Origin of the sequence: Cyanothece sp. BG0011 (genome assembly GCF_003013815.1) — a bacterium.
In the GTDB taxonomy this organism is placed as follows: domain Bacteria; phylum Cyanobacteriota; class Cyanobacteriia; order Cyanobacteriales; family Microcystaceae; genus Crocosphaera.
In genome coordinates, this window is sequence record NZ_PRLH01000146.1 from 1 (window position 1) to 46,501 (window position 46,501).

Below are 46,501 nucleotides of genomic sequence, written 5' to 3' on the forward strand. Positions count from 1 at the left end.
TCAGATGGTGGCAATGCTGTAAAGCTACTACTTGCCGAAAACTTAGACCGTTGGGAAGATGGCTTTTCCGTCGATTCTTTTTTAGAAGGCATCAAGGCAACAAAGCGGTTACTTGCCAAAAAATTTAAGGGTTTAAAAGGAGGTTTTTCGATGGTTTCTCCAATTCCTATAATCGCTTGATCCACTTCATAAATTGTCCAACCGAGTTTACACCAAAGTCGAATGAAGCGATGAAAGCGATCGTATTCTGCTACTGTCAGGGCTGTTCCATCTAGGTGTTTGAGTTGAGTTTTAGAAAGGTCGCAATAATCACTGGTAAAGATAGAATTGCAGGTAAAAGGTTTATTATTTATCAATAAAACACTTCTTGCAACTTCTCCTACACTGCCATCAATTCCTTCAAATTTTCCGTCAATATAGTATTGAGAATTGGGATCATCATAAACCACAATATTCCCTTTCTCTATATCTAGATAACCTATCTCCTCATCACCGAACATAACTCGACAATCTGAATGTAAATACAAGACTTTTTGATGAAAATATATGTAGCCTTCAGGACAAGCGCATTCTGAACCTCCACTCTCCAAAACAATTAACTTACCAATTTTTGCGAAGTTTTTATATATCCAACACTCGACGAAAACTTCACTAAAGTCCTTAGTATCTAATACTTCTTCAGACTGTAGAAATGCAACTAATTTCTGATATTTCAGTTTAATATCGGTTTGAGTTTCATCCACTAAACTTTGAAGATAGCGATAGCTGTAGCGCAAGCTATTCATATAGGCAAGGTCTTTGCCTGACAAATAATTAGGATTAATGTATCGAGTTTTTAATAGTTCGATTAAATCAGTATATTGAATGTTAACTCGACGGAGGAAACCAACCATTCCTGTGTCCTGAGCAGGTTTTACCCACTTCAATTCTTCAATCATCTGGTCTTCACTTTGAATACCGTAGTAATCCCAAGTATTTTTAAAGCCTATTTTCTGACGATATTGAGATAGGGTTAAACTGGTTTTCTCTTCTAGTTCATACCATTCTTTTGTCTGGAATCCTTCTTTGGTTAAGATGATATATTCTTCTTCTGTAAGGTGAAGAAATTCCGCTGCGATCGCCCGATCTACAGCCAGCACGTCTAATTCTTGCTTGCGACTAGCCCGTTCTCGTTCGGCATCGCTGACATTTTCTTCAACTTCGAGAGGAACATCTGCACGGAAAGTGTCAAATAGTTCGTATCGGCTCGTACCCAGGTATTTCAAATATTCACGGGTAGCGTCAATCGGTTGATGATAGGGAAGTTTACAAACGGGATAGACAGTATTACTAAGTCTTTTGTAAGTGTAATAATTAGTGTGCTGAGGTTCGGCTAGTAGTTCACCACTGCTCTCGTCTTCTACATTATGAACGCGAATACTAGCCCGTTTGGGAGTTAGCGTATCATTTTCGTATTTACTTAGGTTGAAAATAAAGCTTTCCATCACCTCGTTGACTAAATCAACATAGGGAATGAGAGTGTTAGTATTTTCACAGGTTAATTGGAGATGGCCTAAGTCGGGACGACGACGGAAAAACATTTCCAAGGGAGTTTGTGAGTAGCCAGACTTCCCAGTGTTTTCATAATCGGGATCTAAGTTGTTATTGCGGAGATACTGGAACAACTCGACTAAATAGGCTGCGGGGCTATATACAGAATTACAATGTTTGCATTCACACAGATCGACGCTACCAAATAAAGTCTCAAAATTAATAAGAATATTATTCTGTTGAACAACTTCTCTAATTGCTTTTCTTTGTCTTTCTACGGTTGCCGAATCTCCATTAATCATACGCACAGGCGGACCAGTTACGGCTTGTCGAAGGGCAACATAGGCTTCTTCATTACGAGCAGTAATATTTTGGGCGTTGCGGTGAACGGCACGGGCGATCTTTTCTCCTCCTAATTGGTCAGCGTAAAGGCGGACAAACCGCTCCATCGGTACTTCGTTGATAGCATAAGCTGACGTTAAATTACGTTTCAGTAGGGTGGGTACCGCTTCAGCTTCAGGACTCAAAACGGAGAGGCGTTGTAAGTTCTTTAACTCATCAGCAACTTTATCCCGATGTTCTTCTGATACTGATTTTAGACAATCTGGGTCTTGTAATACTTCCAATACTGAGGTTTTTCGGAAGTCAAGATCGGGATGGTCATTTAATACGGAAAAAATGCCCTCACGAACCTTTGGATCGTCTATAGCAATTTCTTCATCTCGCACCATGCGCTGAACGACGGCGGTGGGAATCATCTGAAAAAGGCGATCGCAAACTCTGGTGGCACATTTTTCTAAACAATCTTCTTCGTCTTCTCCTTGAGCATCTTCGGGAATACCAGCAGCACTAATAAGGGATTTGAAGTCTTGTTTTTTATAATTGAGCGCAATATCGCGAAGACAATTAATATGGCTGTTTTGAGTGCAAGCAGCGATCCAGTTTTCTTGATCCTCGAGAAGTTCAGCAACTTCATGCTTAAATGTCAGTTTTTTGATACTTTCTGGATCAAATTCTTCACTTTCTTCTAAACGAGTTTTTAATGGATTAAATTCTCCTTCCGTTTCGCTGAAAAGTTGCTTGAGTTTTTCTTTTTGCTTTTCCTCGGTAATTCCCGCCGTCAAATTTTTGAGGTGTTTTTTCTTACGAGTAGAAAGACGCGAGAGAATCTCTTCTTCTTTCTGTGCAGTTTCTTCAGGTTGGACAAACTGAGCGTCTTTTAAGTTAGTATTAATTGACTCGTTAGATGATATCTGTTGATTCTGACTTGAATCGGGAGAATTATTATTGATTTGACTCCCTGCTTCAACAACAGTGAATGAAGACGTAAATTTTCCTAGATCATCTACAGATGGAACTTGTCGTCCAGCACAACGGCAAATAGCTGTATATTCTACTATATCCCCAGGTTCAAACGCAGGAAGTGAGGCTCTAAAATATTGAGACGTTAAACCTCGTCCATTTTTTAGAAATTGAGCAGGAATAGTGATAAATTTACCTTGATTGACTCGATAGCGCACTTCCACAGCATTACTAGCATCTACAGGTTGAACGCCAACTGTAATGGCTACTTTATCGCTTGCTGAAACAATATTATCGGGTGCAGGTGCGTCAGGGGTTCCGTACCATAATAAGATGCCTTCATGCTCGATACGCATAACTTATCAACTCCATAAAACTTATTCACATGGCTGGTTTTGAAAACGTAGTCATATTTCAAGTTAAAAACCAGCCATTTACAACTAGAACAGTGAATTTTCACGACAAAAGGTTGACTTGCTTTAGATATTTTGCCTTTCTGTTTCTATTCAGTTAGTATTCCGTAGGGGGTGTAGAAGTCGGTTCTTGAAATTCTAGCCGGATAACTGAAGTGGGATCTTTCAAGCGTAATGTGAAACGCTCATAGACACGGAAGCAGTAGAAGTTTCCTTCCTGACTAACATATTCAGTCATCGCATCTTGCCCTATGACTAAATCCATAGTATTACCACCCAGTGAGAGAAATAATCCTAGGGGTTTAGGATTGAGAGGGATAGTTCCTGTTCCATAGTAGCGAGGATACTTATGATGAGTGTACATATAACTCATATCTCGCCCATAGCTGTGCATTTCTTCGCTGTGTTTTTTCATCATATCTTCTGACATCGATCCCATACCGTGGTGCATTTCTGTTACTAGGGGTTTAATGCGATCGGCTGGAATAATTAAGGTAGTGGGTAAGGGCGCGTAGGAATCTGCATAGGGCTGAAAGTTAAGAATACAGGCATAGGGTCCATAATGTGCTTGGGCTAACCCTTCACCACTTTGAAGCCGAGAATAAGCTAAAGAAACGGCTCCAAAGATATTTTCGCCCCATCGAGGAGGAAATTCTCCTGGTGCTGATGTGGTGGGTACTTGAATCGTTTGAATTTGGGAAGTTTCGCCACTAAATTCAGGGGCTTCTAATAACCCGATGACGGATTGTCCAGAGGCAATAACCACTCTGCGATCGCGAAATAGGGGAGCAGAACGAATTCCTGATGGGCCACCATGAATGGCTATATCAACCCCTTGGGACAGGAGGTTAGTGGCACGAGTGGCAAGGGTGATGGCACTGCTTAAGTCCGATTCCATAATTTGTTGATAGGTTAATCGAAATAGGACTTCGAGTTCAAGAATGGGAGTAATGGCAGTTTCATCGATGGTTAATTTTTCTTCTCCTTGTCTGTCACGTTGGTTTCCTAACAGTACGGTATCAGAAGGAACAGTCATCGCTCCAGGGGCAGGGTAAAGGGGTAAGTATTTGGCTGCGACTTTGGTGCGCTTACATTCATCGTGAACCGCCATATCGATTTGTTTCCAATGTTCTTCAGTCCAAGGAAGTTGGTTTTTGTTTCTGGTTTCTGTATTCATTTTTAATTTAGTCTCCTTTTTTTGAGTTTTTTGAATATACTTTTGAGCAAAGATGTTTTGGTTTTGTTGCCTCAACTTAACTTACAAGAGCGTGCGATCGCACTACAAGATTGGATAATTACACTGAATCACGAAACACTTCATTTTCAACGTCTAACTTTAAAGCCTTTATTAAAGATTTGGGATGAGCCTCGAGGAGCCACATTCTGGGTTCGAGTATCCAATCTCAGGTTTATAAGAGGCTTATTATTTGAGGTAACTCTAAGCCGAAGCCACTTGCCCCTCAGAACGCCACTATAATTGACGTTTTGACCTAGTTTTTCTAGGTGTACTACGAGTGCTTCAATTCGTCCCATTTGATAATTTGCCTCAAAGGTTCCTGCTACTATGTTAGATGGATCATCTGATCCACCAAACTTGGCTCTTCCTTTGAGATGTAACCACTCTGATTTTGGAATCCCGGTTACTTCTTGAGCTGATTTCCCCATAATTTCATTCATATCTGGACGAGGTGGAACGGGAGCTTTAGGATCTGCACTAGAGTAATTAAATCGCCGTACTGGTGGAATAAAATTGTTGCCTGAAATTTTTGGAGGTAATAAAGTATGAGGAGATGCTGTTGCAAAACCTACTCCCATTTCTAACCCAGCAACCCCAGCTGAAATAAATGTCTCTGCCATATCACCGTGAATTCTAGCGACACGTGGTGAATTGCCAAATGCCTCAGAAGTGAATTCACCTGCGCTTCGCATTACAGTGTTAGACTCCTCACCTGTGATAATTTGTCGAAGCCCAGCTTGAGCAAAATCTGATCCAACAACTTGACCAGCCCCGGAAGGAATCAGCATGGCAGTTACACCACCAGATAGCTTTGCAACACCTCCAATCCGTAATCTAGTTCTACCACTCAAATTCATAAATTCTGGGCCACCGTTTTCAAACTGCTCCTCTCGAATTTGCTTTACATCAGCAATGTGTATACGAAGTGAAAGGTCAAACCACTCTCTCCAGAGTTGGTTTTCTCTATTGAGTAATAAAACTCGTTCTCGTTCTAGACGAATGTCAATATTTGGTTCAATTTCACGTAGTAGATCAGCCGAACTCACCTGTGCGTGCCATGTATGAACTGCTTGATTATGTGCTTCTGCTGCTTCTTCGTAGGAACTAATTTCTTCTTGAGTTGGCCTATCAGTAGTTGACTTATCAGAAGTTCCCAATGGATCAATGAAATTGATTGGATTTAATCGTGAGTAAGAAAAAAAATTTAGCCCTCCTTCAGTTCCAATAGGATCTGCTGCTGTCCATCGCCCCAACCACGGCGCATAATACCTAGCCCCGTGATACCCTAATCCCGTTTCCTCATCCCGCTCCATTCCTGTATACCGATATCGCTTCAAACTCACTTCTGTCGCTGATCGCCCCGCCCGATAAGCACTCGTCCCATAAGGATGATATTCCTCATAGGAAATCACCGTACCTGCTGTGTCCACTTCTAAACTGACCGAACCCAAATGATTGCCCAGTTGATATCGAATTATGGGAGTTAATAAGGGAGTTTCACTGCTGTTTTCAGTGTCAACAGTTTTCGTTTCCACCAACGCAATACGCTGCTGATCATCCATAATATGTAGAGTTTCCCTTTCCAAAGTTACCGTTTCCCCATCGCCCTCATATTCCCGATAAATCTCAAACCCACCTAAATAAATTCGCTCATTCTTTCGAGTAGAAATTCCTTCTGTTGCCTGTCGTTCTGTTACCTTCCGCACCCGTTGACCACTACCGTCATAAACGTAATAAGTGGTTTCTGGTGTCCCTTCGTTAACAATCTGGCGACTGGTTGCTTTTAACCTATCTTGATAATCCCACTGCATTAACGGCAAATGAGGCATGGTTGTCATATTGCCATGGGTATCATAAGTATAGTTTGCAAACTGGTCGGCATCATCCAGTCTGCTAGTCGCCAACAAGCGATTACTGTCTTCAGCATATTGGTAACAACGATTCCAACGTTCAAACGCTCCCCCCGTATGCCTCATGGATAAGATATTGCCCACACTATCGTAGGTGTATTCCTCGACATATTGCTGTAGAGCCTCCGGACTATTGGGAAAGGGGATAACGAGAATAGGGTTAAAATCCGTTGCATCTCGCTGTAAGTTATTTTGAACGGCGTGTTCCCGTCCTTGCGCCCAAATTAGGCGATAAAGGGCATCATAGGTGTAGTTATTGTGTGGCAATATCTGAGTATTGTTAAAGTAAACCGTCTGTTGAGCATCATCCCGAATCTCGGTAATATTTCCCACCGGATCGTAGATGTAGTGTAAATCCTGTAAGCGAGGGGGATTTAAGTCACGAGTCGTCAGCATCCGCACCAGTCGAAAGGTTTCGGGGTCATAGGTATAGGCTGTTCGTACCCCGTTACCATATTCAATTAAAGTTCGTTGACCTTTTGCGTCATAGTCGATATTTTCTACAAAAACCGTTTCTGTGGCTGCTCCCCGTAACCGTACATACATTTGTTCCAGTAGATTGGCTTCGTTGTACACTGGACGGGTTACACTTTGGTCGGGACTGGTTAATAAAGTCGGACGATTTAGGGCATCGTATTCAGTAAAGACAGTAAACTCCTTAGATTCTAGATTATTCGTCGGGGAGTTCCCAGACCAATCAATCACTGATGCTTTGTAGTCACTGACCAGTTGGCGGGTAACTTCCAGCAAATTACCCTTAAAGTCGAATCGCTGATTTGTAACCAACCCACCAGAATCGTAGTGCTGATAAACCTGTCCTCGCAGGTTACGATTAAGATCATCCGGTTGCCCTTTGCCATAAATCAACCGCTCAATGATTAGAGGAAAACCTTGATCAATTTGTAACTGCTGTTCTACTGGACGACGCAAAGCATCATAAATCGTATGAAAACGGCGACCTTCCAGCACCGAAGAATCTGTTTCTGTTACCCGTTCGTTCTCATCCCAAGTGTAAAAAGGTTGTCCCGTCGCATCCATCAACATCCAGCGATCGCCCCCATCCATGCTGTGTTCAAAGAGTAAATTCCCGGCAATGTCATAACACGGTACAAAACCCGTTTCTGCACCCGGAGAATTGATATACTCCATCACCCGATTTCCCCTCGCATCTCTTATCCATAGAGGCTTTCCTTCAATATCCAGCTTAGTAAACGTTACATATTTCTCCTCAAAATCAACCTCTTCGCGCTGCCATTTGTTGTGAGCGATCGCCACCACTTCCCGACCCAAACTGTCCAGATGGGTCACTGCTGGAGTATTGGCGTGAACTTCAGCTAGACGAGCGGCCTGTCGTTGTTCGGGCGCACCACTGAGATAGCGATCGTACCAGGCATTGTTTGGTTCTAGTACAGTATCATTCCCATCGTAGGTTGCCATAAACCAAGGGGAAAACGCCACCCGACTGTAAGTTCCATCTGGCATTTCAGTGCGAATTTGCCGCCCCACGGCATCGTAATAAAGGATCGGGGTAACTCCGACTTCTTGGGGTTCTTCAAACCGATGATCGGGTTCGCCTAATTCGTTTTGGCTAAAGTAGGGTTCGTACTGTTTGACGGGGTTGCCCTTGTTGTTGAGAATAGTTTTACCCGTCGCTATCCAACGTAATGGGCTATTGGCTGTTTCGGGTTCGGCTTGAACTTTTTTGACTAATACAGTCCCCATACCGTCTGAATATTCAAACGCCACCTGAAGCGGACTTTCTTCATTTCTATGCTGTTCGCGAATGATACTACACGCACAGGCGGGATATTCACCCCAAGTTGTTGTGCCATCATCATTCTGTTGTTCGCCGAAGTAATACACATATCGGGCTGTGGCATTTTCCAACCAAGTCCGAGCTTGGCTTTCGTCGTAGGCATTCTCAACAAAAAAGGCACTGAGTTCTGCCGAAGTGGGATTAGCCAGTTCATCATTGAAGGAATTTAGACTGTCCCCTTGATTTCCCTTACCCATGACTACCATTGCTGTTGGCAAACCGAGAAGATCAAAGTAAACCCGTGAGAGATTCCCATTAATATCCCGCATTTCGGATGGGGTCAGCACCCGAAAGTCAAACTGAGTCACCTGAGTAGTATTGCCAATGGGGTCAGTGCTTGATTCGATGTAGAGATCCCGTGAGTCGTAAACCAGTGTTGTCGTTTGTCCAAACGAATCGGTGTAGCGTTCCGGCAAGTAGAAATGCTCTGCTGCATCGAGTGCGAAACCAGCAATCCCAGAACGAATCCAATACTGATCAGTCGTATCCATATCAGAAAAGCGTTCTGCCAGGGTAATACCGCTCAGATAGCCACTTAATTCGGCGTTATCTAAATTATCACGGACTTCTGATGTCAAATGTTCTGACCGAAAGACTGCATTTAGTAATTCATTCGTGAGTGCCAGCTTATAAGTTTCGTAGGGTAAACCCAGATAGTTCAATTCTCCCCAAGGCAGAGGTGTTTCCAGATCGTCACTAAAGTACAATATTCGCACCCACTCTACTCGTCGTTTCTCAGGAGTCGTGCGATTTGGAAATTTGTGATAGGCAATTTCTTCAACAATCTCATCATCTTCAACAACATCATCGTTCGCTATGTTAACCCTTTGAAGTTCTGACAGAGTATAGTAAAAGCCTTCTTTGGGGGCAACTCCAGTGATTTCGTAAGTTTTTACCTCACAGGGCAAACGTAAACGATACTGGTCATCGGAGATTGCATCGTTGGTAAAGCGATTTTCCGTGTAAACTAAATGGCGTTCCTGTTGTACCTGATTAATGAGTCCTTGTGTTCCTTCTGGGAGTGTTTCATTTTCATACTGATCAATACGAGGATAAGTTACAGCTACCGATTCCAGCACGTTACCATATTGATCAATTCGTAAGTTTAGAGTATGAGAAATGCGCGGATTCGGTTCAAGGCTATCCGTTGTCAAATCCAGTTCATAGTGATAAGTAATTGCTTCACTTTCAGTGACTAGAAAAACGGCATGGCGATTGTCCCCATGAGCCTGAAGTCGCTGAATATGGCAGTTATGAAATGCTGTAGAAAAAAGTTGAACTTTTCGTTCTTTACCTTGTCTAATAGCATCCACATCCAATTCATACACTTCCTGTCGCAACATCATTCCCTTACAAGCGCGTAATGCTTCCCGCCATTCCTCTGCACTAAGGTTTTCGCCAATTAGATCGGGTTCTGGCAAGATATTCTCTTGAAAATCTCCCAAAATATTCGTTTCATTGGGATTGAGTTCCTCAAACCAGTGGGGAAAATATTCATCAGCAAACTGGGAGAGGATATGTTCCCGATCTAAAAATGCCCCTGTATGAAACCAAGTAATTGTTTTAACGGGAGGTTGATACAAAGTTTGGTCGTCACTGATGTAGGGACTGGCAGTATTTCCATCTGTAAATGTTCCAAAATCTTCTACATCGGTTTGTTCTACGCGCCCGAATCCTTGGAATTCTCTTTCTATCCCGTCAAAGTAGCCGTGATGATAGCTGTAGGTAGACGTAAAACGAGTCTGTCGCCATTTATCAAAAACGGTAACTTTTTCTACAACATGAACGGGAAAAGGTAACTTAGTAATCCAAGGTTTTCCGGCTAACCTGTCTTGCAAATAAAACTTGGTCGAAGGTGCATACCGAACGGTAGTTTCTACACCTAAATTGTTCGCCGTTTTGATTAATAAATGGGGTTTTTGTCCACCCATTAAGTCGATGTAGCGCATCACAATGCGACCATTCCCAGGTAAAGGATAAGACCAGACCAAACAAGCCGTTCCGTTTCCTAATAGATCGATCGCTGTCACAGAAGCCACACTATCAATAGGCGGAAATGATCGCAACACCTGCTTTACCGACCAACTATTACCGGACTGGTTAAAATAAACCTGCACTCCTTCTGCACTTAAATACAAAATATCCGTTGTTCCCGAACCATCAATATCTGTTAATATAATTCGACGCTGATTAAAAATATCGGGTGCATCAAACCACGGAGAATTATCCATCGTCACCTTTGCCCCAAACTGTCCATAACCCAAATTCGGCCAGTAACAAACTTCGCCGTTACGAATTCGCACAATATCTGTTAATCCATCCCCAGAAAAATCTGCCAGATAAATTGACTGGGTGCTATCAGCAAATACAACACGCGGACCTTTTTCCTCATCCCAAGGTTGATTTACTCGTTCTGCTGTACCAAACCCGTTTTCAGCCAAAGAAGGATGCCAAACAAAGCAATTATCTTCTGTAATTAAAATATCGGTGTGTCCATCCCCATTCAAGTCAATAAACTTCAAATTGGGATTATTCCAATCTAATACGGGTAAAGATTTAAAAGCAATAAACGATTCCCATTCTTCTGTTGAAGTCCGTTCATAAAATCCAGGTGTTAAACTGCGAAGCGTAACTATATCTGGTTGTCCATCCCCTGCTAAGTCCATAAATTGAGCGTTATCAGCTAAAGATGTTGCAGGTTTACTAACTATTAATTCAATTGGGGCAAATTTTGCGGTAATCGTGTTTTGATTGTTTGCTTTAATTGTCTGAATAGGGCTGAGATTACGTTTGTAGAACCAACTATTTCCCTGTTCAGTGAGAATTCCTGATAAACCTTCTCCATCTAAATCCACCCATTGATAGTTTGTTCCATCCAATCCTTGAGGCAAATTTTCCAAACTTTCGGGGTCAACATCATGCACCGTTCCATTAATTTCGGGTTTGCTGTAAGTAAACTCTAACGGCGGTAAAGATTTCTGAATGTAGCCCCCTTCTAAATTCCGTTTGTAGCCTGTTTGAGTCACCGAAATGAGTTTAGAATAAATTGAATTACGAATATCTGTAAGATTTTCCTCATAGGAATAGGTGAAGTTTGTTGAACGCACCAAGCAACTCTGTCCGACTCTTTCCTCTTCTGGGAAATGATGAAACATGAGTACCCGTTGACAGAGGCGATAGGTACGCACTTCAAAACCTGCTCGATAGAAAGAAAACGGATCGTTACGAACTGACCAAATTCCAACATCGTCGGGTGTGGGATTTTCAGAGTCATGTTCTCCATAATCAAAGATTACTTCAAACATCCAATCTATTCGTAAACTTAAATCTTCATCAGGTTGTCGGGGTGTTTGGTTGCCGTATTGAATACGTTTGAGATAACGGTTTGCAGAACGGATATTATCGTTGCGGTTGCGTTCCTGGACTTGGGCGGTATCAATTCCATCTGAATTCTCTGACTTGTATTTATAGCGAATTGCATTCCCTTTATCATCGTAACTTTCGCAAATTAGCCAGCTAAAGATGCGAGTAGAATCATTGGGATCGACGATTCGACTTTCGGCAGTTTTGCCATAAAGTGTCGTGATATTGTCTTTGGACAGCGATCGCCAGTGAATCTCACCCGACTCTAAATTTTTCCAACGTTCAATTCGCGCAAATAATCCTTCAATTCGAGGTCGATAGGGTTTTATGCGGTAATTTATGCCGTTAATGTTTCTTTCGGGTAAGCTTTCTTGCACCCACTTTCCTTGCTCATTCTGCACCAATACAGGTACAAGGTCTTTCGCCCCTGAAAGAATGAAGACATCAGATTCTTCCTCATCAAAGTAGCGAGGTATCCCTTTATCTGTTTTACGAGTGATGGAGGGAATAGACAGATTCCAACCCAAACCGAAAATGCTATTTCCTGAACCAGAGTCGTAGGATAAAGAGAGTTGTGGGCCGAATCTAGATCGTCCGGGGCTAGTTGCGATTGGCACGGACATTGAACCTGTACCCGTTACCGGATTAGCCGCAAACTTCTCACCTAATCCTTTAATCGCTCCGCCACCTTGGGGTAGTGAGATAGTTGGTGAAGCTGAGATATAAGTTTTTTGAGTCGCGCCTTCTTGGTTACTTTCGGCGTTTGATTGATTTCGTTGGGACGCAAATGTCATTGTAAGAATTTAAGCTTGATGCATGATAAGGATATTGAGAGGCATCTACAAAGTAAATTCTGATTTCACCAACTATTTTTGCTTTGCAACTACCTTCGACTAAAATTTCTTAAATTTAATACCTCTAAAATACCTCTAGGATCTTGCTTAAATGATTTTTCCTTCGAGAAAATAACAAAAATTCACTTTTTGTAATAAATCCTTATTGATTTTTTAGTTAGTCACTTAAATAGGAGGATTTAAAACGTCAACGATTGCGTCTTTTTCTTTGATTTGTCCCTATAACTTTTCATCGTTCGCTTATTTCTCAGACTCCAAAATTCATAAACTACCTCAAACTCTTAAAAGGTTTGAGGTAGTTTAGTAAAATATATTTAGTACAAAAAAACTACTTTTATTTCAACGAGTTTATTCGGGTTTGAACAGAACAATTTTATCGTTATTCTATATTTATCGAAAAAAGAACCTAGCGTATGCTAAGTAATGATTTTACTTTTCAGCCCAGGATTCGGCGATCGCAGCTTCGACGACAACAGGAACCGATTTGAGAAATCGTTTCCCTGCTGAAATCATTGCTTCTTCAAGCATGGCGCTTCCTTCAACGACATGATACTCTGGAACTTCTAGGACAATTTCATCGTGGACGACGACAATGGGAAAGCCCCCTAACTCATCAAGTGCGGAGTTGAGCTTATGAAGTGCCAGCTTTGTGATATCGGCACTGGTTCCTTGAACGGGTGTATTTAACAGAGAGGTTAACGGGGGTTCATCTTTCCATCGTCGTAGCCGTCCGCTTAGAGTACGAATGTCTTTGACTTTCGTAGTCCTTAATTTAAACGCAGTGTCTTGATGCCATTGATAGAGTCCTGGGTAGCCTTTGAAGAAGTTTTCTCGAAATCGTTGTGCTTCTTCAAAGCTCATCTTCACGCCGTAATTGGTTTCAGCATAAATTCTCAGCTTAGTAGTACCCATGCCATAGATTAAACCGAAATTCACAGCTTTTCCTAGTTGGCGTTCTTGCTTGGTTACTTCATCGAGAGGCTTCCCCGACACAAGACTAGCTGTAAGTCGATGTAAATCCTTCTCATTACAATAGGCGTCGATCATCACTGAATCATTGGCAATTTCAGCCGCTATCCTCAACTCAATTTGAGAATAGTCAGCGATTATGAGTTTATAGCCAGGAGCAGGGACAAAGCAGCTTCGGTATTGTCGTTCTCTGGGAATCTGTTGTAAATTAGGGTTAGAGAACGAAAATCGCCCACTGGCTGCCCGCATCTGATTGACGTTTGGATGAATACGATGAGTAACAGGGTTGACGAAAGTTGGCAGTTTTTCTCCAAAGCTACTGTGAGCCTTAGACCAATGCCGATACGCAATTATGGTAAACACTTCGGGATGGTTTTCTGAAAGTTTATCTAAGGTATCTTTACTTATCATAAGGGGGAAATAACTCATTATGTCTATGTTCGGCAAACGTTCTTAATTGATGAGGATTGGGATCAGGGTGATGAACAGCCGGCGATCTCAAAGAAGGAATTTGTTGCGCTGCAAATTGTTGCTGCCATTGACTCAGCCAAGTTTGACTGGGATCGAAAACTAAAAATTTATGATCATACTTCGCTCTTTTTTGTAAGAGATGGGTGGTTAAAGTTAGAGCCTGAACTCCTGCCCCAACAATTGCTAGGTCTATATAATTAGGTAGTGCCACTGTGGATTAATTAAAATTAACGATAATCATTCTCATTGTATAATAATGGTTATCATTTTAATTAACCATTTATCCACACTTACTTTATGAGTTCTACTAATAGACATTTCTCCGTACTCCATTCTCTTCGTCCCAAAGCATCTTTACAACGCTTTTTCCTGACTGCTTTCACTGGTTTGATGGCGATCGCTTGTAGTACAGAACCGACACCCCCAACCAGTTCTAACCCCACATCCTCAACCAGTTCGGGCCCCAAGATTGTCACTACTTTTTTACCGGTTCATTTGTTTACTAAAGCTGTCGTAGGAGATACGGGACAAGTCGATATTTTGATTTCCCCTGGTGTGGAAGTTCACGACTATCAAGCTACCCCAGACGATGCCAAACTATTAGCACAAGCAGATGTTTTAGTAGAAAATGGCTTGGGAATGGAAGCGTTTTTGTCAGATTTAGTGGCCAATGCGGGTAATTCTGAACTTCAGCAAATTGATGCTAGTGAAGGAATAGAAGCAATGAAAGAGGAACATGGACATGATGAACACAACCATGATGAACATGGACACGGACATCACCATCCAGAGGGAAATCCTCACGTTTGGTTAGATCCTGTTTTAGCGCAACAACAGGTAGCTAATATTAGAGATAGGTTAATTGAAATTGACCCCGATAATGCAGATAGCTATCGTAGCAATGCAGAGGCTTATATTGAACAACTACAACAGCTAGATAATGAATTTAAAGAAAAATTAACCCCCGTTCAAGGTTGTAACTTTATTACTTTTCACGATGCTTTTCCCTATCTAGCGCAACGCTACGGACTGGAACAAGAAGCAATAGTAGAAATGCCTGAAGAGAGTATTACTCCCCAAGATATCCAACGGATACAACAACTAACTAAGGAACATTCTGTTAAAGCTTTATTAACTGAACCAGGAGTTGAAGACAAACGCATTGAGCAAATATCCAGTGACTTAAATCTATCTCTCGAAGCGATCAACCCGCTTGAGGCAGGAGAAACCGATCCGCAATATTATTTTCAAGTAATGCGGAGTAATTTAGAGGCGTTGTCAAGAGCCTGTCAAAATAAGTAATAGGTGATAGTTTTTTTTGTTTTTTGTGACTCTTTTGAATCAAATTAGTAAATTGAATGTACCAAAACCTATCTATTACCCAACCCATCGTTAAAGTGAAAGATTTATCGGTAATGCGTGGGGAATATCTCGCAGTCGATAATGTTTCTTTTGAATTATTGTCAGGAACTCATACGGCCATTATTGGTCCAAATGGTGCAGGGAAAAGTACCTTGATTAAATCTATTTTAGGGTTGGTGGAAGCGCAGTCAGGGAAAATTACCTTGTTTGATGGGAATGGTAAACGGTTAAAGCGATTAAAAACCGAAATTGGTTATATTCCCCAAAAGTTTCCCTTTGAGCGCACTTTCCCTTTGACGGTATCGGAGTTAGTGGGTTTGGGCTTAAATAGCCAACATTGGTGGTGCGATCGCAAAGGTCAACGAGAGATTATCCACCAAGCGTTAGAACAAGTTCATCTAACCAAACAAGCAAACCAAAAAATCGGCACTTTGAGCGGAGGGGAATTAAAGCGAGTTTTATTAGCTTATTGTTTAGTGGTTCCTCGTCGTATTTTAGTTCTCGATGAAGCTTTAGCCGGGGTAGATGCCACGGGAGAAATGGAATTTGCTGCTTTACTCCATAATCTCAAACAAGAAAAAAACTGGACAATTTTGGAAGTTTCCCATGATTTAGATTTGGTTAGTCGCTATTGTGACTCGGTAATTTGTTTAAACCGTCGCTTACTTTATCAAGGTTCCCCTCAAACCACTCTCACCCCCGAAAATCTCTTGCACATATACGGTGCTTTAGTTAGTCCTACTTGTCATCACCATGAACCTAGTAAATTTCCTGAGTCTTTTTAGTTTACCCTTTATGCAACGGGCGATACTAGGTGGTGTACTGCTTGGTATGTTAGGGGGCATTTTAGGCAGCTTTTTAATCCTGCGTCGTCTCTCTCTATTCGGGGATACCGTGGGACATTCGGCGATGCTAGGAGTGGTTTTAGCTGCTTTATTAGAACTGCCTACCACTTGGACGTTAATGGGTTTTACTGTTGCTTTTGGGTTAGGAGTTATTTATTTAATTGACAGAACCGATCTCGGTAGCGATACCGTATTGTGTATTTCCCTATCAGGTTCCATCGCTTTAGGTACAATTGGTTTTAGTTATTTAAAGGGATATCGGGGGAATTTATTATCGATTTTATTTGGGGATATTCTAGCCATTAGTAATACGGATTTGATTTTATTATTATTACTTTTAGCCGTAACTATAGCCTGGATTATTATTAGTTTACCCGAGCAGATTTTACTTACCCTCAACAGCGATTTAGCTTTAGTAAAGGGCGTACCTGTTCGTAGCCATCGTTATTTTTTTATCGTGCTTTTAGCCATTACGATCGCCCTAACTATTCGTGCTGTTGGTATTTTATTGGTCAATGGTTTTTTAGTTATTCCTGCTGCAACTGCAAGATTAATTTGTCAGCAGTTTGTGCCTTTTTTAGCCACTGCTGCTGGTATGGGTGCGTTTAGTGGAGTTATGGGAATGGTTATTTCTGGTGCGATCGATCTACCTAGCGGTCCCAGTATTGTTTTGGTTCAGTTATTTGGATTTTTGGCAGTGGCTTTATGGTGTCGGCAGGGTTAAATCATTCTATTATTGCTCTTGAATAACCCTACCATATAGACGGGTGGATTAAATTTATAAGGGTTTGAGGCTTGTCATTTCAGATAGGTTTAGCGGGGACAGCGTTGCTCTGCACTCGAACAGCTAGACCGTAAATACCTTAACAGTGTAGAAGAGCATACTTACTACTCAAACCCCAAACCCAAACGGGATATAATGATAATGATTATTATTCTACAGAATCCTAATAAATAAAATTAGCCTCAAGTTACTAGCTATTGTTCCTTTAGTTACTACCAAAGTTTCTAAGTCACGTTGCTTAGAAAGTAAAAATATCATGAAAGCTAAATATACTCGTTCTCAAGCGCAAATTATTCAGGTACTCAAGTCGTTAAATTATGCTATTTCCGCCCAGAACTTATATGCAGAACTCAAAGATCGAGATCAGCCATTAGGACTAGCAACAGTTTACCGTGCCTTGGAAGCTTTTAAAACTCAAGGAACTGTGAAAGCACGAATTTTAACCAGTGGGGAAGCACTTTACAGTTTAATTTCTCACGATCATCACCACATAAATTGTGTTAGTTGTGGTCAATCTTTCGTGATCAATGAGTGTCCTGTCCATGACTTAGAAGAACGATTAGAGCAGACTCATCACTTCCAAATCTACTATCATACTTTAGAATTTTTTGGGCGATGCCCTCAATGTCAAGACAATCAAGTACAATGAGAATCATTATCATTTTTGAGTCAGTGTGAGGAATTGAATGATTAATCGCTGTTTTTTCTTTAATAATGTAATCCTAGTTTTAGGAATGATTCTGTTTTCTACGTCTCCCAGTCAAGCTTTACCTACTCAAGACTTGTCTTTAAAAGAGTCTCGTGGTGACTTTTTGCGTCGTCAGGGTACAGTGTCTTTAGAAAAAGAAGAAACATCCCCCTTGCCTCAGTTACCGAAAATTGATCGAGATTTTCATCTAAGACAATCTCGGGATGGCTTTTTAAACCCGGCCAGTCGTCGTCAGGGTTCCATGTCCCAAGTCACCAGTGTTTCGGAATTACAAGACATTTCACCCACCGACTGGGCCTATGAAGCTTTACGCAGTCTTGTGGAACGGTATGGCTGTATTGTGGGATATCCAGACCGCACGTTTCGAGGCAATAGAGCATTATCTCGTTACGAATTCGCGGCTGGTTTAAATGCCTGTCTCAATACGATGGAACGATTAATCCAGGAAAATGTTGCCGTTTTACGGGAAGACATCGAAAAATTGAAACGGTTGGCCCAGGAATTTGAACAAGAATTGATCGCTTTGGGGGCAAGGGTGAGCAATTTAGAGGAACGAGTCGCTTACCTCGAAGATCATCAATTTTCCACTACCACTAAGCTAACTGGGGAGTTTGTGGTCGGTTTAACCGGTATTACCAGTGGAGAAAGAGACGGAGGCAGCGAAGAAATTAACAAAGTTACTAACTTCGGTTACAGGGGACGACTGGAACTTAATACCACCTTTGACGGTAACGATCTCCTCTACACCCGTCTCGCAACTGGCACTGTACCCGCCTATTCTGACATCACAGGGACGTTTGAGGGAGAATTAGGCTTTTCCCAACCTGATGGCAGTGATCTCGCCGTAGAACTGATTATTTACGAGTTTGACCTGGCTGAAAATATCAGAATGTTCGTTGAACCGGTTGGAGGTGCGTTTGATGACTTTGTACCAACAGTGAACTTTTTAGACGGTGACGGGGCGTTTGGGGCTATTTCTGCCTTTGGAAGTCGTAACCCCCTCTATTACATGGGCGAAGGTCCAGGAATTGGCTTTCAGGGTCGTTTATTTGAGGTATTTGAGTGGAGTGGGGGTTATTTAGCCACCGATGGTAATGATCCCTCCTTGGGTGCAGGGATGTTTAATGGTCCTTATGGGTTAATTGGACAGTTTGCCTATGAACCCAGTGATAGCTTAAAAGTGGCCTTTACCTATGTGCATGGTTACAATAATTTAGACTCCGGAACAGGAACCCGTCGCTCCAATTTTCAAACCTTTGTTGAAGAAGAATTTGAACAGTCTGTAAATACGGTTAATAATTCCTACGGTGGAGAATTTACTTGGCGTATTTTTGACAGGTTTGTGTTAGGAGGTTGGGCTGGTTTTACCAGTACGAGAACCCTCGGCGCTATCGATGTCGGTCCCGATGATGATGTTATTCAACGGGGTAAGTTAGATATTTGGAATTGGGCGGTAACGTTAGCCTTTCCTGATGCGTTTAAAGAAGGGGATACGGGAGCGGTTATTGTGGGTATGGAACCATGGGTTTCTAAGGCCGATATTAATTTTCCTGATGATTTAAGAAGAACGGATCAAGATAGTTCTTTTCATATTGAAGCAATTTATCAATATCCTCTCAATGACAATATCTTAATTACCCCTGGAATTATTGTTATTACTGAGCCTGATTTTGATGATCGAAATGAGGCTTTAGTAATTGGTACAATTCGTACCACGTTTACATTCTAATTGAGCAATTAAAACTAATCATTCATCATGCTGATGTTGGACAAAAGTTCTTAATTGATGGGGATTTGGCTCAGGGTGATGAACAGCCGGGATCTCAAATATCGCTAGGTCTATATAGTCAGGTAATTTGACTTTCTAAAAAAATAATAATGATTATCATTTTAATTGTGTGATAATCATTATTATTTTAATTGTGTCTATCAACTTAATCTTTTTTTTTTATGACTCAATCCTCTCTCCTGCCCAAACTCCTCCCCGATTTTATTAAAGTCATTAGAGGTAAAAATCAGATGAAAACCCCCATAATGTCGCTTTTGCTGTTAACAGTCCCCCTTGCCTCCGCTCAAGCCGCTTCGTTTACCTTGACGGATAATAATAGTGAAATCAGGGTGGATGATAGAAACGGAATCACCATTTGGTATGTGGACGGAAGTCCTGATAATGTGTTTCTTTCCAATTATTACTATCGAATTGGACCAACAGGAAACGAATCTCCCTTTTTTGACGGATTGGGAACCCCAACGGTGACTCAACCCACAGACAATCAACTGGAATTGACTTATACAGGAACGCAGCTACAAGCGGTAGTAAACTATGAGTTATTGGGAGGGGATTTAGGGAGTAGCCGCTCTTTTATTGATAAATCTGTTACTTTAACTAATCTTTCAGGGCAAAATCTAGATTTTCACCTTTTTGACTACAGTGATTTTGATATTAAGTTTGACCAGGCAAATCAAAAGGATCAGGCGATCGCATTAGATTTTGGGACAATTATTCTGAATAGCGCGACAAAACCCCTATCAATTCTTACCCAAGTCAGTCCCACTCCATCTCACTATGAAATTGCTGATTTTGTGACGCTTTACAATAAGTTTTTTAATGATCTTGATGGTCCCACAACGTTACCCGATAATCCCTCTCTGAATGTTCCTTTTCCGATTCCTCCGAGTGATAATGCCTTCGCTTTTCAATGGGATTTTAACCTAAATGCAGGAGAATCTGTGACTTTCAATAGTCAGTTTAACTATGCTCCTGTTCCTGAGCCAAGTAGTCTATTTTCATTGATTAGCTTAGGTATTTTCGGCGGAATTTCTTTAACTCATCGTGTCAAACAATAAATAATAATAATCATTCTCGTTGTATAATAATGATTATCATTTTGATGAACCAGTTCGCCACTAGAGGTTATGAGTTCTACCACTGAATATCTTTCCTTACTCCATCGTCCTCGTCGCCTTCGTCGTACCTCCTCCTTACGCCGTATGGTACGGGAAACCCAATTAACAGTTAACGATCTGATTTATCCGGTGTTTGTCATGGAAGGAGAAAACCAGCAAGAAGAGATTCCTTCCATGCCGGAAATCTATCGTTATTCCCTCGATTTACTCCTCAAAGAAATAGCCGATGCTGCTAATTTAGGGATCAATGCAGTTGCACTTTTTCCGCTCATTCCTACGGAAAAGAAAGATAACGCAGGAACAGAAAGCTATAACCCCGATGGTTTAGTACAGCGTACTATCAAAGCCATTAAACAAGAAATTCCTGAAATGACTGTCATTACTGATGTAGCCCTTGATCCTTTTTCTAGCTACGGTCATGATGGCATAGTAAAAGATGGCAAAATTCTCAACGACGAAACAGTAGAAGTATTAGTAAAACAAGCCATTTCTCAAGCAGAAGCAGGAGCAGACATAGTCGCCCCTTCCGATATGATGGATGGTAGAGTAGGAGCCATTCGTCAAGGTTTAGATGATGCTGGTTATTTTGATGTAGGCATCCTTGCTTATTCGGCAAAATACGCTTCAGCCTATTATGGTCCTTTCCGTGATGCTTTAGAATCTGCTCCCCAATTTGGTGACAAACAAACTTATCAAATGAACCCTGCTAATAGCCGAGAAGCGATTAAAGAAGTGGCTTTAGATATTGCTGAAGGGGCAGACATCGTAATGGTTAAACCAGCTTTAGCTTATCTAGATATTATTGGTCGCATCAAAGAATATACCAACTTACCTGTTGCTGCTTATAACGTTAGTGGTGAATATGCAATGGTTAAAGCTGCTGCCCAACAGGGTTGGATTGATGAAAAGCAAGTCATTTTGGAAACCCTTACCAGTATGAAACGGGCAGGGGCAGACTTAATTTTGACTTATTTTGCCAAACAAGTCGCTTTGATGTTGCGCTAAAGCACCTTGAAATCCTCACAATTTTCCTTGCAACAGACTTTGAATTTTTGACTATAATAATAATCATTATCAAAATATTATTCTATGATTATTGCTGTCGCTAGTCCCCCAGGTGCGGGCAAAACCCACTGGATTCATGAACAAATAGCCCAAACTAATAAACCTGTGGGCTATTTCAGCCCCGAAACCGATTCCATCCCCATTGATGCCATTTATCTCCAAAGTGAATATCCTCAATTGAAACTTTATCAGACAGGAGAAGAAGCAGCATTCACTGACACCATCACCTATGTTGAAATTCCTTGGTATTTAGATTTAGCAGGAATTGAACCTTTACTGCAAATGGTTAATTCTCATCGAGTGGCTATCATTCCGGATGATACAGACAGTACAGAATTAAAGAGTTGGGCCGATGAAATTATTCCAGGAACCAACATTATTAAACCAACCACAGATTTACAGATTCATCGGGGGGTTTTGACAGGCGAAATCTTAGATTTTGATAGTTTAGCTACTTTTTGGCTGGAACTTATCCAAGGTGCTTACGGTGAAGTCGTTCGGGCCAAGGGAATCTTTGATTTAGCAGACGGACAAATTTATTATGGTGATTTTATATCAGGGAAATCGGAATTAGAATTCAAACCCTTAAATTTACCCCGTTGGTTAGATGGTAAACCAGATCGTTTTAGTGGTTTTGAAGTAGTGGGTAGTAATTTAGATAAAGCTGAGATTGTTCAGACTGTCCGAGATTGCTGCGTTCCCGAAGCAGCCATTAATTATTACCAACAACAAGTAAAAGAAGCTTTAGCAACTGAATTAGAGGTAGTATGAAAATAGCAGTAATATCAGATATTCATGGTAATTATGCAGCTTTAGAGGCAGTTTTACTAGATATTGACCAACAAAAAGTCGAAAAGATTTATTGTCTTGGGGACTTAGTGGGTTATGGTCCTTTTCCCAATGCAGTAGCTGAGCAAATTCGTTCTTTAGATATTCCCACTGTACAGGGTTGTTGGGATGAAGATATTGTAGAAGGACTCAACGCTTGTGAGTGTAGTTATCCTTCCCTTTTGGCGGAAAAAAGAGGTGTAATCGCCCACGAATGGACAAATAAGCACGTCCATCCAGAAGTTCGAGAATATTTAGCCCAACTTCCCCATACTTATAAAGAAGGTAATCTCTGTTTTGCACATGGTAGTCCTCATAGCAACCACGAATATTTGTTACCGGAAATGGATGCTTTTACTGCTTTAGAAAGAGTCCTTTCCAGTGATGCAGAGATATTATTTTGCGGACATACCCATGTTCCCTACGTTCGCACCCTAGATGCTGGACAATTACAAGTAAGCGTTCATCAACCCCATAAAAAGGAAGAACCTACTGTTAGTTTTAATACTCCCCTGAAACGTATTATCAATGTCGGTTCCGTAGGAGAACCCCGTCATGGTCGTCCTGATGCTACCTATGTTATCTATGATACGGAAACACAAGCGGTAAACTTACGGGAGGTGGAGTATGACTATAAAATAACCTGCGCTGCTATATTAGATGCTGGTTTACCAGCGATTTTTGCTTGGCGTTTGGCTAGAGGTTTAGAATTTGCCGAAAAAGCCGATGATCCGACTCATGTTTGCGAACGTTAATCATAGCAATTTCTGTTAGTAGGGGTTAACGGCCGTTAACCCCTACAATATAAACATCTGGGGTAACTGAAAGATCATTTTTATTCATCGTTGATAACATCTTCTAGGCTGTATTTTCGTTCTTGAGGAAAGCGATCGCAAAAATATTTTACAAGGAAACCCCCTGAAACCCGGAACAGAATTTTGATGTTAAATATGATACTGGTTAATAGATGCACTAAATGTATTGTTATGGTAAGGTGTCCAAGACTATACAAGGGTTTAGTTAAACTGTTGTTTAAGTAAATACTTGTAAGTAAAAAGAATATATTAATAATAATTAACAATAATTTACCTGATGTAAGTATTACTATAAATTATTATCATTATACTATATATTAGTTTGAATCTTCACTGATTAAATAACTATCTTTTTGTAAGTTATTTAAACTATTCTTTTAATTTCTTAATTATTCAATATTATGTCTAAAAAAGCTCAACATATTATCCCTTGTGTATATCTTAAAAATTTTTGTCTTAATCCTAGAGAAAAAAGAGGTAAGAGAAAAATTAATTGTGTTAATTTAGATAGTGATAGATTCAGTGTTGAGACCAGAAGGATAGAAAAAGTAGCGAAATTAAATAGATTTTATTCTATAAAAAAAAATGAAGGAGAATATGATGATTCTCCTGAGAATAATAATGCAGATATTGAATCTACTTGGAATCGAGTAATCGATGATACTATAAAATTAAGTGATAAACTAAGTTTTTTGGATAAATCTAAGACCTTTGAAAAATCTCAGTTATCTATCGAATTAAAAGGACTTATTTCTCATCTTTTTTGGAGAGTTGAAGCTAGACGTACAGAAATTGAATCTTTTTTACACTCAGAGTCTATTCTTATCAAAAAAGATAGCCCAGAAAGGTTTAAAGAAATTACAAAATTAGTTCATTTAAGAGAAACAGGGCTTATGGCAGCAAGAACTTTTTTATCATTTTTAAACAAAGAAATTTGTATTTTTATTAGTGAAAAACCCATTTTTATTACTTCTGATAATCCTGTTATAATAAGTGATGGTGATCCACATGGTCGTACTGATATTTTAAATCTGAAATCTATTATACAATGTGCAATTAGTCCGAAAATTTTAGTGGTAATTTATCCTAGCCGAATATGCAATCGATTATCTGAAGATGAATTAGAGAAAATGTTAAAAGTTAGTAATAAGGGACTTTTTGAGAATGAAAATTTTAAAAAGATAAATCATCAAAAAATAAAGGTTAAAAAGATAGATGATTTAAAGTTTAAAGAATTTTATAATGAACTTATTTTAATTGAATCAAAGAGATGGCTATTCTCAAATAATCAAGATTTACTAAGGGAAATTTTATATCTTTTGCCTCAAAGATCAAAAGAAAGACCGAAAATCACCAATATTAATGATTCTTCTCTATTTGTATCTTCAAGAAGAAGATTTCTTAAAGAGTGCTTAAAAGATTTACAGAGACATTGAATGTACCTACTAATATCAAGCATACAGTTAAATAAGCACTAAATTTGATGTTAATTTAATTCAATATTATCTAGAATCGTAGCAAAAATACAACTAACCCCCAAATCGCACTAAGAGACTGTTCCTAAACAAAATATTAAGTAGGGTGCATTAGGAAAACTATATTTTTTGGGTAGTTACTATGATTTTTGGTGCATTACGCTACGCTAATACACCCTACAATTGTTTTAATCCTAAAGCTCAAAATCAATTACATTTTAAAAGTGAAAGAGCTTTCTTTTTAATCACATTGGGATCGACCTTTTCTTCCAGCAGATCGACAGTTAGTTTTCCTTCAAATGCTTCAAAAGAAGCCTCTTTAATTGCTCGCGGATAGGCTTCGTCAATTATTTCTTGTAAGATATCCCTATTGGCATAATAACCCCCTGACTTTCTTCTTCTGTTGGTACGATTGATATTGTCAATTGAGTTAAAAATAGATCGATCCCAGGAACTAGTCGTTCTTTGTTCTGCCTGTTGTTTAATTAGATGAAGCAAAAGAATTACCATATAGCTGTAGATTTTATTAAACTTATCTTCCTTTGACATTTCATCTATTTCATCAATAATTTGCAAAGCACCAATATAGTCCTGTGCTTCAATTTTTTTCCTTAATTCTTCGATTTCATACATACGTTTGATTTACCGATGGCGATATACTGATTTTATCAATTTATTATGGTGTAAGTATTTGATATAATGATTATCATTATTAAAAATAAGCAGAGCAATGTGGGCAATTTTAAGCGGAATTGAAGGAAATATCGCAGCTTACGAGGCAGTATTGGCAGATATCAAACGCCAACGCACTCCCGTAGAAGCATTGTATATTTTAGGGGATGTCATAGCAGCCAACCCCGATAGTGAAAAAGTAATTAAACGAATTCAAACCCCTTTACCTGGAGAATTAGAACCCCAAGTATGTGTCGGTTGGTGGGAGGAACAATGCTTTGCTTTACACGCTGTGGGTTCAACAGCAGAACCGACAGAATTAATCGGTCGCTTTGGGATGGAAACCGTAAAAGTTCTTTGGGATTTCGTATCCCGTGAAACGGTACAGTGGTTACGCAATTGTCATTTTGGCTTCTTTGAATTAGATTGTCTGTTAATTCACGGCAGTACCGTTAGTGCCAGCGATGAGTTAACCCCCGAAACCCCCCCCTGGCAAATGCTCGACCGTTTGCAAAGAGTAGAGGCCAATTCTCTTTTTTGTGGTCGTTCTGGTCAAGTTTTTGAATATGTACTACAAGGGGGTTCGGTGAATAGTTCGGTGATGACTTTAGATAGTAAGCAACCCATGCAAACGATGATGGCACCCAAAAGAAGGGTTGTAGGGGTAGGAAATGTCGGTAGAGAACCTGGAAAGGCTACTTACACCCTTTATAGTCCTAATAGCGATTGTTTGGAGTTTAAGACAGTTTACTATGGGGAGAAAAAGGGTTTCGGTAATTAAATCGAATTAATCGAGTTCTTTGCCTTTGGTTGTGGTAGGAACAGATAAACAATGCTCGATCTGTTGATACAATTTATCCTTATCCAAATTTTGTCCAATCAAAACCAATTGATTTTTGGGTGTCCCTTTCCATTGATCATCTTCTAAAGTAAACCGCTTACCACTAAGATGAAAAATGTGGCGATCGCTACTTTCATTGAACCATAAAATACCTTTAGCTCGAAAAACATTTTTGGGGATTTGGTTATCTAGAAAATATTGAAATTTCCGAAGAGAAAAAGGTTTATCGCTTTCAAAAGAAACGGAGGTAAAACCATCATTTTCTAAATGATGGGAATGGTGATCATAGTGATGATGATCGTGGTCATGATCATGGTGATGGTGATCATGGTGATCATGGTCGTGATCATGGTGATGTTCAATTTCTTGATGCTCAAAATATTTATCAGATTCAAATAATCCCACACTCAGAATTAACGGCAAGGAAACTTGAGATTTCTTAGTACGCAAAATTCTAGCAGATTCTTTCATCTCTCTAATTCTATTTTCTAAAGAATCGACCTCAGCTTCATCTACTAAGTCAGTCTTATTTAAAACAATAATATCTCCATAAGCAATCTGACTTTGAGCTGCTTCTGACTTGAATAAATCGAGGCTGAAATTAGCACAATCTACCATTGTAATGATAGAATCTAGACGAGTCATGTCTCTTAATTCTGTCCCCAAAAACGTTAAAGCAACTGGGATAGGATCAGCTAATCCTGTGGTTTCAACAATCAGGTAATCTACTTTTTCAGGACGTTCTAAAACTTTATAAACTGCTTGAACTAAATCTTCGTTAATTGTGCAACAGACGCAACCATTGTTGAGTTCTACTACATTATCTTCAGTGGTAACAATTAACTCATTATCAATGCCAATTTCTCCAAACTCATTTACTAAAACTGCTGTTTTTATTCCTTCTTGATTGGTTAAAATGTGGTTGAGAAGTGTTGTTTTTCCACTTCCGAGAAACCCAGTAATAACTGTTACAGGTACGCCCCGTTTGGTTGCATCAATTATATCATTGTTTCGGGGCTGTTTATCCACTATTTGCATAATTTTTCGGAGTAGTTAACTTATGGGCAAGAAAACAATCAACAGGTAGATTTACTCTATCGGTTGATATACATTCTTTTTTATATTAGCTCATTAACTGATAAAATGAGAATAATAATCATTCTTATAAAAAAGTATCTCGAGGTTGTCTGCCGATGAATACCAAGAATCCCCAATATGACGTTGTCATTGTCGGAGCTGGGGCTGCTGGAATTGGTTGTGGGGTGGTCTTAAAAGATTTAGGCATTGAAAACTTTGTTATTTTAGAACGGCATCAAGTGGGTGCTTCTTTTAGCCGTTGGCCAGAGGAAATGCGCTTCATTACGCCGTCGTTTCCCAGTCATGGGTTTGGACTCCTGGATCTCAATTCAGTCGTTTTAAAAACTTCTCCTGCCCTCACCTTTGGACAGGAACATCTTTCGGGGAAGGAGTATGCTTTATATTTGGAGACTATCACCGAGTATTTTCAACTTCCCGTAAAAACTGAGACGGATGTAGAAACAATTGAAGTTCTACGTCAATGCAAGGGGTTTGTTATTCAAACCAATAGAGGTGAGTTCCGAGCGCAGTTTGTCATTTGGGCAGCAGGAGAATTTCAATATCCTCGTTTAAACCCGTTTCCTGGTGCGGATTTATGTATTCATAATTCTCAAGTCCGTTCTTGGTCCAAGCTTGAAGGAGATGAATTTGTGGTGGTTGGGGGCTATGAAAGCGGTGTCGATGCAGCGTCAAACTTAGCAGCATTAGGGAAAAAAGTCAAGTTATTAGATCGCAACAGTAGCTGGGCAAACTTAGACCCAGACCCCAGTATTTCTTTATCTCCCTATAGCCTAAGACGTCTCGAAATAGCTTATTCTCTGGGTCGAGTCGAGCTAATTGGGGAAAAACAAATCGAAGAAGTTAAGGCCGTCAAAAATGGATATGTAGTAGAAAGTGAGTATGAAAAGTGGTTTAGTTCAACACCGCCAATTCTCTGTACCGGTTTTGATAGCAGTTTAAAACAGATTGCTCCCATGTTTGATTGGTCAAATGGCTATGCGGCACTGACTCAAGAAGATGAGTCTACCCTAACGCCAGGATTCTTTGTCGTCGGGCCTTCGGTCCGTCACGGGGAGTTAATTTTTTGCTTTATTTACAAATTTCGGCAACGATTTGCTGTGGTCGTTAATGCGATCGCTCAACGTCTGGAAATCGATACGACTCCCTTGCAAGTCTATCGTCGAGAAGGGTTGTTTTTAGATGACCTTTCTTGCTGCGATAACGATTGTGTTTGTTAAAAAAGAAAATGAATATCTTTACACCCTCAAAAATAGAACGAGATTGTGTTGTTGTCATTGGCAAAGAAAATACGGGCAAGTCACAACTAATTGCTTCTCTGACGGGTAAATCTGCATATAGTGACAATTTTCGTGGCTCTACCATAGCTTGCGAAACGTATCAATCTGAAGCCTATAGTTTTATTGATACCCCTGGAATTCTTTATCGTTCCGATAGCGTAACCACTAGGCAAGCTTTGAGACAGTTGCAAGAGAATGACACCGTACTATTAGTAGTCAAGGCAACCGACGTAGATAGAGATTTAGCAGATTTATTACCCTTGGTAGCAGATAAACGGGGTATTGTGGTGATTACTTTTTGGGATAAGCTATCCTCGACCACCCACAATCAACAAGTGGTTCGAGAGTGGAGGCAAAACTCTAACCTGAGCATTATAACTGTAGATGCTCGCTACCTGACAGCAAAACAGCAAAACTTTATTGTAGATGCTCTCGGAGAACCTCATCCTTTTCCTGAGCAATGGATTCCTCAAAGGGCTGGTTGGCACATTCAACCGCAACCGACGCTGCTAGAGCATCCGAACCTGGGCTGGCTACTAGCGATCACCCTATTACTGATTCCTGCCATAATTGCTGTTTGGGGGGCTAACTCCTTTGCCACTTTAGTAGACCCCGTCATGCAAGCTGCGGTCGCTTCTTTGATTGAACCGTTATCCCAACTCCCGATTGGGTTAAAAGAAATACTCATCGGTCAATATGGACTGGTAACGATGGGGCCGTTGCAGAAATGTTGAATGTCTTTAGAAAACTTTACATATCAAATTAGACTAACCCTATGGTGCTTAAATTTCACCTTAACCAAATCAGTTTTCTGAACCAATGTACATAGCTAATTTCCTGACACATATAAGCTTGAAGATAACGGAGTTTATCTAATATCGTTTTTTCCAAATTCTAATGGTATTTCTATTAACTGTAGAATTAAATAAGCAATTAAGCAACTATAGATTTGGATTCTAATTCCATTCTCATTCTTCGTCATTAGTCTGTCTAATTTTAAGTGCATCTTTAAAAATTTCCAAAGTAATTCTATCTGCCATCTTTGTACATAAATCTCTGCTATTTCCTCATTGCTTACTCCTTCTTCTCCATCAAAGGGTAAATTAGTTGCTAATCTAAATTCAGTCCTGTCTTCTAAGTCACAAAATGCGACTACTCTAATTTCTACTTCTCTTTCATCTTTTCCTACTTTAGAATTACCATCATCTAGCCTTTCTAAAGTAACATTATTTTTAATTCTCAAGACAAATGCTTTGTTTTGTTGTTCTTTCAACTCCCTGATTCTTTCACAAGAAGCGAACCCTCTATCCATTATGCCTACTCCATTTTCTGGAATTGCATTTACTGTTTGATGTCCATATTTATAGTCATGTCCTTGCCCAAAATGAATAACTATTCCTCCTGTTTCTGATGTCCAGTTGTCTAATCCACAAAATAGTTTAACTTGATGATATCCTTGACTGCATAAAAGTTTACTTGTTAGACTAAGTATAGTAGAATCAATAGGAAAATAAGAACGAGCTTTTCTTTCTCCTTTTCGTTGACGAAGCTTTCTTTTTAATTGATTAATGATGTCAAGAAAAACTTGAGTGTCTCTTTTCTTGCTTGCCTTAGAAAAATTAGATATTTTTAGGTCTATTCCTTGAGTATTTAATCTTTTAAATAAATCCTGCATACTCACAACACTTTTATCCATTACATACTCCAACCAGCAGGAGACAAATGAAAATGTACTGAGAACCGAATAATCATTTCTAGGTAAAGGTTTTAAGATAGTTTTAATGACTTTAGGAAAACTTTGTAAAATCAAATTATTTATTTTGCTTTTCTATGTTTTTTCTTATTCTAGCATTTTAAACGGATTTTCTCCAGGCTTTTTTCTAACATTCAACATTTCTGGGAGGTGGCATCTGAATCCTTAGATTTCTATCAAGTTGACCCAATGGGGTTGGATTGGACTGATAGGATGATCCTAGAAACCATGATCAACAACTTTAATGGTGGGCCAGTGGGATTAGAAAGTGTGGCAGCTTCAACAGGAGAAGATGCGAAAACCATTGAGGATGTATATGAACCCTATCTGCTACAAATTGGGTTTCTTCATCGCACCTATCGGGGGAGGATGGTCACAGAATTGGCGATAGAACACTTATTGAAAACTGATTTGAACTAATGATTTAATTGATAAACGGCGATGGTGGAATCACCGAATTCTCAGCCATTACAAAGAAATGCAACAAATTATAGAGAAATATAACAAAGAATAACAACGCTAACACTAACATTTACATCAGCCTGAAATAATTACGGAAGTAGAATGCACTTTCTGACGCATAATGTTCCCTAATTGCGTAATAACTAGCAAAACCTAAGAAAATTACCAGTCTGATGAACCAGCATACTTATAACAAAATCCACCAGTGGATATCAAAATCAAGGGGAATCATCCTCATGGGACTTATACCCAGTTTATGGATGGGTTTAACCCAGAAAACCCTCGCAAGGAACCTAGATTTAGGAGAATGGGAACAATTGGGGGATGTCTTGATAGAAAACGCAGGACAAAAAGCGAAATTGTCAACAGATGCAACCTTCTTTTTTGGATTTGGGGATGATAGCGATGTCGGTGCGAATAACGGAGAATTTAACCAATCAGGACAATTAGCCGAAATTGTCGGTTTTGGAGGTTTAGAAGACTATTTAGGGATACCAGTGGCGTTATTAGATGTAGAAGGATTTGCTTACGAAGGATCAGCAATAAAGACAGAATTAACAGTCAATGCAGGAGATAAATTAAGTTTTGACTGGCAATTTTTTACCAACGAAACATCAACAGAAATAGAAGAGGAATTGCGACCATTTAAAGACTATGCCTTTGTGTTAATTGATGGTCAAATTAGCAAATTAGCGGATTACCAAAAAGTAGTTGAACAAGGCTTACTAGACGTAGAAACAGGGACATTTGATAGTAAAACTGAAAAAGAAATCTGGGAGTATCGGTTCGATACAGAAGGAACCTATCAGGTCGCTTTGGGAATAATCGATGTAGATGATTTCTTTATTACCTCAGCCTTATCAGTAGAAAATGTACAATTACAAGTGGTTCCAGAACCATTAACTGTACTGGGAACAGTAACAGCCATAGGATTTGGGTATGGATTTAAAAAAAGTTTAAAAAAGAGTAGGAGCAAAAAAATGGAAAGCTGATAACTATAGTTAGTCAAATTAAAAAAAGCTTAACAACTATTGATCTCTTAGTCTTTTAGTTAATTTGGTTACAAAATGACATGGCTTTCCTGGTAAAAATTAAAGAGAGATTCAACGTTTATTCTGATAATGGACTAGGGAATCTTAATGGAAAGAAGCCAGAAAAAAGTAAGAAAATTTTGATTAGAGAAAACTGAAAAAATGGAAAACTTTGTTTCAGAATTGACCAGCAATCAACATCCTAGTATTAGTCCTTTAGAAAACAATGTAATGGTATCTCGTGAGATAGAAAGTCATCTATCTCAAATGAATCCTTCAGATTTGTTATTAATAGAAATTGATCAATGGCTCGAACAGTCTAAAAATTTAACTGAAACTCAAGAATGGGGAATAGAAAAAGATATTATTAATAGGGAGACTATTCAAAAAGAAATAATAGATATCAAGTTAGATGAATTATTAGGAAATTATCAAGTAGCACTTACAGAAGATGAATTATTAAACAATAGTGATAAAAAGAGTCAATGGCTCGAAAGACTAGAGGAGTTTAATGAGGATGAATTAATTAAAGATGGTCTAAAAAAAGTCAATCAGAGATTATCGAACTTTTTAGAAGAAAAAGATTGGGAATCAAGACTGAAAGAAATATTAGGAAATAAATGGGATAAAGAAAAAGCAGAAAGTCTAATTAAAGAAATTATAGAAGAGAAGAGACAACCTAAAATTGAAATTGTAGAAGGTCAAATTTTAGGAAGTCAAGGAGGTTATGCTGCTTCAAAAAAAACAATCTACTTAGAAAAAACATTAGTAGAACGAGCAGCCGAAAATCCTAGAGAATTAGAGAAGGTAATAGCAGAAGAACTAGGACATTATTTAGATCATCAACTAAATGGGAAAATAGACACCAAAGGAGATGAAGGAGCTAAATTTTCGGCTGTTTTATTCCAAGAAGCAGTTAGTATTGAAACTGAAAAAAGATGGAATGAAGAAAATGACTACGGAAAAATTAATTTTGAGGGAGAAATAATTGAAATAGAGCAATCAACAAATGAAATTATTGGGACAACAGGAAGAGATATTTTAGAAGGAACTAACTTAAATGATAGAATAATTGGAGGATTCAGTGCGGATATTTTAATAGGAAAAGAAGGAGAGGATAGCTTTATTTATCAAAGTATTAGAGATGCAGGGGACATCATTAAAGATTTTGAAATAGGAAAAGATAAGATTGATTTAACCCTAGTCTTAGAAAGCTTTGGATATACGGGAAATAACCCCTTAGAAGATGGATATATTGTGTTAGGAGATTATAGTAAAGGAACTATTGTCTACTTAGATAGTGATGGAATAGGTGGATATAGTCCCCGTCCTTACATTCAAGTAGAAACAGTAACACCTACGGAATTAGGAAGTCAATTAGACCATTTTTGTCCTTACCCAGTTGTGATTGAAAATCAACCCCCGACGGTTGCGTTAGACACCATCATTAACAGTCTCAATGAAAATAGTGATACAACTAATCCAATCAAAGTAGCAGATATTGTTATCAATGATGATGGAGAAGGAACGAATAATTTAACCTTAAGTGGAACTGATGTAGCGTTATTTGAGATTATTGGTGATGAATTATTACTCAAAGCTGGTGCTAATTTAGACTTTGAAAGTCAGTCGATTTACCAAGTTAATGTAGAGGTTGATGACACGACGGTTGGGGTAACACCTGATGATTCTGTCACTTATATCTTAGCCATTACGGATGTTAACGCACCTCCCACTGTTACTTTAAATAATTCCGTTGCAAGTCTCAATGAAAATCTAGATACAACTAACCCCATCAAAGTAGCAGATATTGTTATCAATGATGACGGAGAGGGAACAAACAGTTTAGCCTTAAGTGGTGACGATGCTGACTTCTTTGAGATAGTTGATAACGTCTTATATTTGAAAGCTGGTACAATCTTAGACTTTGAAGATAAGAGTAGTTATAACGTCAGAGTAGAAGTTGATGATGTAGAAGTTGAAGACACACCGGATGGCTTTGTTGATTACAGTTTGACTATTACGGATGTAAATCAACCGCCCACGGTTGCTTTAGACAACGTTATCAACAGTATTAATGAAAATCTAGATACGACTAATGCTGTTAAAGTAGCTAATATTCTTATTACTGACGACGGAGAAGGAACCAATGATTTAATCTTAAGTGGGGACGATGCAGGGTTATTTGAGATTGTTGGGAATGGATTATTTCTCAAAGCAGGAACTAGCTTAGACTTTGAAACCCAGTCGAGTTATCAAGTTGATGTAGAAGTTGATGACCCAACAGTTGGGAATACTCCAGATGCTTTCGCTACTTATACCTTAACCATAGGTGATGTTAATGCTGCTCCGACTATTACCTTAAACAATTCGGTTGAGAGTCTCAACGAAAATGTTGATACTACCAATCCTATTACAGTAGCAGATATTGTCATTAATGATGACGGGGAAGGAACAAATAATTTAACCTTAAGTGGGGATGATGCTGACTTCTTTGAGATAGTTGATAACGTCTTATATTTGAAAGTTGGTACAACCTTAGACTTTGAAAATAAGAGTAGTTATAACGTCAGAGTAGAAGTCGATGATGTAGAAGTTGGAGACACACCGGATGGTTTTGTTGATTACAGTTTAACTATTACGGATGTTAACGCACCCCCTTCTATCATTTTAAATAATTCCGTTGCCAGTCTTAATGAAAATACAGATACGACTAACCCCATCAAAGTAGCAGATATTGCTATTAATGATGACGGGGAAGGAAGTAATAATTTAACCTTGAGTGGAGACGATGCAGACTTATTTGAAATTGTTGGAAATGAATTATTCCTCAAAGCTGGGGCTAATTTAGACTTTGAAAACCAGTCAAGTTATCAAGTTGATGTAGAGGTTGATGATCCGACTATTGGGGGAACACCTGATGATTCTGTCACTTATACCTTAGCTATTACAGATGTTAACGAACCCCCTTCTATTACCTTAAACAATCCGGTTGAGAGTCTCAATGAAAATCTAGATACAACTAGCCCTGTTAAAGTAGCAGATATTGTCATCAATGATGATGAAGAAGGAACCAATGATTTAAGTTTAAGTGGAACTGATGCAGCATTATTTGAGATTATTGGCACTGAACTCTTCCTCAAAGCCGGGACTAATTTAGACTTTGAAACCCAGTCGAGTTATCAAGTTAATCTAGAGGTTGATGATCCAACGGTTGGGGTAACACCAGATGATTCTATCACTTATACATTAACAATTAGTGATGTTAATGCACCCCCCACTGTTACGTTAGAAAACCCAGTCATTAATCTTAACGAAAATACTGATACCACTAACCCGATTAAAGTAGCGGATGTTGTTATCAATGATGACGGAGAGGGAACAAACAGTTTAGCCTTAAGTGGAGATGATGCTGACTTCTTTGAGATAGTTGATAACGTCTTATATTTGAAAGCTGGTACAACCTTAGACTTTGAAGATAAGAGTAGTTATAACGTCAGAGTAGAAGTTGATGATGTAGAAATTGGAGACACCCCAGATGGTTTTGTTGATTACAGTTTGACTATTACAGATGTTAATGAATCTCCCATTGTTGATGGAAATAAAACTATTACAGTTTTAGAAGATAGTGGACAAACCTTATTAAACATTAATCAACCCACAGATGTAGATGGAGATAACTTAACCATTACCATCGATACTATTCCTGATAGTAGTCAAGGAAATATTTTAAATAATGGAGTTGCTGTAAATGTTGGAGACAACCTAACCCTAGAAGCGTTAACTAACTTAGTATTTACTCCTGTAGAAAATGCTAATGGAGAAGCAGGAAACTTTACTTATACTGTCTTCGATGGAGTTAATGCTGTCTCACAAACTATCACCATTAATATTACTCCTGTTAATGACTCTCCTACCTTAACAATACCCAGTTTACCGACTATTTCCGAAGCAACCAACTTTAGTATTACTGGGATTATCGTTAATGATATTGATGCAGAAATTGTTCAAGTGACTTTAACGGTTAACAACGGAGTCATTAGTTTAAGTGATTTACAAAATATAATCGTAATTAATGGAACAGGAAATGAAGATGGTACTATTACCATTCAAGGAAATATTAATAATGTTAATGCTGCTTTAGACAGTTTGATTTATCGCAGTAATTTGAACTTTGAAGGAATAGAAAACTTAGAAATCACCGCTAACGACTTAGGAAATACGGGAGAAGGAGGGATATTAGAAGTTACAGAAACCCTAAATATTAACGTAGAAGCAACCAATCAACCCCCCGATGCAGAACCAGACAAATTATTAACTGTTGATCAAGATAGTGGAGGGAATGGTTTAAATATTACCCCACCAATTGATCCTGATAATGATCCTTTAACCATTACAATCACAGAGGTTCCTGATAGTAATTTAGGAGTTCTTGAACTCAATAATAACCCTGTCACTATCAATCAAATATTAAGCAGTAATGAGTTACAACAATTAGTATTTATTCCTGCAAATGGAGTTACAGGAAACGGTGGAAACTTCAGTTATTTAGTCGAAGATGGACAAGGAGGAAGTGATACACAAACCGTGACTTTTAACATTTCTCCTGTGATTATTTTACGGGAAGAAGATAACTTTAAAGTCATCCATGAAGAAACCATTACCATTCCCGAAACTCCTTCAAAAATACGCTTTACTTATGAATCATTAAACTTTGATTTTGGGGATATAGACTTTATTAACGATGCGTTTGAAGTTGCGTTATTAGGGAATAATGGAGAGAGTTTAGTTTATACCATTGATACGGATAAAGATACTTTCTTTAATAGTACCGAAGAACAAGGAATTATCACAGCGAATGGAGTGGAAATAGAGGGTAATACGGTTAGTTTGGATGTGGGATATTTACCTGAGAATACTGAAGCGACTTTAATCTTCCGTTTGGTTAATAATGATAGTGATACGGAAACATCTGTCCGTATTCGTGGTTTAGAGATTGTCGAAAATACCAATCCTATAACCACAGGAGTGACACCAAATACTCCAGTCAATACTGCAACAAATTCAATCAACTTTGCTGTTGTAGAAGATGTTTCGAGTAGTATCATTGCTGAATATCAAATTACTTCATTCGATGAAAAAGATAAGACATTATCCACAGAAGTTAATCTGAAAAATATTGGAACTTATGGATTAAATGATTCTGTAATTGTTGCGATCGCAAATATCAGCAGTCCTAATATTTGTGTTGTTGATGCAGATGGAATTACCCCCGAAGGATTACCCTATTATGACTTTACTAATTTACTGAATAATGGAAAATTAGATCCCGAACAAATTAGTCAAAGTATAACCTTCAATTTCCGAAACCCCCAAGAAATACAATTTACTTATGATTTAGTAATTCTTGCAGAAATTAATCAACCTCCCGTCATAGAAAGTACCCCAACCCTAGAAATTATTGGGGGACAAACCTACCAATATGATGTTAATGCAACGGATATCAATGGCGATAATTTAACCTATTCCTTAACCGTTTCACCGGAAGGAATGGCCATTAATTCCCAAACAGGAGAAATTACTTGGGAGACAACCATCGATGATATCGCAAACCATCAAATTACTATAGAAGTGAGTGACGGAAGAGGAGGAATTGATACCCAAACATACAATTTATCCGTCATTTCTGAACCCCCCAACCGTCCCCCACTGTTTACTACTTCTCCTGTGGTTGATGCTTATATTAATCAACTGTATCAATACGATGCAGATGCAATTGATCCTGATTTAGACCCCTTATCATTTAGTTTAATATTAGGACCAGATGGGATGACTGTTAACTCCCAGACGGGAGTTGTGGAATGGACACCACCCCCAGTCTTAGTCTTAGGAGATACAGTATTTGGTCAAATTGGAATACCTGGAGAAAAAGACGAATTTACCTTTAGTGGAGTGTTGGGACAACAAATTTATTTTGACCCCTTACAATTTACTGGTAATCGTTTTGATTGGAATTTTGAAGTTTATAGTCCCAGTGGACAACGAATCGTTGATACGAATTTAGAATCCTCAAATAATCAGATCATTACTCTTACAGAAACAGGAAATTATCGTATTGTTGTTGATGCAAATAGTGACGTAACAGGAAGTTATGGGTTTAGGGTAATTGATGTTAATTTAACCCCAGTTATTTCCCTTGATACAGTAATAGAAAATCAACTAAGTCCAGGGTCAGAAGATGATATTTATCGCTTTACTGGAAATGAAGGACAAAAACTATTCTTTGATAGTTTGAGTAGTGGTAGTTTAAATTGGGTATTGTATGATCCTGATAATAAAGTTGTTACCAATTCTAACTTTAGTGATCTTGAACTTTATTTACCCACAGATGGAGAATATAAACTGGCCATTAGAGGAACAGGTAGTTTAACCGATATCACTCCTTACCGTTTTGAAATTATTACCCCTGATGAAATTACCCGTCCCATGAATTTGGGTAATAATGAAAATCTAAATAGTGTATTTGGAGAAATAACTGAAAAAGGAGAAGAAGACGTTTACACCTTCACTGGAACAACAGGCCAAAAACTCTATTTTGATCCCTTATATTTAGATTCTACTGCTACTTTCAGTCACACCATAAATATAACCAGTCCCAGTGGAAGATCAATCTTTAGTCAAAACCTTTACTACGGAGATAGAGACACCCCATTTTCCTTACCCGAAGATGGAACCTATCGAGTCAGAATTGATGCGTTAGGGGAAAATACAGGAAGTTATAGTTTCAACCTCCTAGATGTTGGTTTAGCAACCCCGATTAACTTAGATACAGACTATTCAGGAACCCTAAGTTTAGGCCAAGAAACCCATTTCTATCAATTTGCAGGAACCGAAGGACAACGCATCTTTATTGATAGTCCTAATGATTTATCGGGGGCCAGATGGACAGTTTATGATTCTGGTAATAAACAAGTTGCTAGTACGTCAATTTTTAGTGCAATTGAACTGGTATTAGACCATACCGATACCTATACCTTAGCAATTCAAGGAAATAATGGTACAACTCCTGTTGATTATTCCTTCAAAATTATCACTCCAGATATTATTACAAACTCCCTAACTTTAGATACCAATATTGTTAGTGAAATAACTGAAAAAGGGGAACGAGATATTTATACCTTTACAGGAACCAAAGGACAAAGACTCTTTTTAGATACCTTAATTGATCGTTCTGATTTTCGAGTTACTGTGGTAAGTCCTAGTGAAAATAACCTCATTAATAATATTTCAATGTATCGGGATGATTTTCGAGAACCCTTTATCCTCCCAGAAACAGGAAATTATCAGGTAATTATAGATGGTTCGGGAGAAGCAATAGGAGACTATGGTTTTAAATTAATTGATGTGGATGAATCTCCCACTTTAACCCCAGAAATATTAACAGGTAATCAAACCCTTGATCCTGGAAAATCTATTCAATTCTATCAATTTGTTGGTAATGAAGGAGAGAGAATTTACTTTGATAATCAAGAAAATTCACCTAATACAAATTGGCATCTTTATACTACCAGTAATCAGGAATTAAGAGAAGTTAGTTTAAACAGTGATTTTGAGTATGTTCTCCCTAATGATGGAACCTATTTCTTGATGTTAAGAGGAGAAAGAAATGATGAAACGGTTCCTTATAATATTCAAGTCGTTGCTACCACCACAGAAATAACACCATTAACTATCAATAATGAAGTGAATGGAGACATTTCTAAACTGGGTGAACAAGATATTTACACCTTTGATGGAACCGTTGGACAAACCTTACACTTTGAACCTCGCGGTGATAATAGTAACGTTACTGTCACCTTAAATAGTCCCAGTGGTCAGCAAATCTTTAATCTCAATGGTAATAGTTATAGTACCCCAATAACCTTAATAGAAGCAGGAACTTATCAATTAACAGTTGATGGAAATACTGATAATACGGGTAGTTACAATTTTGTGATTTCCGATGCAGGTTTACCCTTATCCTTTGGAACTGAATTTAATGGTAATTTAGAAACAAGAAATACAATTTTATATCAATTTGAAGGAACAGCAGGACAACAATTAAACTTTGATAGTTTGAATACAGTATCTGGTTTAACTTGGAGATTATATTCAGAACAAACTTTATTAAATGGTAATCAAATTGTTGACTCAAGATCATTTCTGAGTGATTTTAATGTTACCTTACCTATTGATGGAACCTATACCTTAGCTTTACTGAATACTTCTGATAATGATCTTAGTTATGAGTTCCAAGTTAATGATATTTCTCCAACACCTGTTGTTAATAACGGTATAGAAACCTTACGAGAAGGCACTATTTCAGTTGGAGGTGAAATTGATACTTATACCTTTACCGCAAATGCAGGAACCTTAATTTATTTTGATGGACAAGATACATCTAACTTTAACTTTTATGCAAATCTTAAAAATCCTGATGGAAGTAGTGTTGTTAACGGTTTATGGACAGGATTTGATTATGGTGCATATTTATTACCCCAAACAGGTGAATATACCATAGAAGTTCGTGGTAATGGTAACAGTATTACAGGAGATTATAGCTTCAAATTAGTTGAACTGAAAACATCAGTAAATATAGACTTAAATATACAAAATGATATTGCTTTAAATCCATTTGAAACTAAAGGATTTAAGTTTACAGGAACCGCAGGACAGAAAATATGGTTTGATGGATTAAATACTACTAATCCTAATATTACAGCAAGGTTATTAAACTCTAGTGGTCGTCAAATTTCGTCTTTAAGTGATCTGCGAGGTGATATAGGATTACAAACTTTAGAATCAGATGGAGACTATTATCTTGTTCTACAATCTAATAATAATGCAGACACAACAGCTAGTTTTAAACTATTAGATAATAGCAATGCAACCCTCATTGATTTAGATACAGAAATTAGTGGAGACTTTGGAGAAAGTACCCTCGAAACCCATCTTTATCGCTTTAATGGAACCGAAGGACAACGGCTGTATTTTGACCGTATAGATGGCGATTTTTGGAATTCATACTATATCTATGATCCCTCAGGTCAACAGCTATTTTCTCAACGTTTTCATGCTGATTATGAAGGAATTACTTTAGTAGCAGATGGAGAATATACTTTTATTGTTCAAGGAACAGTTAATGCAAGTAATAATAACTATAATCTGACCATAGTTACTCCTGAATTCACGACAAATTCAATAACAATAGATGAAATAATTAACGGAGAAATTAGTGAACCAGGAGAACAGGATACTTACACTTTTGATGCTATCATTGGACAACAAATATGGTTAGATGAACTGTTAGGAAATAGTAGTATTGTTGCTACCTTATATAGTCCCAGTAATCGTCAAGTATTTAGTACCAATTTTGGCAGTTTAGACTATAATACTTCTCGTCCAATCTTAGCAGAAACAGGAACCTATCGACTGGTAATTGATGGAACAGGAGAGACAACAGAAGCATATCGTTTCCGCTTATTAGACTTTGCTGATGGGACACTCATTAACTTAGATGAAGATATTAGTGGAAACTTTGGTGAAATCGGACGAGAAGCACATATTTATCGCTTTGATGGAACCGAAGGACAACGACTCTATTTTGACCAAAAAGATGGAGATTTTGGGAACTATTACTATGTTTATGATCCATCGGGTCAACGTTTATTCTCTCAACGTTTATATACTGATTATGAAGGACTTACCTTACCTATCGATGGAGAATATACATTAGTATTTGAAGGAGATAATCGCTCTAATAATAACTATCAACTCGAAATTGTTACTCCTGATTTTATAACTAATTCCTTAATCATAGGAGACACCATTGAAGCAGAAATTAGTGAAGCAGGAGAACAAGATATTTACACCTTCGAGGGAACAATTGGACAACAAATATGGTTAGATGAACTGTTAGGAAATAGTAGTATTGTTGCTACCTTATATAATCCTAGTAATACGCAAGTATTGAGTACCAACTTTGGCAGTTTAGACTATAATACTTCCCGACCAGTCTTAGCCGAAAATGGAACTTACAGACTGGTAATTGATGGAACAGGAGAGACAACAGAAGCGTATCGTTTCCGCTTATTAGACTTTGCTGATGGGACACTCATTAACTTAGATGAAGATATTAATGGAAACTTCGGAGAAACGGGACGAGAAGCACATATTTATCGCTTTAATGGAACCGAAGGACAACGACTCTATTTTGATCAAAAAGATGGAGATTTTGGGAACTTTTATTATGTTTATGCTCCATCGGGTCAACGTTTATTCTCTCAACGTTTATATACTGATTATGAAGGACTTACCTTATCTATCGATGGAGAATATACATTAGTATTTGAAGGAGATAATCGCTCTAATAATAACTATCAACTCGAAATTGTTACTCCTGATTTTATAACTAATTCCTTAATCATAGGAGACACCATTGAAGCAGAAATTAGTGAAGCAGGAGAACAAGATATTTACACCTTCGAGGGAACAATTGGACAACAAATATGGTTAGATGAACTGTTAGGAAATAGTAGTATTGTTGCTACCTTATATAATCCTAGTAATACGCAAGTATTGAGTACCAACTTTGGCAGTTATGATGATAGTTCAAACCGACCTATCTTAACTGAAAATGGAACCTACAGACTGGTAATTGACGGAACAGGAGATACAATACAGGATTACAGTTTCCGCTTATTAGACTTTGCTGATGCACCTTTAATTGATTTAGATACAGATATTAGTGGAAACTTTGGAGGAACCCAACGAGAAGCGGATATTTATCGCTTTAATGGAAGCAAAGGACAACGACTTTACTTTGATAGAAAAGATGGCAGTTCATCTAATTATTACTATGTTTATGATCCATCAGGTCAACGTTTACTCTCTCAACGATTACATCTAGATTATGAAGACATAACCTTAGAATTAGATGGTAACTATACCATTGTTTTTGAAGGAATACAGTCTGCAACGAATAATAATTACAATCTGGAAATTGTAACCCCCAACTTCATTACTAATTCCTTAATTTTAGGAGAAACTGTACAATCAGAAATTACCGAAGCAGGAGAAAGAGATGTTTATACTTTTGAGGGAACAACAGGTCAACAATTATTCTTTGATGCGTTAGTGGGTAATACAAACTTAGATGCACGTTTATACTCTCCGAGTGGTGCATTAATTATTAACCGTGATACCAATAATGATTGGACACCGTTTACCTTAACTGAAACCGGAATCTATCGCTTAGAAATTGATGGTAATCTTGATACGATTGGTAATTATGCTTTCAAACTAAGCGATCGCACTTTAGCCACTCCTTTAACCTTTGATGAAGCGATTACAGGAACCTTAGAACCCAATAATGAAACCATACTATATCAAATTATAGGAAGCAAAGGAACGATTCTTAACTTCGATCTTGAAGCCAGTCAATGGGAAGGGAATCGTGCAAACTGGACGTTATATGACCCCAATAATGGAATTTTAGCCCAACCTTTCTACTATGATCCTGATTTTCAAGTCGCTTTACCCTCTGATGGATTATACACCTTAGCGATCGCAGGAAATAGCACCACTCCCGTTGATTACAGTTTCCAAGTCACAGATAATTCCGTTGCACCTATCCCCCTTACCGGAACCAATGTTACTGCTATCGGAACTGTTCCTGATGTAGGAGATGTGGATAGTTATACTTTCAATGCGTCTGCGGGTAGCTTAATTTGGATCGATCAACTCAACAGTACCAGTAGTGGTATTCGCACAAGTTTGAAAAACCCTGATGACACTTACCTCTTTACCAATCATGTTACTACCGATGATCGAGGGGTGATTCGTTTAGATCAAACAGGAGAATACACTTTAGAAACTTACGGGTTAGGAACAACCATCGGAAATTGGCAATTCCAAATTTTAGAATTACCAACAGATCTTACTTCAGAAAACTATAATTCATTACCCTCAAACACTGTCATTGAAGGAACATTAAACCCTGGAAACTCACCAGAAATCTATAGTTTTGATGCCCAAGTTGGAGAGCAAATTCTCTTTAATGGGATGTTAGGAATTGCAATGGAAGTTCGTATTATCGATCCCAATGGTCAAACGATTTATAGTCGTGATAACTATAACTCTGCTGATAGTCCCGTTTTAAACCTAACCCAAAGTGGCATTTATCATGTCTTGATTAATGGAAATAGTAGCACTGAAGAAAATTATGCCTTCCAACTGCTCAATTTTGGGTTAACTCAAGATATTCCTTATACCATTCCTGTCGAAGACACCTTAACCTCTGGACAAGAAAGTAAACTGTATCGTATTGAAGGAGAAGCCGACCAAAGACTATTCTTTAATATTAACCAAGGAAGCTCTTCAGTCCGAATTAAAGTTTTAAATCAGAACAATCAAAATACTCTAAGAAATACCACCCTTAACCCGAATAATAGCTTTGAGGTAACCTTACCCGACTCAGGAGAATATACCGTCTATATCGAGGGAGGAAGTTCAAGCACACCCATTGATTATCAATTCCAAATTTTCTCCTTTGAACAAACTGCCGATATTGTTACCCCTGGAGACGGTGAAACCACAGCCAATAATGCAACTGGAATTTTAGGGACATTCCCCGTCCAAATTCAAGTAGAAGATGGCCGCGGGGGCGAAGCTATCCAAAATTATAACCTTCGCGTCTTCCCAGATCCAGACAATGGAAGTCCCGCCATTATTAGCCTTCCTGAAACTAAATTAGGACTCAACCAAGACATTTATCGTTATCAACTCGAAAGTATCGATCCCGACGATGATAAGTTGCGTTATCGTCTCCTAGAAGCCCCACTCGGTGCCATTATTAATCAAGATACCGGAGAATTAATCTGGTTAGCAGAAGACATACAACCCGGAGAAAGCTATCAATTTAGCGTCGAAGTTTCCGATGGCCGAGGAGGAAGTGATACCCAGACTTGGGACGTAGAAACCTTTGAGGTACTAGGCAAAATTCAAGGGGTAGTATTTGAAGATTTGAATGCCAATGGTATTCCCGATAGTAGCTTAGTGGTAGGGGAACAACCTGATATCTTCTTTGTCATTGATGTTTCCGGCAGTATGGGATCTAGTACAGTTAATTGGAGTGAAGTGGATCTCGAAAGTGCCTTTAACCAAAACCTCTCACCCCTAGACCAAGAATTAGGCTCAATTTTAGCCTTGAGTGAATTTATGATTGCTCAAGGAAGAGGGGATATCTCTATCGGTATTATCACCTCTGGGCGAGATGTGATTGATATGAACCCCACCCTAGAAGGGATACAAGTTACCACCACACCCTTAACCGATAGTAATAATAATGGGATTGCCGATATTCGAGAGGTGATTACTGGTGGTGTTGGCGGTGGTGCCTCCGATACCAGTGGCATTCAAAATGCTTGGGACTTACAACAAGCATTACCAGGAGATCCTAATATATTCTTCATGTCAGATGGTTTTATTAGCGTAGATGACCAACTCATAGCAGATGTGAGAGCCGATGGCGTGAACTTACTGGCCTTTGGCTTTGCAGAAGGGGGAATGGATGTTATGCGTCGGGTTGATCCTGAAGCAGTTTATATCAGTAATCCCAGAGATATGTATGATATCTTCAGTGGTTTTGATCCTCGTTACATCACAGAACCCCTCTTAGAAGGAATTACCGTTTATCTCGACCTAAACAACAATGGCATCTTAGACGAAGACGAACCCTTACAAATTACCAAACAGAACACCTCTACCTCTACCTTTGGTCAAACCAATTTCTACTTTACCTTTGATGATCTTCAACCCGGAACCTATACCGTGCGTCAAGCGGTTCCCAGTGGGTTTATCGAAACCGCACCAGAAAGCGGTAGTTTTGTGGATACCATCACCGTAGGCAGTGGAGAAACTTACTCTCATTTCTTCGGTATTCATAAAGTAGGAGATCCTCCCAACCAAAAACCCACCTTTACTACCGTTGCACCCACGGATGGGGTAGACGTAGGAGAATGGTTCCGTTATCAAGCTAGAGCAACCGATCCAGACAATGATCCCATAACCTACGAATTAGCCGTTGCACCAGAAGGAATGACCATCGATCCCGAAACCGGGTTAATTCAATGGCTACCAACTCAACTTCCTGCAACGAGAGAAGTTTTAGTCACTGGGGGTGGTGGTTTAAACAGATTTGTCACCGTTCCCAATACCGGCCCTGTTGATTTTGAAATCATTGTCACCGCTAAAGATGGTCAGGGAGAAGCAGATATACAATACTTTAAGCTGACAGTGAGTCCGGTTAACACCGATCCCACCTTTATATCCATCCCTCCCCAAATTTCGCCCCAAGTCGGCAAACCCTTTGAATACCAAGCGCAAGCCATCGATGGGGATGAAGATACCTTAACCTATCAACTGAGTAGTAATCTAACAGGTTTAACCCTTGATGCAACCACAGGACTCCTAAGTTGGACACCTAGTTCCAGTCAAGTAGGCAACAATGAAATCACAATTTTGGTGGATGACGGCAAAGGAGGACAAGATCAGCAAACCTTCAACCTCACTGTTATTGATGCCCAACCCAATAACGCCCCCGAAATCATCTCTAACCCCCCCATTCAAACCAGAGTTAATAACCTCTATGTCTATCAAGTGGTTGCAGAAGAT

The 46,501-nt window shown here is 38.8% G+C and carries 20 protein-coding genes and 4 pseudogenes; 16 read left to right on the forward strand and 8 right to left on the reverse strand.

Annotated features, from left to right (window positions below; all coding sequences use genetic code 11):
• The 5 genes and pseudogenes from C4E06_RS19010 to C4E06_RS19030 form a co-directional block, all read right to left on the reverse strand.
• A partial coding sequence (locus C4E06_RS19010) for a Tc toxin subunit A (RefSeq protein WP_198648818.1) occupies positions 1–3,188 on the reverse strand: 3,188 nt, incomplete at its 3' end.
• A 154-nt stretch (positions 3,189–3,342) separates the two neighbouring features.
• The gene (locus C4E06_RS19015) at positions 3,343–4,422 is read right to left on the reverse strand and encodes a hypothetical protein (protein WP_107669739.1); all 1,080 of its coding nucleotides are present in this window, start codon (positions 4,420–4,422) and stop codon (positions 3,343–3,345) included.
• Positions 4,423–4,568: 146 nt separating this feature from the next.
• Positions 4,569–12,365: a SpvB/TcaC N-terminal domain-containing protein gene (locus tag C4E06_RS19020; RefSeq protein ID WP_107669741.1), complete on the reverse strand. Its 7,797-nt coding sequence runs from the start codon at positions 12,363–12,365 to the stop codon at positions 4,569–4,571.
• A gap of 489 nt (positions 12,366–12,854) precedes the next feature.
• The gene (locus tag C4E06_RS19025; protein ID WP_370051349.1) at positions 12,855–13,823 is read right to left on the reverse strand and encodes a DNA polymerase; all 969 of its coding nucleotides are present in this window, start codon (positions 13,821–13,823) and stop codon (positions 12,855–12,857) included.
• A pseudogene (locus C4E06_RS19030) lies at positions 13,798–14,076 on the reverse strand (FAD/NAD(P)-binding protein); the annotation flags it as partial. The gene C4E06_RS19025 and the pseudogene C4E06_RS19030, both read right to left, overlap by 26 nt.
• An 86-nt stretch (positions 14,077–14,162) precedes the next feature.
• Here C4E06_RS19030 and C4E06_RS19035 point away from each other — a divergent pair.
• The 10 genes from C4E06_RS19035 (at position 14,163) to C4E06_RS19080 (ending at position 24,616) form a co-directional block, all read left to right on the forward strand.
• Positions 14,163–15,167, forward strand: coding sequence for a metal ABC transporter solute-binding protein, Zn/Mn family (locus C4E06_RS19035; protein ID WP_107669743.1), 1,005 nt, complete (start codon positions 14,163–14,165; stop codon positions 15,165–15,167).
• Between the two features lie 56 nt (positions 15,168–15,223).
• On the forward strand, positions 15,224–16,012 hold the full coding sequence (locus C4E06_RS19040) for a metal ABC transporter ATP-binding protein (RefSeq protein WP_107669745.1): 789 nt from the start codon (positions 15,224–15,226) through the stop codon (positions 16,010–16,012).
• Entirely contained in the window at positions 15,981–16,796 is an 816-nt protein-coding gene (locus tag C4E06_RS19045; protein WP_107669747.1) for a metal ABC transporter permease, read from the forward strand. Before C4E06_RS19040 ends, C4E06_RS19045 begins: the two co-directional genes overlap by 32 nt.
• 316 nt (positions 16,797–17,112) lie before the next feature.
• Entirely contained in the window at positions 17,113–17,505 is a 393-nt protein-coding gene (locus C4E06_RS19050) for a Fur family transcriptional regulator (RefSeq protein WP_107669749.1), read from the forward strand.
• Between the two features lie 37 nt (positions 17,506–17,542).
• Positions 17,543–19,294: an iron uptake porin gene (locus C4E06_RS19055; protein ID WP_107669751.1), complete on the forward strand. Its 1,752-nt coding sequence runs from the start codon at positions 17,543–17,545 to the stop codon at positions 19,292–19,294.
• A gap of 290 nt (positions 19,295–19,584) precedes the next feature.
• A complete protein-coding gene (locus C4E06_RS19060; protein WP_198648821.1) occupies positions 19,585–20,412 on the forward strand; it encodes a PEP-CTERM sorting domain-containing protein in 828 nt (275 codons plus the stop codon).
• Positions 20,413–20,481: 69 nt separating this feature from the next.
• A complete protein-coding gene (hemB, locus tag C4E06_RS19065) occupies positions 20,482–21,477 on the forward strand; it encodes a porphobilinogen synthase (protein WP_107669765.1) in 996 nt (331 codons plus the stop codon).
• An 84-nt stretch (positions 21,478–21,561) separates the two neighbouring features.
• Positions 21,562–22,308 (forward strand): GTP-binding protein, encoded by a 747-nt coding sequence (locus tag C4E06_RS19070; protein ID WP_107669767.1) that lies wholly within the window; start codon positions 21,562–21,564, stop codon positions 22,306–22,308.
• Positions 22,305–23,120: a metallophosphoesterase gene (locus tag C4E06_RS19075; RefSeq protein WP_107669769.1), complete on the forward strand. Its 816-nt coding sequence runs from the start codon at positions 22,305–22,307 to the stop codon at positions 23,118–23,120. Before C4E06_RS19070 ends, C4E06_RS19075 begins: the two co-directional genes overlap by 4 nt.
• A gap of 461 nt (positions 23,121–23,581) precedes the next feature.
• The gene (locus C4E06_RS19080) at positions 23,582–24,616 is read left to right on the forward strand and encodes a DUF4238 domain-containing protein (protein WP_107669771.1); all 1,035 of its coding nucleotides are present in this window, start codon (positions 23,582–23,584) and stop codon (positions 24,614–24,616) included.
• A 246-nt stretch (positions 24,617–24,862) separates the two neighbouring features.
• Here the strand turns inward: C4E06_RS19080 and C4E06_RS19085 are convergent, their stop codons facing one another.
• Positions 24,863–25,288 carry a DUF29 family protein gene (locus C4E06_RS19085; RefSeq protein WP_107669773.1) on the reverse strand — a complete coding sequence of 142 codons (426 nt, stop codon included), beginning with the start codon at positions 25,286–25,288 and terminating at the stop codon, positions 24,863–24,865.
• Positions 25,289–25,385: 97 nt separating this feature from the next.
• Here C4E06_RS19085 and C4E06_RS19090 point away from each other — a divergent pair, with 97 nt between their 5' ends.
• Positions 25,386–26,108: a metallophosphatase gene (locus tag C4E06_RS19090; RefSeq protein WP_107669775.1), complete on the forward strand. Its 723-nt coding sequence runs from the start codon at positions 25,386–25,388 to the stop codon at positions 26,106–26,108.
• 6 nt (positions 26,109–26,114) lie between these two features.
• Here C4E06_RS19090 and C4E06_RS19095 read toward each other — a convergent pair whose 3' ends face one another.
• A complete protein-coding gene (locus C4E06_RS19095; protein WP_107669777.1) occupies positions 26,115–27,206 on the reverse strand; it encodes a GTP-binding protein in 1,092 nt (363 codons plus the stop codon).
• Positions 27,207–27,361: 155 nt separating this feature from the next.
• On the opposite strand from C4E06_RS19095, the gene C4E06_RS19100 reads away from it, so the two are divergent.
• Positions 27,362–28,483 (forward strand): NAD(P)/FAD-dependent oxidoreductase, encoded by a 1,122-nt coding sequence (locus C4E06_RS19100; protein ID WP_107669779.1) that lies wholly within the window; start codon positions 27,362–27,364, stop codon positions 28,481–28,483.
• Between the two features lie 8 nt (positions 28,484–28,491).
• Positions 28,492–29,265, forward strand: a pseudogene (locus C4E06_RS19105) (GTPase domain-containing protein); the annotation flags it as partial.
• Positions 29,266–29,332: 67 nt separating this feature from the next.
• Here the strand turns inward: C4E06_RS19105 and C4E06_RS19110 are convergent.
• Positions 29,333–30,350, reverse strand: a pseudogene (locus tag C4E06_RS19110) (IS4 family transposase).
• Positions 30,351–30,443: 93 nt separating this feature from the next.
• Here C4E06_RS19110 and C4E06_RS19115 point away from each other — a divergent pair.
• From C4E06_RS19115 to C4E06_RS19125, 3 genes and pseudogenes are all read left to right on the forward strand, one after another.
• A pseudogene (locus C4E06_RS19115) lies at positions 30,444–30,716 on the forward strand (Holliday junction DNA helicase RuvB C-terminal domain-containing protein); the annotation flags it as partial.
• 278 nt (positions 30,717–30,994) lie between these two features.
• Positions 30,995–31,750, forward strand: a complete 756-nt coding sequence (locus C4E06_RS19120; protein WP_157951186.1) for a PEP-CTERM sorting domain-containing protein — start codon at positions 30,995–30,997, stop codon at positions 31,748–31,750.
• Between the two features lie 201 nt (positions 31,751–31,951).
• The coding region (locus tag C4E06_RS19125) for a putative Ig domain-containing protein (RefSeq protein ID WP_232826302.1) at positions 31,952–46,501 on the forward strand (14,550 nt) is incomplete at its 3' end.

What these genes read in the sequence shown, in the direction of transcription:
- C4E06_RS19015 (WP_107669739.1), bottom strand. Translation starts at nt 4,422, where the DNA reads ATGAATACAGAAACCAGAAACAAAAACCAACTTCCTTGGACTGAAGAA.
- C4E06_RS19020 (WP_107669741.1), bottom strand. Translation starts at nt 12,365, where the DNA reads ATGACATTTGCGTCCCAACGAAATCAATCAAACGCCGAAAGTAACCAA.
- C4E06_RS19025 (WP_370051349.1), bottom strand. Translation starts at nt 13,823, where the DNA reads ATGAGTTATTTCCCCCTTATGATAAGTAAAGATACCTTAGATAAACTT.
- C4E06_RS19035 (WP_107669743.1), top strand. Translation starts at nt 14,163, where the DNA reads ATGAGTTCTACTAATAGACATTTCTCCGTACTCCATTCTCTTCGTCCC.
- C4E06_RS19040 (WP_107669745.1), top strand. Translation starts at nt 15,224, where the DNA reads ATGTACCAAAACCTATCTATTACCCAACCCATCGTTAAAGTGAAAGAT.
- C4E06_RS19045 (WP_107669747.1), top strand. Translation starts at nt 15,981, where the DNA reads ATGAACCTAGTAAATTTCCTGAGTCTTTTTAGTTTACCCTTTATGCAA.
- C4E06_RS19050 (WP_107669749.1), top strand. Translation starts at nt 17,113, where the DNA reads ATGAAAGCTAAATATACTCGTTCTCAAGCGCAAATTATTCAGGTACTC.
- C4E06_RS19055 (WP_107669751.1), top strand. Translation starts at nt 17,543, where the DNA reads ATGATTAATCGCTGTTTTTTCTTTAATAATGTAATCCTAGTTTTAGGA.
- C4E06_RS19060 (WP_198648821.1), top strand. Translation starts at nt 19,585, where the DNA reads ATGAAAACCCCCATAATGTCGCTTTTGCTGTTAACAGTCCCCCTTGCC.
- hemB (WP_107669765.1), top strand. Translation starts at nt 20,482, where the DNA reads ATGAGTTCTACCACTGAATATCTTTCCTTACTCCATCGTCCTCGTCGC.
- C4E06_RS19070 (WP_107669767.1), top strand. Translation starts at nt 21,562, where the DNA reads ATGATTATTGCTGTCGCTAGTCCCCCAGGTGCGGGCAAAACCCACTGG.
- C4E06_RS19075 (WP_107669769.1), top strand. Translation starts at nt 22,305, where the DNA reads ATGAAAATAGCAGTAATATCAGATATTCATGGTAATTATGCAGCTTTA.
- C4E06_RS19080 (WP_107669771.1), top strand. Translation starts at nt 23,582, where the DNA reads ATGTCTAAAAAAGCTCAACATATTATCCCTTGTGTATATCTTAAAAAT.
- C4E06_RS19085 (WP_107669773.1), bottom strand. Translation starts at nt 25,288, where the DNA reads ATGTATGAAATCGAAGAATTAAGGAAAAAAATTGAAGCACAGGACTAT.
- C4E06_RS19090 (WP_107669775.1), top strand. Translation starts at nt 25,386, where the DNA reads ATGTGGGCAATTTTAAGCGGAATTGAAGGAAATATCGCAGCTTACGAG.
- C4E06_RS19095 (WP_107669777.1), bottom strand. Translation starts at nt 27,206, where the DNA reads ATGCAAATAGTGGATAAACAGCCCCGAAACAATGATATAATTGATGCA.
- C4E06_RS19100 (WP_107669779.1), top strand. Translation starts at nt 27,362, where the DNA reads ATGAATACCAAGAATCCCCAATATGACGTTGTCATTGTCGGAGCTGGG.
- C4E06_RS19120 (WP_157951186.1), top strand. Translation starts at nt 30,995, where the DNA reads ATGGGACTTATACCCAGTTTATGGATGGGTTTAACCCAGAAAACCCTC.